Source organism: Streptomyces sp. H27-C3 (assembly GCF_030063415.1).
Taxonomy (GTDB): Bacteria; Actinomycetota; Actinomycetes; order Streptomycetales; family Streptomycetaceae; genus Streptomyces.
Genome location: NZ_JASITA010000001.1, coordinates 1 through 56043 on the forward strand (window position 1 = coordinate 1; position 56043 = coordinate 56043).

Annotated in this window: 50 protein-coding genes and 10 pseudogenes (1 of these 60 only partly in view); 30 read left to right on the top strand and 30 right to left on the bottom strand. The window is 69.7% G+C overall.

Annotation, left to right across the window (positions count from 1 at the left end):
• Window positions 1–522, top strand: a pseudogene (locus QMK30_RS00005) (right-handed parallel beta-helix repeat-containing protein); the annotation flags it as partial.
• Between the two features lie 606 nt (window positions 523–1128).
• On the opposite strand, the gene QMK30_RS00010 reads toward QMK30_RS00005, so the two are convergent.
• Complete coding sequence (locus QMK30_RS00010) at window positions 1129–2058, bottom strand: LysR family transcriptional regulator (protein WP_283515004.1); 930 nt, start codon at window positions 2056–2058, stop codon at window positions 1129–1131.
• A gap of 152 nt (window positions 2059–2210) precedes the next feature.
• Here QMK30_RS00010 and QMK30_RS00015 point away from each other — a divergent pair, with 152 nt between their 5' ends.
• The 4 genes and pseudogenes from QMK30_RS00015 to QMK30_RS00030 all read left to right on the top strand — a co-directional run bounded on the left by QMK30_RS00015 (window position 2211) and on the right by QMK30_RS00030 (window position 4988).
• Complete coding sequence (locus QMK30_RS00015) at window positions 2211–3455, top strand: MFS transporter (RefSeq protein ID WP_283515005.1); 1245 nt, start codon at window positions 2211–2213, stop codon at window positions 3453–3455.
• Window positions 3456–3619: 164 nt separating this feature from the next.
• A pseudogene (locus QMK30_RS00020) lies at window positions 3620–3844 on the top strand (NAD(P)-dependent oxidoreductase); the annotation flags it as partial.
• Between the two features lie 179 nt (window positions 3845–4023).
• A complete protein-coding gene (locus QMK30_RS00025) occupies window positions 4024–4374 on the top strand; it encodes a hypothetical protein (protein ID WP_283515006.1) in 351 nt (116 codons plus the stop codon).
• Between the two features lie 143 nt (window positions 4375–4517).
• The gene (locus QMK30_RS00030; protein ID WP_502963039.1) at window positions 4518–4988 is read left to right on the top strand and encodes a Pr6Pr family membrane protein; all 471 of its coding nucleotides are present in this window, start codon (window positions 4518–4520) and stop codon (window positions 4986–4988) included.
• On the opposite strand, the pseudogene QMK30_RS00035 reads toward QMK30_RS00030, so the two are convergent.
• Together QMK30_RS00035 and QMK30_RS00040 are read right to left on the bottom strand one after the other, a co-directional pair.
• Window positions 4982–5101, bottom strand: a pseudogene (locus QMK30_RS00035) (NADP oxidoreductase); the annotation flags it as partial. The gene QMK30_RS00030 and the pseudogene QMK30_RS00035 overlap by 7 nt on opposite strands.
• An 87-nt stretch (window positions 5102–5188) precedes the next feature.
• Window positions 5189–5740 (bottom strand): DoxX family protein, encoded by a 552-nt coding sequence (locus tag QMK30_RS00040; RefSeq protein ID WP_283515007.1) that lies wholly within the window; start codon window positions 5738–5740, stop codon window positions 5189–5191.
• 292 nt (window positions 5741–6032) lie between these two features.
• Here QMK30_RS00040 and QMK30_RS00045 point away from each other — a divergent pair, with 292 nt between their 5' ends.
• Window positions 6033–8258, top strand: coding sequence for an FUSC family protein (locus QMK30_RS00045; protein ID WP_283515008.1), 2226 nt, complete (start codon window positions 6033–6035; stop codon window positions 8256–8258).
• Here the strand turns inward: QMK30_RS00045 and QMK30_RS00050 are convergent.
• Window positions 8227–8509 (bottom strand): annotated as a pseudogene (locus QMK30_RS00050) (hypothetical protein); the annotation flags it as partial. The gene QMK30_RS00045 and the pseudogene QMK30_RS00050 overlap by 32 nt on opposite strands.
• Window positions 8510–8558: 49 nt before the next feature.
• On the opposite strand from QMK30_RS00050, the gene QMK30_RS38635 reads away from it, so the two are divergent.
• Together QMK30_RS38635 and QMK30_RS00060 are read left to right on the top strand one after the other, a co-directional pair.
• Complete coding sequence (locus tag QMK30_RS38635) at window positions 8559–8669, top strand: DUF1330 domain-containing protein (RefSeq protein ID WP_502963019.1); 111 nt, start codon at window positions 8559–8561, stop codon at window positions 8667–8669.
• A 67-nt stretch (window positions 8670–8736) separates the two neighbouring features.
• The gene (locus QMK30_RS00060; RefSeq protein WP_283515218.1) at window positions 8737–9075 is read left to right on the top strand and encodes a DUF427 domain-containing protein; all 339 of its coding nucleotides are present in this window, start codon (window positions 8737–8739) and stop codon (window positions 9073–9075) included.
• A gap of 160 nt (window positions 9076–9235) precedes the next feature.
• Here QMK30_RS00060 and QMK30_RS00065 read toward each other — a convergent pair whose 3' ends face one another.
• Window positions 9236–9442 carry a cold-shock protein gene (locus tag QMK30_RS00065; protein WP_283515010.1) on the bottom strand — a complete coding sequence of 69 codons (207 nt, stop codon included), beginning with the start codon at window positions 9440–9442 and terminating at the stop codon, window positions 9236–9238.
• Window positions 9443–9899: 457 nt separating this feature from the next.
• Here QMK30_RS00065 and QMK30_RS00070 point away from each other — a divergent pair, with 457 nt between their 5' ends.
• From QMK30_RS00070 to QMK30_RS00085, 4 genes and pseudogenes are all read left to right on the top strand, one after another.
• On the top strand, window positions 9900–11123 hold the full coding sequence (locus QMK30_RS00070; protein ID WP_283515011.1) for a phospholipase D-like domain-containing protein: 1224 nt from the start codon (window positions 9900–9902) through the stop codon (window positions 11121–11123).
• Window positions 11124–11439: 316 nt separating this feature from the next.
• Window positions 11440–11517 (top strand): annotated as a pseudogene (locus QMK30_RS00075) (hypothetical protein); the annotation flags it as partial.
• 223 nt (window positions 11518–11740) lie between these two features.
• The gene (locus tag QMK30_RS00080) at window positions 11741–12169 is read left to right on the top strand and encodes a hypothetical protein (RefSeq protein WP_283515232.1); all 429 of its coding nucleotides are present in this window, start codon (window positions 11741–11743) and stop codon (window positions 12167–12169) included.
• Complete coding sequence (locus tag QMK30_RS00085; protein WP_283515012.1) at window positions 12147–12983, top strand: alpha/beta fold hydrolase; 837 nt, start codon at window positions 12147–12149, stop codon at window positions 12981–12983. The genes QMK30_RS00080 and QMK30_RS00085 overlap by 23 nt, the downstream gene beginning before the upstream one ends.
• Before the next feature lie 87 nt (window positions 12984–13070).
• Here QMK30_RS00085 and QMK30_RS00090 read toward each other — a convergent pair whose 3' ends face one another.
• Window positions 13071–13562, bottom strand: coding sequence for a cupin domain-containing protein (locus QMK30_RS00090; RefSeq protein ID WP_283515013.1), 492 nt, complete (start codon window positions 13560–13562; stop codon window positions 13071–13073).
• A gap of 191 nt (window positions 13563–13753) precedes the next feature.
• Complete coding sequence (locus tag QMK30_RS00095; RefSeq protein ID WP_283515014.1) at window positions 13754–14566, bottom strand: VOC family protein; 813 nt, start codon at window positions 14564–14566, stop codon at window positions 13754–13756.
• 238 nt (window positions 14567–14804) lie between these two features.
• Between QMK30_RS00095 and QMK30_RS00100 the strand changes: the two genes are divergently transcribed.
• A complete protein-coding gene (locus QMK30_RS00100; protein WP_502963020.1) occupies window positions 14805–15149 on the top strand; it encodes an aldo/keto reductase in 345 nt (114 codons plus the stop codon).
• 155 nt (window positions 15150–15304) lie between these two features.
• On the top strand, window positions 15305–16150 hold the full coding sequence (locus QMK30_RS00105) for a S1 family peptidase (protein WP_283515015.1): 846 nt from the start codon (window positions 15305–15307) through the stop codon (window positions 16148–16150).
• A gap of 255 nt (window positions 16151–16405) precedes the next feature.
• Here QMK30_RS00105 and QMK30_RS00110 read toward each other — a convergent pair whose 3' ends face one another.
• Window positions 16406–17740 (bottom strand): sensor histidine kinase, encoded by a 1335-nt coding sequence (locus QMK30_RS00110; protein ID WP_283515016.1) that lies wholly within the window; start codon window positions 17738–17740, stop codon window positions 16406–16408.
• Complete coding sequence (locus QMK30_RS00115) at window positions 17737–18438, bottom strand: response regulator transcription factor (protein ID WP_283515017.1); 702 nt, start codon at window positions 18436–18438, stop codon at window positions 17737–17739. The genes QMK30_RS00110 and QMK30_RS00115 overlap by 4 nt, the downstream gene beginning before the upstream one ends.
• Before the next feature lie 204 nt (window positions 18439–18642).
• Between QMK30_RS00115 and QMK30_RS00120 the strand changes: the two genes are divergently transcribed.
• Both QMK30_RS00120 and QMK30_RS00125 read left to right on the top strand, forming a co-directional pair.
• Window positions 18643–19485, top strand: a complete 843-nt coding sequence (locus QMK30_RS00120; protein ID WP_283515018.1) for a hypothetical protein — start codon at window positions 18643–18645, stop codon at window positions 19483–19485.
• Window positions 19486–19508: 23 nt separating this feature from the next.
• Window positions 19509–20252, top strand: coding sequence for a hypothetical protein (locus tag QMK30_RS00125; protein WP_283515019.1), 744 nt, complete (start codon window positions 19509–19511; stop codon window positions 20250–20252).
• Window positions 20253–20439: 187 nt separating this feature from the next.
• Here the strand turns inward: QMK30_RS00125 and QMK30_RS00130 are convergent, their stop codons facing one another.
• Both QMK30_RS00130 and mihF read right to left on the bottom strand, forming a co-directional pair.
• The gene (locus tag QMK30_RS00130) at window positions 20440–20997 is read right to left on the bottom strand and encodes a GNAT family N-acetyltransferase (protein WP_283515020.1); all 558 of its coding nucleotides are present in this window, start codon (window positions 20995–20997) and stop codon (window positions 20440–20442) included.
• An 86-nt stretch (window positions 20998–21083) separates the two neighbouring features.
• The gene (gene mihF / locus QMK30_RS00135; protein WP_283515021.1) at window positions 21084–21398 is read right to left on the bottom strand and encodes an integration host factor, actinobacterial type; all 315 of its coding nucleotides are present in this window, start codon (window positions 21396–21398) and stop codon (window positions 21084–21086) included.
• 119 nt (window positions 21399–21517) lie between these two features.
• Here mihF and QMK30_RS00140 point away from each other — a divergent pair.
• A pseudogene (locus QMK30_RS00140) lies at window positions 21518–21968 on the top strand (alpha/beta fold hydrolase); the annotation flags it as partial.
• A 73-nt stretch (window positions 21969–22041) separates the two neighbouring features.
• Here the strand turns inward: QMK30_RS00140 and QMK30_RS38640 are convergent.
• From QMK30_RS38640 to QMK30_RS00155, 3 genes and pseudogenes are all read right to left on the bottom strand, one after another.
• Window positions 22042–22608, bottom strand: a pseudogene (locus tag QMK30_RS38640) (AMIN-like domain-containing (lipo)protein).
• Between the two features lie 195 nt (window positions 22609–22803).
• Complete coding sequence (locus tag QMK30_RS00150) at window positions 22804–23709, bottom strand: MBL fold metallo-hydrolase (protein ID WP_283515022.1); 906 nt, start codon at window positions 23707–23709, stop codon at window positions 22804–22806.
• 163 nt (window positions 23710–23872) lie between these two features.
• Window positions 23873–24076: a hypothetical protein gene (locus tag QMK30_RS00155; RefSeq protein ID WP_283515023.1), complete on the bottom strand. Its 204-nt coding sequence runs from the start codon at window positions 24074–24076 to the stop codon at window positions 23873–23875.
• Between the two features lie 686 nt (window positions 24077–24762).
• Here QMK30_RS00155 and QMK30_RS00160 point away from each other — a divergent pair.
• The 3 genes from QMK30_RS00160 to QMK30_RS38395 all read left to right on the top strand — a co-directional run bounded on the left by QMK30_RS00160 (window position 24763) and on the right by QMK30_RS38395 (window position 25788).
• On the top strand, window positions 24763–25125 hold the full coding sequence (locus tag QMK30_RS00160; protein WP_283515024.1) for a PRC-barrel domain containing protein: 363 nt from the start codon (window positions 24763–24765) through the stop codon (window positions 25123–25125).
• A gap of 118 nt (window positions 25126–25243) precedes the next feature.
• Window positions 25244–25564 carry a hypothetical protein gene (locus QMK30_RS00165; RefSeq protein WP_283515025.1) on the top strand — a complete coding sequence of 107 codons (321 nt, stop codon included), beginning with the start codon at window positions 25244–25246 and terminating at the stop codon, window positions 25562–25564.
• Window positions 25564–25788: a hypothetical protein gene (locus tag QMK30_RS38395; RefSeq protein WP_349362022.1), complete on the top strand. Its 225-nt coding sequence runs from the start codon at window positions 25564–25566 to the stop codon at window positions 25786–25788. Before QMK30_RS00165 ends, QMK30_RS38395 begins: the two co-directional genes overlap by 1 nt.
• Before the next feature lie 353 nt (window positions 25789–26141).
• Here QMK30_RS38395 and QMK30_RS00175 read toward each other — a convergent pair whose 3' ends face one another.
• Complete coding sequence (locus QMK30_RS00175) at window positions 26142–26285, bottom strand: hypothetical protein (RefSeq protein ID WP_283515233.1); 144 nt, start codon at window positions 26283–26285, stop codon at window positions 26142–26144.
• A 201-nt stretch (window positions 26286–26486) separates the two neighbouring features.
• Between QMK30_RS00175 and QMK30_RS00180 the strand changes: the two genes are divergently transcribed.
• The 4 genes from QMK30_RS00180 (at window position 26487) to QMK30_RS00195 (ending at window position 29779) form a co-directional block, all read left to right on the top strand.
• The gene (locus tag QMK30_RS00180; RefSeq protein WP_283515026.1) at window positions 26487–27005 is read left to right on the top strand and encodes a hypothetical protein; all 519 of its coding nucleotides are present in this window, start codon (window positions 26487–26489) and stop codon (window positions 27003–27005) included.
• A gap of 78 nt (window positions 27006–27083) precedes the next feature.
• Complete coding sequence (locus tag QMK30_RS00185; RefSeq protein ID WP_283515027.1) at window positions 27084–27929, top strand: DUF4097 family beta strand repeat-containing protein; 846 nt, start codon at window positions 27084–27086, stop codon at window positions 27927–27929.
• A gap of 69 nt (window positions 27930–27998) precedes the next feature.
• Window positions 27999–28991 carry an ATP-binding cassette domain-containing protein gene (locus QMK30_RS00190; RefSeq protein WP_283515028.1) on the top strand — a complete coding sequence of 331 codons (993 nt, stop codon included), beginning with the start codon at window positions 27999–28001 and terminating at the stop codon, window positions 28989–28991.
• Window positions 28988–29779: an ABC transporter permease gene (locus QMK30_RS00195; RefSeq protein WP_283515029.1), complete on the top strand. Its 792-nt coding sequence runs from the start codon at window positions 28988–28990 to the stop codon at window positions 29777–29779. The genes QMK30_RS00190 and QMK30_RS00195 overlap by 4 nt, the downstream gene beginning before the upstream one ends.
• Before the next feature lie 228 nt (window positions 29780–30007).
• On the opposite strand, the pseudogene QMK30_RS00200 reads toward QMK30_RS00195, so the two are convergent.
• The 3 genes and pseudogenes from QMK30_RS00200 to QMK30_RS00210 all read right to left on the bottom strand — a co-directional run.
• A pseudogene (locus QMK30_RS00200) lies at window positions 30008–30166 on the bottom strand (Clp protease N-terminal domain-containing protein); the annotation flags it as partial.
• 118 nt (window positions 30167–30284) lie between these two features.
• Window positions 30285–31301, bottom strand: coding sequence for a DNA polymerase Y family protein (locus QMK30_RS00205; RefSeq protein ID WP_283515030.1), 1017 nt, complete (start codon window positions 31299–31301; stop codon window positions 30285–30287).
• On the bottom strand, window positions 31298–34753 hold the full coding sequence (locus tag QMK30_RS00210) for a DNA polymerase III subunit alpha (RefSeq protein ID WP_283515031.1): 3456 nt from the start codon (window positions 34751–34753) through the stop codon (window positions 31298–31300). The genes QMK30_RS00205 and QMK30_RS00210 overlap by 4 nt, the downstream gene beginning before the upstream one ends.
• A gap of 502 nt (window positions 34754–35255) precedes the next feature.
• On the opposite strand from QMK30_RS00210, the pseudogene QMK30_RS00215 reads away from it, so the two are divergent.
• A pseudogene (locus QMK30_RS00215) lies at window positions 35256–35619 on the top strand (PTS sugar transporter subunit IIA); the annotation flags it as partial.
• Between the two features lie 155 nt (window positions 35620–35774).
• On the opposite strand, the gene QMK30_RS00220 reads toward QMK30_RS00215, so the two are convergent.
• The 4 genes from QMK30_RS00220 to QMK30_RS00235 all read right to left on the bottom strand — a co-directional run bounded on the left by QMK30_RS00220 (window position 35775) and on the right by QMK30_RS00235 (window position 39667).
• Entirely contained in the window at window positions 35775–37589 is a 1815-nt protein-coding gene (locus QMK30_RS00220) for a chitinase (RefSeq protein ID WP_502963021.1), read from the bottom strand.
• A 175-nt stretch (window positions 37590–37764) separates the two neighbouring features.
• Window positions 37765–38133 carry a hypothetical protein gene (locus tag QMK30_RS38645; RefSeq protein WP_502963022.1) on the bottom strand — a complete coding sequence of 123 codons (369 nt, stop codon included), beginning with the start codon at window positions 38131–38133 and terminating at the stop codon, window positions 37765–37767.
• A 90-nt stretch (window positions 38134–38223) separates the two neighbouring features.
• The gene (locus QMK30_RS00230; protein ID WP_107014974.1) at window positions 38224–38427 is read right to left on the bottom strand and encodes a cold-shock protein; all 204 of its coding nucleotides are present in this window, start codon (window positions 38425–38427) and stop codon (window positions 38224–38226) included.
• Between the two features lie 307 nt (window positions 38428–38734).
• On the bottom strand, window positions 38735–39667 hold the full coding sequence (locus QMK30_RS00235; RefSeq protein WP_283515033.1) for an ornithine cyclodeaminase family protein: 933 nt from the start codon (window positions 39665–39667) through the stop codon (window positions 38735–38737).
• Window positions 39668–39866: 199 nt separating this feature from the next.
• Between QMK30_RS00235 and QMK30_RS00240 the strand changes: the two are divergent.
• A pseudogene (locus QMK30_RS00240) lies at window positions 39867–40241 on the top strand (alginate lyase family protein); the annotation flags it as partial.
• A gap of 123 nt (window positions 40242–40364) precedes the next feature.
• On the opposite strand, the gene QMK30_RS00245 reads toward QMK30_RS00240, so the two are convergent.
• Entirely contained in the window at window positions 40365–42587 is a 2223-nt protein-coding gene (locus QMK30_RS00245) for an NADP-dependent isocitrate dehydrogenase (protein WP_283515034.1), read from the bottom strand.
• A gap of 421 nt (window positions 42588–43008) precedes the next feature.
• Between QMK30_RS00245 and QMK30_RS00250 the strand changes: the two genes are divergently transcribed.
• Window positions 43009–44430 carry a PP2C family protein-serine/threonine phosphatase gene (locus QMK30_RS00250; protein WP_283515035.1) on the top strand — a complete coding sequence of 474 codons (1422 nt, stop codon included), beginning with the start codon at window positions 43009–43011 and terminating at the stop codon, window positions 44428–44430.
• Window positions 44431–44483: 53 nt separating this feature from the next.
• On the opposite strand, the gene QMK30_RS00255 is transcribed toward QMK30_RS00250, so the two are convergent.
• The gene (locus QMK30_RS00255; RefSeq protein WP_283515036.1) at window positions 44484–45968 is read right to left on the bottom strand and encodes a DNA-binding protein NsdB; all 1485 of its coding nucleotides are present in this window, start codon (window positions 45966–45968) and stop codon (window positions 44484–44486) included.
• 233 nt (window positions 45969–46201) lie between these two features.
• Between QMK30_RS00255 and QMK30_RS00260 the strand changes: the two genes are divergently transcribed.
• From QMK30_RS00260 to QMK30_RS00270, 3 genes are all read left to right on the top strand, one after another.
• Window positions 46202–47341: an aminoglycoside phosphotransferase family protein gene (locus QMK30_RS00260; protein WP_283515037.1), complete on the top strand. Its 1140-nt coding sequence runs from the start codon at window positions 46202–46204 to the stop codon at window positions 47339–47341.
• Between the two features lie 395 nt (window positions 47342–47736).
• Window positions 47737–49641, top strand: a complete 1905-nt coding sequence (locus QMK30_RS00265) for an N-acetylmuramoyl-L-alanine amidase (RefSeq protein WP_283515038.1) — start codon at window positions 47737–47739, stop codon at window positions 49639–49641.
• A 175-nt stretch (window positions 49642–49816) separates the two neighbouring features.
• Window positions 49817–52048, top strand: coding sequence for a terpene synthase family protein (locus QMK30_RS00270; RefSeq protein ID WP_283515039.1), 2232 nt, complete (start codon window positions 49817–49819; stop codon window positions 52046–52048).
• 176 nt (window positions 52049–52224) lie between these two features.
• Here the strand turns inward: QMK30_RS00270 and QMK30_RS38650 are convergent, their stop codons facing one another.
• The 6 genes from QMK30_RS38650 to QMK30_RS00300 all read right to left on the bottom strand — a co-directional run.
• Window positions 52225–52941 (bottom strand): glycoside hydrolase N-terminal domain-containing protein, encoded by a 717-nt coding sequence (locus QMK30_RS38650; protein WP_502963023.1) that lies wholly within the window; start codon window positions 52939–52941, stop codon window positions 52225–52227.
• A 211-nt stretch (window positions 52942–53152) separates the two neighbouring features.
• Window positions 53153–53653 carry a hypothetical protein gene (locus tag QMK30_RS00280; RefSeq protein ID WP_283515040.1) on the bottom strand — a complete coding sequence of 167 codons (501 nt, stop codon included), beginning with the start codon at window positions 53651–53653 and terminating at the stop codon, window positions 53153–53155.
• A gap of 92 nt (window positions 53654–53745) precedes the next feature.
• Window positions 53746–54144, bottom strand: a complete 399-nt coding sequence (locus QMK30_RS00285) for an ACT domain-containing protein (protein WP_283515041.1) — start codon at window positions 54142–54144, stop codon at window positions 53746–53748.
• A gap of 68 nt (window positions 54145–54212) precedes the next feature.
• Complete coding sequence (locus tag QMK30_RS00290; protein ID WP_283515042.1) at window positions 54213–54452, bottom strand: DUF397 domain-containing protein; 240 nt, start codon at window positions 54450–54452, stop codon at window positions 54213–54215.
• Window positions 54453–54557: 105 nt separating this feature from the next.
• A complete protein-coding gene (locus QMK30_RS00295; RefSeq protein ID WP_283515043.1) occupies window positions 54558–55721 on the bottom strand; it encodes a thiolase family protein in 1164 nt (387 codons plus the stop codon).
• Window positions 55718–56043, bottom strand: the 3' end of a protein-coding gene (locus QMK30_RS00300; protein ID WP_283515044.1) for a thiolase family protein. 718 nt of this gene lie beyond the right edge of the window; 326 of the gene's 1044 nt are visible here — the last part of the coding sequence; its start codon lies beyond the right edge, outside the window — the gene reads right to left on this strand; its stop codon occupies window positions 55718–55720. The genes QMK30_RS00295 and QMK30_RS00300 overlap by 4 nt, the downstream gene beginning before the upstream one ends.

Sequence of the window (56043 nt, forward strand, 5' to 3'; positions counted from 1 at the left end):
CAGCCCGATCGAGTTCGAGGAGAGGTACTACTCCGATCAGGCAACGACCAGAAGAGCGAACCTGAAACCCCGTCAACCCTCCCTGACCAGCTGATCAGCATCTCCCGAGTAACGGGGGAACCTCACACCGGGGAGGCCATCGACATCAAGGAAGGCACCTTCGACGGTGTCGTCCGGGGCAACACCTTCGACGGGCGAGGCATCAGCGGAAAGAATTCCGCCGACTCGTGGATCGACGCCAAGGGCGTCGACTACCTGATCGAGGGAAATACCGGAACCTTCGCCCCGCCCGGGACTTTCGCCAATGGCTACGAAACACACAACCCGGGCACCTATCCGTCGTTCCTGAACGGCTGCGGCACGGTATGGCGGAACAACAAGTCCGACCTGGGCAGCATGGGCCAGTACGCCATCAAAGTCACGTCCACGTCCAAGTGCCGCGAGCGGCCGAACGTCGTCCACGCGTCGAACACCGTGACCCGGGCGACGGTAGGGCTGACCAACATCAGCGTCACACCGTGACACCAGGCATTCAGTCGGCGAGCAACACGGGCACGGCTTGCACGGCATTGATTCCTGCGGGTCCAATCAGTATGGGGGCGAGGTAAAGACCGACATGGCAGATGTTTTCGCGACCCGACTTCGCCGCGGAAGGGGAAGCCTCTACACGTACCGGGTGCGCGGGCGCGAACGCAGCGCCGTAGTTCTGACGAACACCGTGCGGTGGTGGAGTTGAGCCGGGGTGGAGCTGTGGAACTCCTGCCCGGCGATGCTCAACCCGCACTCGCTCGACGAGCGGGAAACCCCGTAGTCCCGGGCGCCACCATCGGACAAGATGGATCCCGTGAAGGACCTACCCCCCGGCCTGCCGTCAGCAGACAGGAGAGGCACCTGCGCAGCGTTCGTCGAGGGGCATAGGTGAGGCCCCGCAGGGGGGCGGCTTACCTATGCCCCCATCACCACAACCTCCCTGTCCGCGGACCGACCCGCGTCGTCACCACCAGTCGGCCGTCACTTGCACAGGGCTGTTCTCAGCGGCCCGGGACGCCGAGGACGCCTTCTGGGCCTGATCGGAGCGGGGCCGGCGGTCATACCGGGCAGCGATGTCGGCCGGCGCGCGGTTGTCGATCACCGCGCCCAGTTCGGTGTCCAGGTTCCAGCCGCGGAGTGCTCGGGTCGGATGGATTCGAGGTACTGGCGCAGTGCGGTCAGCGTGGGGTGGAGGTTGTCGCTGCGCCGGATCAGTGAATGCGGATAAACGGGTGTCGGGTCGTGCACGGCGATGAGTCGCAGGTCGTGGGCGGCCGGCCACAGGAGCCGGGTCTGCTTGCCGACGAACGTCGCCAGTTCGGAGGAGTCTGCGATCGCGTCCAGGAGCGGCTCGATGCCGAAGTTGGGGCCGATCGTATCGACGGTGAGCCCGAACGCCACGGCGAGCTCCTCGTAATAGGCGGCCCACTCGGTTCCGGCGACGATGCCGGGCATCCAGATTCTGTGCCCGGCAAGCTCGGCGAGGGTGATCTCTCGGGCGTTGGCCAACTGGTGGGCCGGTCCGGTGAGGAGCAGCAGGGGCTCGTCGAAAACACGGTCGGCTTCGATGCCGTCGGGGAGCTGCCTCGCGGGCTGGGTGATGGCACGGAAGGACGTGTCGATCGTGCCGGTCCGAACAGCGTCAACGGCTGTGTCGGCGTCGAAGAGGGTCACGACATCGAGTTCGGTCCCGGGATGTGCGTGGTGGAAGTCCCGCAGCAGCCCTGCGGGGGCGAGCTGCCGGCCGATCACGTCGACGCGCAGCGCGCGGCGGCCGGGCCGCACGGAGGCCGCCGCCCGCTCCTCGGCCCGGAGGAGCTCGCGGGCGTGGGGCAGGAATGCCTGGCCGTCGATGGTGAGCCGAGCGCCGCGGGCGGTGCGAGTGAACAGCCGCACACCGAAGTCCTTCTCCAATGCGGCGATGCGCTTGGAAACGGCCTGCTGGGTGATCGACAGCTCATCGGCGGCGCCCTGGAACTGGCCCCCGTCAGCGGCGGCGACGAAGGTACGCACAGCATCGAGGTTCACGTCGCCCCAGTCTAGCGAGTCGCACAACGTGCCGTTGTGGCTGTCGGCCGACCAGTTGTTTGACCTGCTGCGGTGCTGGTCGGTTTGATCTCGGTGATCAATGTCGAGTCGATCGGACGCGGGAGCGAGAGAGAACGAGAGGTGGGCCGGGCATGGGGGCCAAGCGGTCGCTGGGGCGACAGTTCGGGTGGTTCTGGGCGGCCTACGGGGTGAGCGCTTTCGGCACGCGGCTCGCGTTCGACGCGTTCCCCCTGATCGCGATCCTCGTGCTGCACGCGGGGGCGACCGAGGTGTCGCTGCTGGCCTCCGCAGGGCTCGCGGTCGGAGCTGCGGTAGCGGTGCCGCTCGGTCCGTGGGTGGAGTTCCGCCGCAAGCGGCCGGTGATGGTGGCGACGGATCTGGTCCGGTTCGCCGCGCTGATGAGCGTCCCCGCCGCGTTCGCGCTCGGCCTGCTCGGCTTCACCCAGCTCCTCGTCGTGTCGGTCGTGGTCGGCGCAGCCGACATCGCCTTCACGGCGGCCGGCGGCGCATGCCTGAAGACGCTCGTACGGCCGGAGGACCTGCTCGTCGCGAACGGGCGGCTGGAGTCCACGACCTGGACGGCCACGATGCTCGGCCCACCCCTCGGCGGGGCCGCGATCGGACTGTTCGGCCCGGTCATGACCATGACGGCCGATGCGATCAGCTATCTGCTCTCGGCGGCAGGGATCCACGCCATCGGCGGCAAGGAACCGCGCCCCGCGCGAGCCGCTGCACCGCGGCTGCGGGCCGGCGACCTGCTCGACGGATGGCGCTACATCCTTGCCCGTCCGACACTGCGCCCGCTGTTCTTCAACACCGTCCTGGTCAACGCTCTGATCATGGCGACTGCCCCGCTCCTCGCCGTCCTCATGCTCAGCAGCCTCGGGTTCGCACCGTGGCAGTACGGCCTCGCATTCGCCGTCCCCTGCATCGGCGGTCTCATCGGCTCGCGGCTGTCCCGCCGACTCGTCGCACGGTTCGGCCGGCACCGGGTCATGCTCACCGCCGGGACGCTACGAGCATGCTGGACGCTCGGGTTGGCCTTCATCGGCCCCGGGACGGGCGGGCTTGTCCTCGTCATGGCCGTCGAGCTCGGGCTGATCACCTGCATGGGCGTGTTCAACCCGGTGTTCGCCACCCACCGGCTCGACCGAACCGCGACGGACCGAGTCTCCCGTACCCTGTCCGCGTGGTCGGTCACCAGTAAACTCACCATTGCGGCCCTGACCGCCCTGTGGGGGCTACTGGCCGGCATCACCGGTCCCCGCCCCGCGATCGCGATCGCCGGTCTCCTCCTCCTGGCAACCCCACTCCTCCTGCCCCGACACGACCACGCTCCGGAGCACGAGCGGGAAGTGGCCCGGCGCCACCCGTGACAGCCCAACTCGCCGCTCGGGGAGTACTGTTCGGCGCTCGCTGAGCCGACTACCCACCAGGCAGTGAACTGCGAGGGCGGCCGCGCGGCACGCCCCCTCGCAGTGCTTCAGTCGACGGATGCGAAGCCAACGCCGATGACGGCGCGTTCAGCCGCCGGTCGGGCGCCCTGCTCACCGCGTTGCGCGGGGGCACGATCGCCGGCGCCGGGATCGATGTGTTCGACGTCGAGCCGCTGCCCGCCGGTCACCCGATGCGCTCGGCACCCCGGCTGCTGGCCACCCCGCACCTCGGCTATGTGTCCCGGGAGAACTACCGCACGTACTACGGCCAGGCGGTCGAGGACATCCAGGCGTATCTGTCCGGCGCGCCCGTACGCTGCCTGGGCTGACCGTCGGGTGGGCCGTATCCCTCCGCGAGGCCGCACGGGGGAAGCCCGCCACGGCCACCGACTGCGGGCCCGGCCGCCGCCCTGGCGGGAACCGCGGAGTGGCCGGGCACAGTCATGAGAGCGTACGCATGCCCGCTCCCCGTACGCATGCCCGCTCCCCCTACCCACGGCGCGTCCCGATGACCGGAAAGCCTCTCATGCCGACCTTCAGCAGCCAGTTCCTCACCCTCGCCCGGCCGGGCCTCGCCTGGGCCTGCGAACAGCTCGACCTCTTCGACGCGCTGGTCCCCGCCGGTGTGGTCTCCTTCGATCTGGACGAGCCGTCGGTGACCCGCTCGGGGATCGCTCTGCGCGGCCATGTCCTGGGCACCTACGCCGCGCGACCACTCCGTGTGCCCGTTCACAGCTCCGGACGGCAGAACTCTTCCGGGACCCGCCGGCCTGCCTTCCCGGCTGAGCGGGCGACACAGCTCATGATGATCTCCCTCGGCCGCGTGCAGAGCGGCCGTGACATCGGAGGCTGCTCGTGACGCGTTGGACGGCCTTTGCCCGCATCGGGTTCGCCGCGCTCACCGCGGCGGCGCTTTGGGTCAGCGCGGTGCACGCCAGTGAAGTAGGCCTGGGGCTCGACGACTTCTTCAGCTTCTTCACCGTGCTGAGCAACTGTGCGGCCGTGCTCGTCCTCGCCTGGGGCGGCCTGGCCACCTCGCTGGACCGGCCCGGGGTCCCCCATCTGCTGCGTGGCGCGGCAACGCTCTACATGGTCGTCACGGCACTGGTCTTCGCGATCGCCCTGACCGACGTCGAAACCGGCATGCTGCCGTGGACCAACGTTGTCCTGCACCAGGTGATGCCCGTGGTCATGCTCCTCGACTGGCTCCTGCTGCCGCCCCTGCGCCCCCTGCGCTACAGCCGCAGCGCACTGTGGCTGCTCTTTCCGCTGCTCTACCTCGTCTACACCCTCGTCCGAGGGCCCGTGGCCGACTGGTACCCATACCCCTTTCTCGACGCCTTCACGAACGGATACGCCCACGTCGCCCTCGCGAGCGCGCTGATCAGCGTCGCCTTCCTGGCCCTCACCGCATTTCTGACCTGGGCCGGAAACACCCGGAGGCTGCGCGTCTCCGCACAGACCCACGGCTGACCGTCGAAGACGGGCGGGGACATACGCCAGACGCCCTCGTGGCAGAGGTTGAACGCCTTGACCACCCGGGCAGCCGGCGCGGCCTCGGCCAGTCGCCTGGCCGCGGAGGGGCCGTCACTACGCGGAGCCACCACCACGCGTCGCACACGAACTCACCCCGCTCGGGCGGACGTCCACCCCGCCCGAGCGTGTGCCGGGGGTCAGCCGACCGGGAGGCGATCGCGTACGGCGTCGGCCGCGGACCGTACCCCGTGTGCCTTGTCGAAGACGGCGGCGCCGACCGTGTGCCCGGCCTTCCTGGCGCTGCGCCGGCCGGCGGTGGCCGCGGCTCGCGAGCGGTAGGCCAGCGAAGGCTTGCCGTGGGTGTCCGCCGCGGCGATCAGCAGGCCGCCGAACAGGGCCAGGTTCTTGGTGAACTCCACGCGCTGACGGGCCCGCTCCTCGGGGTCCTTCGTGTTCCACCAGGCCTGTCCCGCAAGGGTCGTGGGTACGAGTGAGGCGGCCAGTGCGAGCGCGGACGCGCGCGGAAAACGGCCGACCGCGAGCAGCGCGCCCGCGCCGAGCTGGACGACGCTGTTGATCCGTACGAGCTGCACGGTTTTGTCCGGCAACTGCGGGACGCGTTCCGCCAAGGGCAGGGCCACCGGGTCGGCCACGGGCGCCACGGAGTGCGGATCGCGGAGGGTTCGTAGTCCGCCGGAGAGAAAGACGGAGGCGAGCAGGGGGCGAGCGACTGTCCTCAGAATGGCCATGCTCCGCACATGCCCGGGTTCGCGACGGGCACGCACCCTCTTCCGGACTGCACGCCGCGCCACGACGGGTTGGACGGCGTCGGAGCGTGCCCCTTCGGGCGGCACCGGAGCGCCGGGGGCCGGGCGACGGCGGTCACGCGCCGTCGCCCGCATCCGCGCGGGAACGCGGCGAGCACCGACCGCCTGTCGTCCCCCAATTGCCTGCCGTGCGATGCTGAGGCGTAGGCGGATCACAGCGGGGAGCGGGAGAAACGGCAGCGTGAGGGCAGTGGGGCGGCGGCGCGGGACCGGAATGTGGGATCGGTTCGCGGCGTCCGATCCGGGGCTGCTGCGGCTGATGGCGGGGCTGCGGACGGTCGCGGCGATCGCCCTGACCCTGGTTGTCCTGGCCTTGCTCGATACCGGCATCACTCACATGGTCGCCGGTGCGATGACCGCGATGGTCTCCACCTTCGCGATCAAGGAGAAGCAGGTACGCGATCAGGCCGTCACGCTCGCGCTCGGCCTGCCGGTCGCCCTCGTCGCGATGTCGCTGGGCGCGCTGCTGAACACCCGGATCATCATGGGTGACATCTTCTTCGTCGCGCTCATCTTCGGCGCCGTCTACAGCCGGCGGTTCGGCGACCGTGGCACCGCGCTGGGCCTGATCGGTTTCCAGATCTACTTCCTCTCCCTCTTCGTGGGCGCCACCACCTCTGCCCTGCCCGTGCTGCACCTGACCCTGGCCGTCGCTTTCGCCTCCAGTGCGGTGGTGCGGTTCGCCGTCGTGCCGGAGACGCCCCAGCGCGTCCTCACGCGGCTGCGCGACGCCTTCCGAGCGCGCGTCGCTCAGCTGGTGGCCAGTCAGATCGAGCTGCTCGACGCCGGACCCGAGCAGCTGGACAAAGTGCTCGACGACGTACGACGGCGTACGGCCCGGCTGCACGAGGCGGCTCTGATGATCCAGAGCCGCCTGGAGGACGGCACCCGCGACGCGGCCACGGCCGCCCTGCTGCAGCGCCGGGTCGCGGACGCCGAGATCGCCACGGAGCGGCTGGGCATGCTCCTGCTGAATGCCCGCAGCGCCGAGCGCGCGGACACGCTCACCCTGCATCTGCCGCACGCGCCCGTGCCGGTCACCGGCGACTGGAGGCCGGCCGAGGACGACGCGACGATCACGCTGCGCCGCGACCTGAAGGCCCTGCATCTGCTGGTGGTCAGGCCCGCGTCGGACGACCGGGGCACGGCCGTGGCCCACGTGCGCAACCGGCTGCTCGGCTACCGGGACGAGGACGGGCTGCCGCCCGCCACCGCCGCCGTCCAGGACGTCTTCCGCGGTATCGGTGAGGCCGCCCGTGCCGTCCTCGGTCTGCGGCTCGCGCTGGACGGGCCCCAGGACGAGTCCGACGACTCACCGGCGACCACCAGGTCCCGTGAGGAGTTCGACGCGGAGGACGTCGCGCTCGCCGCCCAGGAAGAGCCCGAGGACGCGGACCGTACCGGGCTGCAACGCCTCACCACCAGGGCGGCGTTCCAGGTGTCGGTGGGCTCGGTCCTGGCCATCATCGGCGGGGAGCTGCTCTCCACCCAGCGCTGGTACTGGGCGGTCCTGACCTGCTGGGTGGTCTTCCTCAACACCGCCTCCACCGGCGAGATCCTGGTCAAGGGTTACCGCAGACTCCTGGGCACGGTCCTCGGCGTGGTCGCCGGTGTCGCGCTCGCGGGACTGGTCGGCGACCACACCTGGGTCGCGTTCACGCTGGTCCTGGTGTTCATCTTCGGGATGTTCTTCACCGCTCCGCTGTCGTACGCGCTCATGTCCTTCTTCGTCACGGCGATGCTGGGTCTGCTCTACACCCTGCTGAACTCCTACAGCTTCGACGTGTTGGTGCTGCGCATCGAGGAGACGGCGCTCGGCGCCGCGTGCGGGATCATCGCTGCCGTGCTGGTGCTGCCGGTGCACACCGACCGCCGCACCGACGAGCTGCTGGGCACGGTCCTGGACCGGCTGGGCGATGTCGTTTCGGCGGCGGTGGAGCAGCTGAGTGGCGGGCCCGCGTCGGATCTGCTGACCCTGGCGCGGGATCTGGACACGGCGCTGGACGAGCTGCGCGCCTCCACCAAGCCGTTGACCCACCCGATCTCTCCGCTGCGCGGCCGTCGGCAGACCGTTCGCTATCTGGTGGCGCTGCTGGAGACGTGCGCGTATCACGCCCGTTCCCTGGCGGCGACCGCCGAGCTCGTGCCGCACAGCAAGACGGTCGCGGCCGACCCTCGTCTGGAGCGGGCCGGGCGGCGCATCGCCCACAACATCGAGGCGCTCGCCGCGCATGTGAAGGACGAGGGCACCGCGGGTCAGGTCGAGTCCGGTGCGAGCATCGCCTCGACGCTGCAGGCCGACAGGTCCGGTGTCCTGCCGTCGGGCACGGTGACCTTCCGCGTACTGCGGCATCTGCAGCGTCTCGACGAGTGCGTGGTGGGACTCGCCCGCCCCCTCGACGTACCGGTCACCGACCGCGCCGGGTCGACGCGGTCGTGACCCGTCGGGCGTAACCTGTCAGGGGCGCGATGCCCACCCCCGGAACGCGGGCTCCACTGCCTTTCCCCGGCAGCCGTCATCGCCGGCCAGGCGAGTCCGCCGGGGCGTGGATCGACCCGGGAGGCATAGGGAGCGGGCCGGTAGGCCGGTTCGTAGAAACAGCCGCTCCCAAACTTGGCGTCGAAACGCGGGCAGTCGTCCGCGACCGCTGCCGGCGTGGGCTTCTTCCCGCTACGGGCCCACTTGTCCAGCGGGACGTGGCCCGCAGCCCGCGTCGCGACCGTGCTCCAGTTCCCGGACATGGACCGGATCAAGGAGTGGTACTCCTCCGCCGAATACCAGGAGGCTCGAACAGCCAGGCATGGGGCGATAGAGCTGCGCATGCTCTTCGTCGAGGGCAAGCCCGCATAGCGGCCCTCTTCCGCGTGCGGACAGATTCCCGGCTCCCCGGAAGAACCAGCCGCCTCTGAGCGCTGCACTGCGTATGACGAATGGACACCGCATCACCATCGAAGAAGGCACCACCCCGGTACGTGTCGTGCGCGACGGCCAGGTTCTGGCGGAGAGCGGCAGCCCTCTGGTGCTCCGCGAGACGGGCTGTCCGGCGCGCTACTACCTGCCGCCCGAGGACGTACGCACGGAGCTGCTCATCGACTCCGGCACCCGCACCCATTGCCCGTTCAAGGGTGACGCCTCGTACTGGTCGGTGCCCGGAGCGGCCGATCTGGTCTGGGCGTACCCCGAGCCGAAGGACGACGTCGTCGCGATCAAGGACCACTTCTGCTTCTACGACACCGAGGTCGTCCCGGCCGCCTGACCGCGGCGGGAGAACGGTCGGCGTGGACGAATCGACTCTTCGCCGGCGGGTGACTCCCCGCGCGCGGTGCTGGGCGGCGCCGCCCTGTCCGGGCATGACTTACGGGCAGGGCGGCGGCGCAGGCCTGCGTGGACTCGACCGAGGGGTACCGCCAGGGGCCTCAGGGACGAACCTGACGCGCCTCGAAGCGCCCGTCGGCCAGCTGCAGGGTGAAGGAGACGTGCTGCTCCTCCGAGAGACTGCGGCACTCGCCCTCGATGTCCTCCCGGCGGACGTAGACGGGGTCGTGTCGGCCGAACGGGACGATGAAGCCGTAGCCCTGCTCACGATTGAAGTACTGCACCAAGCCCTCGCACCGCTCACTCACCACGGATCCTCTCTTCGCTCCCCGCCACCGGCGGCCTCCGCACGCACATACGTATGCATGCGGCGCAATGCCTCCGGTCCGGGCAGCGGCGTGTGCCTGTGCCCAGGTCACCTGACCCGGCAGCAGGACTCCCATGCGGTAAACCCACCACCGGTGTACGACCGGCGCAACACCAGCCACCGGCACCCTGCTCACCGCAGCCGGTATCGCGGACCTGCCCACCGCCTGAGGCGCAGGCGACGCAGATCTCCAGGGCCGGGAATGCGCAGCCCACCGGCGACTCAAGCGCTCCACACACTTCCCACGCATCGCCTGTGTCGGACGGCATCGGACTGCTGTCCCGAGCCACTGCGTGCGCTCCGGGCCCGGGATGTAGAGTCTGCTGGCTGCGTCAGCCCGTGCCGGACGGGAACCGCGGCGCCGTTTTCCTCTATCTGTATGCCGGCCGGGTGACGTCATGACCAGTACGCAGAATCCGCCGGAACTGTCCGTGCCCGCCCACGCGGCGCACACATCGGCCGTACTCGAGGACCGCACCACGCGGATACGACGTCGCCTGGAGCGGCTGATAGGCATCGCCGCGACCGAGGGCAACTCGGTCATTCCGCTGCGCAACGGGGATGAGATCTTCGCGGCCATGCTCGACGCCATCCGCTCCGCCGAATACACGGTGGACATGATGACGTTCGTGTACTGGAAGGGCGAAATTGCCCGCCAGTTCGCCCAGGCACTGGCCGAATGCGCGCACAGGGGGGTGCGGGTGCGGCTGCTGCTCGACGGCTTCGGCAGCCGACTGATCGAGGCGGATCAGCTCAAGGTGATGGACCGGGCGGGTGTGCAGGTCGCGTGGTTCCGCAAGCCGATGCATCTCTCGCTGTTCAAGCAGAACCACCGCTGCCACCGCAAGGTCCTCGTCGTGGACGAGGACGTGGCGTTCACCGGCGGCGTGGGGATCGCCGAGGAGTGGTGCGGCAACGCGCGCAACGAGAACGAGTGGCGCGACACCCATGTCGAGGTCCGGGGCCCCGCGGTGGACGGAATCGCCGCCGCCTTCGCCCAGAACTGGGCCGAGTGCCACGACGAACTCTTCGACGACCGCGACCGGTTCCTCGCGCACAGCCCGCAGGGTGGCGCGGTCGTGCAGGTGGTACGCGGCTCGGCCAGCTTCGGCTGGCAGGACATGCAGACACTGATCCGGGTAATGCTGGAGTCGGCCGAGGAACGATTCCGGCTGACCACGGCCTACTTCGCCCCGGACGCCTACTTCATCGAGCTCCTCTGCGCCGCCGCGCGGCGCGGAGTCGAGGTGGAGATCCTGCTGCCCGGCCCGCACACCGACAAGCGGGTCTGCCAGTTGGCCGGCCAGAACTTCTACGAGGACCTCACCGCCTGCGGGGTGAAGATCTACCAGTACCAGCCGACGATGATGCACGCCAAGGTCATCACCGTCGACCATGTCGCCTCGCTGGTCGGCTCGACCAACTTCAACCGCCGCTCCCTCGACCACGACGAAGAGGTCATGCTCGCAGTCCTGGACGTGGCGTTCACCGCAACGCTCGACGGGCACTTCGAGGAGGACAGGGCGGCGAGTGAGCTCATCCGGCCGGGGCGCTGGAAGAAGCGCTCGCTGGCGCAGCGCGCCCGCGAGGCGGCCGTCGTCCCCATCCGCAGGTTCCTGTAACCGAGGGACCGGTTCCTGTAACCGAGGGACGGTTCCCGTGCCCCGGGGACCCGCCACACGGCGGGCCAAGCCGCATCTGCCTCGACCCGCGGCGGATGGGACGCCTTCCTCTTGGCGCCCCACCGCGATGGATCTGTCACGCCGCGTCGGTACGGCCGTCCCCGGGGTCACCGGCCGGGGCATCCGGCGCCCGCACGCTCGGTGAAATGCCTCGTGATCATTCGCCAATAAGGTGCCCCCCGTGAACGACAGCGGAACGGACCAGGAAAATCGGGACAGGCTGATTGCCCTGTCCGACGGGGTCTTCGCCATTGCCATGACGCTGCTGGTGCTCGACACTCATGTGACGTCCGATCGGGACACGGCCGACTTCCGCCACATGCTGCACGAGCTGCTGCCCAAGATCGGCGCCTGCGCGTTGAGCTTCACCATCCTCGCCTCTCTGTGGGGCGCGGCCACTGCCGGATCCACCAGCTGGCCCAGCGGGTGGACGGGCTGCCCCTGCGGCTCTCCCCGGTCTGTCCGGGAGCCATCGCGCTGCTCCCCTTTCCCACCACGTTGTTTCCGAGTACGCGTCGCAACCCCTGGCCGTCGTCAGCTACGCCGGCATCATCGTCGTGATCGATCTGCTGCTGCTGGCGATTCTCCTCTCGGTCTGGCGCCGCCCGCAGATGTCACACCCCGTCCCCCACCACGTCGGACGGAAGATCGTCACGGACCTGGTGACGAACGTGGTGGTATTCGGGGCGACGATTCCCATCGCCTTCGTCTCCCCCGCCGCGGCGATGTGGAGCTGGCTGTCGCTGGTGCCCATCAAGCGGGTGCTCTTCCAGAGCCGGCGGGCTCGTACCGACGCGGACGCCGACGAACCACAGCCGTCCGGAGGCCGGAACGCGCCGGATCGTGCGAAGCCGCGAGCCCTGGAGCAGGTTGTTCGAAGCCGGCGATTAGTTTTGCGTCCACCCGGAGTCCTACCCCTGTCGCCGCGACCGCGGAGGACCATCAACGGGAGGACGTACGGCCATGACTGCCACCCACACCCTTGAGACCCAGGGCGCGCGCCTGCACTACGAGGTCCGCGGCGCGGGCCCGTTGCTGCTGATTCTGGGGGCGCCGATGGACGCCGCGGCCTTCGCCCCGCTGGCCGACGCGCTCGCCGCCGACCACACCGTCGTCACCCAGGACCCCCGGGGCATCTCCGGCAGCATTCTCGACGACCCCGAGCAGGATTCCACCCCCGAGCTGCGGGCGGACGACGTCATCGCCATCCTGGACGCCCTCGGGGCGGACTCCGCCGATGTGTTCGGCAGCAGCGGCGGCGCGGTGACGGGCCTCGCGCTGGTCGCGCGGCATCCCGGGCGGGTGCGGACGCTCGTGGCGCACGAGCCTCCTCTGCTGGAGCTGCTCCCCGACGCCGTCGAGCGCCGCGCCGTGGTCGACGACATGATCGAGACCTTCCACAAGGAGGGGCAGGGGGCAGCCTGGATGAAGTTCATGGCCAGTGCCGGATTCGACGCGGATGACGACGGGTCCCCCGCTCCGCCGCCCGAGGAGCCGTCGTTGCGGGATGTCGCCAATGGCGCCCGTTTCTTCGCGCATGAGCTGCGGGGGACCACCCGATACCTGCCGGACGTCCCCGCGCTGACGGGTGGCCCGTCCCGTGTCGTCGTCGGCATCGGAGCCGACTCGGGCACCTTGGACACGTACCTGACCTCCACGGCGCTGGCCGAACTGCTCGGCACACCACCCGTGGAGTTCCCCGGCGACCACGGCGGTTTTCTCGGGCAGGCCGAGGGGTTCGCGGAGGTGCTGCGGAAGGTGCTGGCCAGTGACGGAGCGGGCGGGCCCCACTCGCGCTGACGCTCCCCCTCCCTCTGTTGTCCCGCGCCGCCGCCGTCCGCCGATCCCTCGGTCGACGGCGGCGTCCGTATGGACGGGGGCACCGGCCTACGCGGCGTCGAGCGCGGCGCGCCACACCGGGCTGTCGACGTAGTGGTTGTCGAAGCGCTCGGAGGACTCCTTGATTTCCTGCGGGCTCGCCTCGCCCCGCATCACGCGGCCGAGGAGCCGCAGGTAGTCGAAGCGCGGCATGCCCGGAGTGAAAACAAACAGCACATCGGCCTCGGCGCCGGGAGCCGCCGCGAAGGCGTGCGGGGTGTGCGGCGGTACGAGCAGGAAGTCCCCTTCGTCGAGGATCTTGACGTCGTCGTCGACGAGCACCTGCAGGGAGCCGCCGATGACGAAGAAGAGCTCGGAGGCCCGGGTGTGGAAGTGCGCCGGGGCGCCCGCGGCTCCCTTGGCGAACTGCGAGCGGTAGCTGGTGAGCGAGCTGCCGTCGGTGCCGCAGTCGGCAAGCAGGGTCATGACGCTGCTCGGGTCGCTGGTGGTCTCGGCGTCGGCGGCGCGCGTCAGGACGGGCTTGAGGGCGGTGGCATTCATGGTCGTACTCCCTGGGCCTGGTCGGCGGCCGTGAGCATCGCCCGCGGCCTTGTGACTACGATTCTAGGCAGCCAATAGACCAGCGAAAGGGTGCATTCACAGGGTGAATTCGTGGGTCAATTCCGCTTCGGACTCGGACCGCGGGAGCCTGTGAACGTGCGGGGTGCCACGGGTGCCCTGGGCCGTGCCCTTCACCCGCGGCTCCGCGTGGTGACGGTGAACACGGCCCCGTCGGGGTCGCACAGCGTCGCCTCGGCGCCGGTGGAGTCCGATTCCCGCCCGAGGACGGAACCGCCATGGTGGAGTGCTGCCTGAACAGTCCTTTCAACATCGGATACCGGGAAGTAGACATGCCACCGGGGCTGAATCAAAGCCTCGAGCGCCGCACCGTTCGCTCCCGAGCCGAGATGGGCGACAACATCCCCGCCCTGACGCAGTACGACGTCACCCGCCTCGTAGTCAACCTCGCAGCAACCCGGCCGGCCACAGGCCCAGTCGAGGACTTCGCCGTAGAAGATCGCGGCTTCGAACGCGTCCCGCGCCCGCAGCCTCAGCCACGCGGGCGCGTTCTTGCGCCAGGACTGCCAGTCGGAGACGAGCTGGCCCTCCCAGATGCCGAAAACCGCGCCGTCACGGTCCGCCGCGAGCGCGCCGCGCCCCACCGGGAAGCGGAGTGGCCCCACGGCGACGGTGGCGCTGCGTTCCCGGATCCTTGCCGCGGTCTCGTCCACGTCGACTACGGCGAAATACGGCGTCCATGCGACGGGTGCGCGCAGTGCGGGGGCGAGAGCGCCGATGCCCGCGACGGGTGTGCCGTCCAGGAGGGCGACGCTGAATTCGTCGCCGAGTCTGGCCCGCTGGAACTGCCAGCCGAGAACCGCGCCGTAGAAGGACTGCGAAGCGCGCAGGTCGCGCGCCATCAAGGTGATCCAGCACGGTGCGCCGAAGATCTCCTGGCTCAGCATCGCGCCCGTGGCTGTGGGCCCTGTGGGGTTCGTATCCATGGCTTCCTGTTCCCTGGAGCGTCGGCGAGAGCGGCATCGACCGCTCCCTCCATCCTCGCCCCGCGCTGCCTCGCGCTGCCAATACAGAATATTGGCAGGCGCCGGCAATGGTGCGAGGCCTCGACCCGCCGGTTACCCCGGCCCCCCTCCTTCAGACAGGTCGGCGAGTGCGACATCACTGTGAGTCACAAAACCGGTACTTGACCTGGAGCGCGCTCCAGGGGGCACTCTGAAATATGTGAACGAGCTGATCGTCACCGAGGTACCGGTCGAGGAGACCGTCGGCGCCGTGGCCGAGCTGGTCAAGGCCGGCAAGGTCCGTCACCTCGGTCCGTCCGAGGCGTCCGCCGATACGATCCGGCGCGCCCACGCCGTCCACCCGCTGGCGGCCGTGCGGTCCGAACCGTCCCTGTTCAGCCAGGACCTGCTGACCAACGGCATCAAGGCGACTCTGGACGAGCTGGGCATCGGGCTGGTTGCGTTCTCTCCCCTGGGCCGAGGCTTCCTGACCGGAGCCATCCACAGCGTCGACGACCTCGCCCCCGACGACGCCCGTCTTGGCATCGTCCACCGGATGCGCTGAGTCCCCCCCTACTCCCGCCCGCCGCGCAGGCGACGCCGCACCCACATCCCCGTCTCCTGAGCACGGTTCCTCATCCGGTCGCGGAGCCTCGAAAACAGCGCCACGAACGGAACGCACAGCGTGGCCACGGCGAGCGAGGAACCCCCCGAGCTGGTTTGCCACCAGCCGTACAGCAGCAGCCCCACCTGGACGCCACCTCACGCGCCGTCACCCGGCAGGTCGGCGACGGGGTCGCGGGGGTGCTCGGGTGGGGCATCGACGAGCGCCGCGGCCGGGTGGAGGTCCGGGTGCACCGCACGGAACGCACCGCGGCCACCGCGTCCTTCCTCACCCGGATACGGGCCCTCGGCGACCGGATCCGCGTCGTCGAGACCTCGGACGCGCCGCGTCAGGAGCAGGGTGACGTCGTCGGGGGCGAGAAGTGGACACCGGGCAGCGAGAGCCCGTGCTCCATCGGCTTCTCCGTCACCGGGGCGGGCGGCGCGAAGGCGTTCCTCACCGCCGGCCACTGCACCAACGACGCCGACCAGCCCGCGTACGGGAAGGACGGCACCCGCGTCGGCACCTCCAACAAGAACGGCAGCCTCAGCATCAACGCCCGGGAGGGCGACTTCGGCCTGGTCGACATCGACCAGAGCGGCTGGAACCTGCTGCCGAAGGTCTCCGGCTACGGGAGCGGCGATGTGACCGTCACCGGTTCTGCCGACGGCATCGTCGGGCAGGCCGTGTGCCGTTCGGGGCAGACCAGCCGCTGGCACTGCGGCGAGATCACCAGGGTCGACCAGTCCGTCGACTACGGCAGTGTCGTCATCGACGGTCTTTCCTACTCCGACGCCTGTTCTGCCGGGGGTGACTCGGGCGGTGCCTATGTGACCGCCACCGGTGGCAAGGCCGTCGGCCTGCACTCAGGCGGTGGCAGCAACACCTGTGGCAGCATCGGGACGGTGAGGCGGGCGCACTGGAGGTCGCCGCACGCGGTCCACTTCAGCTGCTGCCCGTAGAAGGACTTCAGGTCCGCGCGGGTCGCGGGGTCGGCAGGGGCCTTCGGCGCCTGCGGCCGGTCCGGGGCGGCTCCGGCCGTCGCGGTGCAGCCGGCCAGCGAAGTGGCGGCCAGGACGGCCAGGGTCAGGACGAGCGGGTGGCGACGGACAGCGCGCTTCAACAGGTGCTCCCATGTTCGGATCACCGCAGCCTGCCCGGTCGATGCTGAGGATTTGATGAAGGTGGCCCCCGCGCTGCGCCCCGCACCCGGCTCGCTACGCCCCGCGGGCAGCGGGCGGCCGGTCGCCGGTGGGGAGGCGCAGCACAAAGCGGGCACCGCCGCGTTCTCCCCGGTCCGCGGTGAGGCTGCCGCCGTGCGCGTGGGCGACCCAGGAGGCGATGGACAGTCCGAGTCCCGTCGACCCGGACCCGCTGCGGAACCGGTCGAACAGGGCGTCCGCCACCTGCGGAGGCAGCCCGGGGCCCGCGTCGTCGACCGTCACGGCGCCGTGGCGCGCGACGCTGATCCGGACGTCGGCGGGTTCTCCGGGAGCGTGGCCGTGGGCCAGCGCGTTGCCCAGGAGATTCGCCACGGCCCGGCGCACCAGATCGGGGTCGGCGACCACGACGGTCTCCTCGGCCCGTACCACCACCCGGTGTCCCTCGGTGGGCGCGTCATCGACGACCGCCTCGACCAGTTGGTCCAGGCGCAGTGGCTCCCGTGCGAGTGTCTCCGTACCGGACATGAGCCTCGCCCGGGTGAGCAGTCCGTCGACGAGGCCGCCCATCGAGTCCGCCAGTCGCAGCGTGCGCCGAAGGACGTCGGTGCTGTCCGTCTCGCCGCGCAGCGCGGTCTCGGCGAGGGTACGCAGTGACGCAGCAGGCGTCCGAAGATCGTGTGCGGCGTCGGCGAGGAACGTCTCCTGCTGGTCCAGGGCGGCCAGTGCCGGGCGGATCGCGCGCCCGGACAGCAGATGGCCGACCGCCGCCGACAGGCACACCAGGACCGCGCAGCCGGACGCCACGAGCCACGCCAGACGGCGGTGGTCGGCCTGCTGGTCGGAGGTCCCGGACAGCGTGAACATGGCACCCTGCGGTCCGTCGCCCTCTTCGGCGTCGGGTGCGTAGAAGGGCTGGGCGAACACCCGGACCGGTTCGCCCGTCGTCGTATGCCGGTCGAACGCGGCGGCGTCCTCGTCGCGTACGGCCGCTGCCGCCGTTTGTTGTACGTCGCCGGGGCCGACGGACAGGCAGGGGCGGCGCGGCGCGTGATCGACGACCAGGTCGGCTCCGTCGCCGGGCGGCACGGACAGCACGGTCAGCGGCGGGCAGCCGGTGCCCATCGTGTCGGCCAGACCGCGGGTGTCCAGCCGGCCGTCCTCGTCGGTTTCCAGCAGTCCCATGGCCCAGCTGGTGTCCGCGTTCATCGACTGGTCGAGCTGTTCGCGCCAGCGCGCGTCGTCGCTGCGCACGGCGAGCGCGGCCATCGCGACGAGCCCCACGGCGCTGGTGAGCGCGAACAGCGCGGTGCTGCGCCGACGTAGCCCGCGCACCCTCGCCGTGGGGGTGAGCGGTCGCGACCGACGGAAGCGGGCGGGCATCACCTTCATCGCGGACCGTCGGGCGGCGGCTCGTCGAAGGGCGGGTCCTCGGGCGCCAGGCGGTACCCGGTCCCGCGCACGGTCCGGATCAGCGGCGGGTTCCCCAGCTTGCGGCGGAGCTGGGAGACGAGCACCTCCAGGACGTTGGACTGCGGCTCGGTCATCTCGTCCCAGCAGCTCTCGATCAGCTCGGCGCGGGACACCGCCTGGTCGGCGCGTGTGGCCAGCACCTCCAGGACAGCGAACTCCCGGCCGGTGAGCGTGAGCAGCACCCCGGCGCGGCGGACGTGCCGCCGGGCAGTGTCGATCTCAAGGTCGGCGATGCGATGGACGGGTGGGCGCAGGACCGCGGCCCGGCGGCACAGGCTGCGTACCCGGGCGACGAGTTCCGGCACGGCGAACGGTTTGACCAGGTAGTCGTCACCGCCGCTGGCGAAGCCTCCGACCCGGTCGGCGACCGAATCGCGGGCGGTGAGGAAGAGCACCGGCACGGCACGGCCGGCGCTCCGCAGCTGCTCCACATAGTCGGCCGCGTCCCCGGAGGGGAGCATCCGGTCGAAGACCGCACAGTCGTAGGCGGTGACGAAGAGCGCCTCGTCGGCCTGCGGGAGGTCGGCGGTCTCGTCGACGGCGAGCCCGGCGGCACGCAGCGCGGCGGCCACCCCGAAACGCAGATCCCCGTCGTCCTCGACCAGCAGTACTCGCACGTCGATCACCTTAGCGGGACCGGGCCGCCCGGCCGACGCATCGCGTGTCCCGCGCCGGTGGCCGATCGTTGCTTGTACGAATTCCGCTGCCGGTGCGTCAGTTCCACCGACGGGCCTGCGCACGGTGACCCGGTGATATGACCACGCTGTCACGCAAAGCTGTGTACGGTCGCCGACGACGGTGACTCAGAGGGTGGAGTGGGGATGGGGAGCGGTATTCGCTACCGGGCCGAGCGGATCGCGCTCGCCCTGATGGCCGCGGCGGGCATCGCGGTCCTGCTGGCCGACTTACTCGGCTGGCTCGACAAGCTGGCCCCCGGGGGTGCGCTCCCGAAAATCACCTTGCTCATCCTGAGTACGGTCACGCTGTTCCTCCTCCTGGAGGTCGACCGCCTCAAGGTGCTCGACAACGTCAACACCCAGCTTTCCAAGCTCGATATCGATGCCCTGGCGCGCGAGCTCAAGCAGGAGCACTACGGTGGCGCGATTCAGGTGCACCGACGGTTTCCCGATGAGAGATTCACCGGGTACGTGGAGGCCGCCGCTCGGGAGGTGACCATCCTGCAGACTTGGATCCCCAACCTGCACCGCTTCGACAGCGAGTTGAAGAGGGCCCTCGTCGACCGGCAGGTGCAGGTACGCGTCCTCCTGCTGCACCCGTCGTCGCCCGTGGCCCGGCTGCGCGACGAAGCGTTACGCACCGTACGGGACCCCGCGCTCGACGACGATGTGAGAGCGAGCGTCGAGCGGTGCCTGTCGATCCTCGAATCCTTGTACCGGGGCGCCTCGGCGTCGGCCAGGTCGCGGCTCCAGGTGCGGGTCTACAACTCCCTGCCGTCGGTCGCCGTGTACAAGGCCGACGAGCGCTACTTGGTCAGTTCGTTCCTGCATGGCCGACTCGCCGTCGAATCCACCCAGATCGAGATCGACGGGTGCAACACCGTGATGGGCAGAGAGGTCCAGCACGAGATGGACACCTTGTGGATGATCGGCCGCGATGTGGACCTCGGCGACTGGCGCGGATCAGTCGCCACCATCAACCTGTGATCCTGGCAAGAGAGGTTACGGTCATGCAGGAACTGGACAGATTCGAGGACGAACTGATCGAGCGGTACAAGGAGCATCCGGTTCTGGCGAACGTAACGCTCCTGCCGGACGAGGACTTCGCCACGATCCTTCTTCAGCGCCGTTTTCTGTCGCTCGCGTTCACCCCGTGCTACGACCTCGCGATCGATTTGCTGCGTGACGAGGTCGGGGTGCGCACGGCACGCATCATTCTGCGCGAGGAGTATCCCGACGCGGGCGGGCACACGCCCTCGCACCGTGAGGACATGAAGGACGATCTCCTCCAACTGGGCATCTCCAGGCGGGCCTTCGTGGAGGCGAGGCCAACGGCGGAGACGAAGAGAGCGATCAATGACACCTTCGACCTGATCGCCGATGCGGGCGCCCAAAACAACGCCGATCTGCGGCTGTTGACAGTGCTGCGCTTCTGGGGCGAGGTCCTGGTGTCCGTCGAGTACGGACGGCTGTGGGAGCGGATGGGGCCCTCGCTGACCAGCGAGGGCGAGAACCGTTCACGCTTCTACTATCCGCACTACATCCACGACGCCAAGGCGCATTCCCTGGCGACCGTGTCCCTGCTGTCGACCACCCACTCCGATCGGCTGGCGACGCGGTTGCGCGAGCTCCTCGCCCGTGAGGATTCGACCGATTGCTTCAAGGAGATGGAAGAGCGGGCCCTTCAGCAGAAGGTGGCCTTCTACGACCAGTTCCTACCGGCCCTGGCACGCGCCGGCATCACCGGAACCTGAAGCGGGACCACCGGCTCGCCCGGACCGCCCGAGTCCGGTGCGGCCGCCCCGCCGCGCACAGCGCGGATCGAACGGCGGGGCGGACGCGCCTCACGCGGCAGTGCGTCGACGCGCGCGAGGTGGGCCCCGCCGCGTGGGGCTGGTCCGGGGCCCGTCGTCTCGACTTGCCGAGGGGAAACCTGCTGGGTCAGCCCTGCCGGAGCCGTGCGTGAAGGTGCACGTCGTGCCAGCCGTCCGCGTGCAGCCACGCACCACGGCGGACACCTTCCTCCTCGAACCCGGCCTTGACCGCCACCCGACAGGACGCCTCATTCGCGGTCGAATGCTCAAGTTCGATCCGGTGGAACCCGCCCTCACCCAGCGCCCAGCACGTGAGCACCTGGACCGTACGGGGGCACAACCCGCCACCGCGAGCTGCCGGTACCGTCCAGTAGGCCACTTCGGCCTTACCGTCCGCCAGGGACAGCGACTTCAAAGCGATACGGCCCAGCAGCGCGCCACTGCCCGCGTGGACCATCGCCCAATGGGCGCCCGTCTCCTCGCTCCAGCTCCGCTGCCATTGTTCGATCCACTCTCCCGCCTCCTGCACGGAATCAGCCCTGCGCACATGCCAGCGCTGGATCGCCGGATCCTGGAACGCCTCCATCACAGCGGCAGCATCAGTGAGCAGCCAGGGACGCAACAGCACATCACCCCCGACCGGCAGAGCGGGCTGGTCGAACGCGGCAAGATCACCGTCGGACATCGCAGGAACGATCGATGAAGGCATGAACGGGATTCCCCCAGGAGCACTACCGGCGACGGCACAGGCCGCCGGCGCTTCCCTCGACTTCAGCCCTGCGGCGGGAAGAGCTCAAGCAGACGCTCCTTCTGGCGGGACCCCAGCCCCTGGACACGACGACGCTCGGAGATACCGAGGTCGGTGATGAGCTGGCCTGCGCGGACCTTACCGATGCCGGGCAGTGATTCCAGCAGTCGGCGTGCGGACGTCTTACCGACGACGGCGTCCTTACGCTCCAGCACTTCATGGAGCGAGACCTTGCCCTCCTTGAGCTCGGAGAGAACCGCGGCGCGCTCCTTTCGGACCACGGATGCCTTCTTCAGCGCCTCGGCGCGCTGGGCGGGAGTCAGTGCGGGGAGAGCCATGAGCGGTGTCCTCTCGTCGTACAACACGGAAGGTCCTCATCATGGCCCTGTCGCGGGCCAGTTGACCAGCAGGTTTGCCAAGTTTACGCCGCCGGTTCACCTTGCTCGCCCCGGCGGCCGTGCGGTGTCGTCGTCTCCTGGCACCGATCCAGGACCGGAGCGGGGCGGCCGGCGGCATCGTCGACGAGGTCGAGCGTCTGGATCCGCGCGATGTCGTTCTCGTCGGGCACAGCTATTCGGGCATCCCGGTCGGCCAGGCCGCCGAGCGGATCGGCGACCGGCTTGCCCGGGTGGTCTTCGTCGACTCCAATCGTACCGACCGAGGGACAGTCGTTCGCGTCCGCCTGGTGGGAGGGCCCGGCGAAGTTCGCGGCGTCGATCGTCGCCAATGACGGCTTCTGGGCTCCACTGGCCGCGGGCGACTACGACGGCCAGGACCTCACCGATGAGCAGATCACCCGGATCGTGGGCGGCTCGACACCGCACCCGGAGGCTTCCCTGACCGAGCCCGCGGTGCTGAAGCAGCCGCTGGGCGAGCTTCCGGCGACGTACGTCAAGTGCCTGCTCGACAGCGTCGGCCGAGCCGGGCCGATGGGCCGCACCTGTATGCGGCCCATCGACTTTCGTGTGGGCGCCCGGTCGGTCACCAGGCGTGTGCGACGTCCACCATCAGCTTGTCGCCGGACTGGAGCACCCTGAATGGGAGCCTGGCGCGAACACCCAGGCCGATCTGGGTCTGCCCTTCGAAGCTCGCCCCGAACTTGGTGTCCTTGAACGTCTTGTACCCGGTGAGGTTCACGCCCGGCAGCGGCTGCCCGGCCCTACCGGCGTAGCTGGGCTTCCCGGTCGCGGTGTCGAAGCTCGGTGCGTTCACGAAGATCTACAGAATGGCTCCGCCGCTGACCGGTATCCGCTCACCGGAGCCGTCTTGGTGGAACTTGTCGACGTAACCGACGTGGTAACCCGGCTTGCCGACCGCACCGCTGATGTCGAAGACCATGCGGTCGTAACAGGTGTTCTGGCCGGTCCTGATGGTCTTCAGCGGCTTGGACCCCGATTCCGTGGCCGCCTTGCCGCCGCTGCCCCAGCCGATCGCGCAGACAACGGTCGAAGCGGACTTGTCCACCGGCGCGGTCGCGGCTCCGGCCGCGCCGGCCACAGCGGCGCCCGCCAGCACGAGCGCCACAGGTGCTGTCATCAGCCATCGCATGACTTACCTCCACTAAAAGCTGATTACAGGTGCATGCGGTAGGACGGCCAGGTGTGTGACGGCGTTGCGTCTGGTTCATCTTCCGGCCACCGAAGGGGCGAAGCTGTCGCGAAAGCGGGGCAGCCGCCGGAGTGCAGTTCAGCCGTACGCCTCCCCCGGATCCCGGTGCGGGACATCACGTACCGCCGTGGGCGCTCACCATCGCAATGCGGTGAAGTCGATCGGTTGCGGCCGCATCTCGCCGGCCCGCCCCGCCAACTGCCGCATTCTCTGCGCCATTTGCTCGGCCGGCAGGTGCTTGCGGCCGCCATGACCGGGCAGCAGCCACTCGAAGTCGAGCCGGCCGGCCGTGCGGGCCAAGGATGCTGCCAGCTCCTGGATGGAGTACCAGGTGACGCTCTCCGCAACCTCGACGTCGTCCGTCGAGCGTGACCAGTAGAAGCTGTCTCCGCTGAAGCAGTACCGCTCGTCGACGACGTACAGCACGCTTCCCTCGGTGTGGCCCGGAAGCGGGTGCACGACGACTCCTCGGGCGATCTCGACGGGCTCGGTGCCGCGCAGGACGCAGTCGGCATCAGGGGCCGCGTCCAGGTCGCCCTCATGAATCCACAGCCGGGCCCCGAAGCGGTCGGCGTAGCGGCGGCCGTGCGCCGCGTGGTCCCGGTGGGTGAGAAGAACATCGGTGACCGAACCGAGCTTCTCGTACCGGGCGGCAAGCGATTCGCTCCAACGCGGGGTGTCCACCATCAGCAGGGTCCCGGAAGGACGTTGCACCAAGTAGGAGTTGGCTCCGGCGGTCTGTTGAGAATTGTGTCCGCACAGGTGGACGACGTCGTCCAGGCGCAAGGGGAAGGGGTCGAGCGACACGTCCGACTGACGGGAGGAGCGGATGGAACGGGTGTGGCAGGCGAATAAGGCGGCGTACAGCTGTAGTTCCTCAGCCGCGCCGCGGGGCTGACGAAGGATCTCGGAGCGGCCACCGACCTCGCCGATCAGGTCGGGCGCCAACTGCCGGGCGACGTCGCAGTTCGTACAGCGGTCATCCACATGCCAGTTGGTGTCCTCTGTCGATTCAGGACGGGCAGCGTTCGCAGGACTCATCAGGTGCCTCACTTCTCACGCGACTGTTACCGGTCTCCGTGGATAAGGCTCGTCGGTGGCGGTCACAAGCGGAAGGGGGTCCAGATCTTGTTTCTGCCGCTCAGCACGTCTCTCGCTCGGCGACATTTCAGGTAAATCAATCGATACGGCGGCCGGTCGTCAGCTACGGATGCGTGCGCCGTTCGACGGCTGACTGCATCGCCGGGGCGAACATCCCGATGCCGAATACGACGAGGCTGCCGAACAGGACCGCCGGCCGCACGTCATCGACAACATCCAGCATGGCAAGCACCACGACGACGTCGAGAAAACAGAACACGGACGCCGCACCCGCCGCACCCGCCGCACCCGCTCCGATGCTGATCAACTGCCCCCCATCCGGTCGGTCGCTTCCTCAGCCATGCCCCGTACGCCACCGTGCGGCACCGCACGGAAAAGAATCGTGGCGAGGTCGCTCGTGGTGTCGATTCGGGCCGGTGGCCGTAGCCGAGACCGAAGGACCAGCCGCGAGCGGGCCGGGGATGCCCGTAGCGCGCACCGCGCACGGCGGTGGGACACGGGATCGATGAAGTTTCTCCCGCCACGCCTGTCTCATGCCCGACGACAGCCGAGTATCCACCGTTTCATACCAGTATCCCTCTCGGCAATCAGGGGATCGCTTGCCAGCCCATGGGCCGCCACACCCCTCCCGACACGCTCGCGCCTCGCGGCCCACCTCACGACGCCCCGCCGACGCCTTCAGCACGTCCTTCTGGAGGCTTTCGCGTCAGCCGCACCATGGCCCACATGCCGCCACGGAATTTTGCCGTGCGGCACAAAAACCTATCGAGTTCCCAGAAAATCAATGACGAAACAACGCAACCTTGAACGCATGGCCGCTTTCCACCGGGGCACTCCTTTCGGCTGATTCTGAGGTTGACAACAATCGGCCTCTTGATTCCTCTACCTCTGTTCGCCCGACCACTCCGCCCACTGTCCGAATTTTTCCGCAGACCTGTGTGAGGGCCCTTTTATCGGGCACTCGCCTGATCGAGAGACGCTCAACCGAATTCGATGAAGGAGTTATTTGTGAGTGACATCTGGGGCTACCAGCCGACTACGAAGCACACCCCCGGTACGGATCTGACCGGGTTCAAGGTCGAGGCGACCGATGGCAGCATCGGCAAGGTCGACAAGCACTCCGAGGATGTCGGCTCCTCCTACATCGTGGTCGACACCGGCGTATGGATCTTCGGCAAGCACGTGCTGCTGCCTGCGGGCACGGTCAGCAGCATCGACACCGCAGAGAAGACCATCCACGTCTCACGCACCAAGGCGGAGATCAAGGACTCGCCCGAGTTCGACAAGGACAAGCACATCGGCGACCCGGGATACCACCAGCAGGTCGGCGGTTACTACGGCAGCCCGCGGCTCTGACACGATCGCGGTTACCTTGTGGGGGCGACCGGAGGACACTCCGGTCGGCCCCACAGTCTGTTTGCGGGCACCGCGCCTTCAGGGACCTGCCTGGCCGGAGAACAGGGGAGCACGCCGAATGACCATGCTCGGGGAGAACGAGTTGTGGCGAGGACAGTTCGCCTCTCGCATAGAAGAGCTCGCCGCGAGCAAGGCCGGCGGCGCCGCGAGCGGGGCGCTGAGGTCGACGCTGAACATGTCCCGCAGCGCCGAAGAAGAGCTGGCGGTCGACGACTTGTGCCACATCATCGAGTACTTCGGGCTGCCGCTCAGTCGCACTCAGTACGAGGCGCTGGCCGGGCTGGCCGACCGCGTGGGGATGCTCGACTCCCTCCAAGCCGCCCCACCGCTCCCCCGGAAAGGCGAGAGCGCGCCGGGGATGACGACGTCCGACCAGTAGTGGACGCGGGCGCGCTGGAGGCTGGGACGAGCAGGAGATCCCGGCCCATCGGCACCGCTGATATCTCGACCCTCCCCAACGAGGACTGCTGCAGCCAGCTCGCCCCGCCCCGGGTCAGCACCAGCACCCGGGCCCGACTGCCGCAGTTGCAGGCCGTGGAAAAGCGCCTCGACCTGGACGAGGTGACCGAAGCGCTGCTCGGTTCGGCCCACCCAGGGTGCTGACATCTGGGCAGGACGAGGAGATACCGACACCGGCTGAAAGTCACCAGCCAACCGTCGGACGCCATCCAACGGAGCCGCCGGTGCCAGTCGGCCACCCCGGACGCTCGTAGGAAACCAACAGCGCGAGGGGGCACAGTCCGGGCCCCCTCACACCACCGGACTCGGTACGGCAGGACGGGGCTCGGCAAGCCCGCCCTCGGGCCGGAACAGCCGCACCGGCGGAGGAGGCGCAATGGCCGCCACTGCCAGATCGACGCCGAAGACGGGCCGGACACCGCTCCCGGCGCCGGCCCGCACCGCACCGCACCGCACCGCACCGGTGACCGTGCCCCGGTCAGTGAGCGCGAGCGCCGTCATACCGCGCCCAGCCGCCCTCCGTGCCCGGCGACCGCGTGCACCGCGTGCACCGCGTGCACCGCGACGAACATGGCGCCCGTGCCGATGGGCTCGTAGATCCCGGTGAGCGGGCCGGTGAGGAAGGTCGGGCTGAATGCCATCGACCTGGAGATCGGCGGACAGCGCCAGGCTGGCGCCACGCGACACCACTCCGGGACAACTTGGCGCCACAGCGCCGCCAGCTCGCAACACTCCTCTGAACTGCGACAAAGAGCCTATCCGTTGCCCCGGAACCCAACCGCGCGCCACATATCGCACCTTCAAGCTTGCCAATGGCGCCACAATGGTGCCACTATTGCGTCATGGACCTCACGCCGTACATCGAAACACTCCACAGGGAACTGGCGGTGGCCGCCGAAGCCGGGGGTGACGAAGCCCGCGAGCTCGCCGAGCGGCTGACCGCGCCGCTGGAGTCGGCGACCCGCCTGACCCTGCTCAATGTGCTGTCCGCCGCCATGGACGAGATCACCCGTGAACTCGCCCCCGGCTCGGTCGACGTACGGCTGCGTGGCCTCGACCCCGACTTCGTGGTGGTGCTGCCGCAGCACGAGGACCGGACCGAACCGCTCGACGCACCGGCGCCCGCACCGGTCCCGGTCCCCGCCGACACGGACGAGGGCGGCACCGCCCGCGTCAATCTGCGCCTGCCCGCCCACCTCAAGACCCGCGCCGAGGAGGCGGCGGGCAGCGAGGGCCTGTCGGTCAACACCTGGCTCGTACGCGTCGTGTCGGCCGCGGTCGGCACGGGCGGCGCCGCCACCCCGCCGGCCCCCGCGAAGACCAGGACCATCGGCCAGAACTTCACGGGCTGGGTGCATTAACCAGCCCCGCACAACGACTTCACTCGCACCCGCCCCACCAGCGGGGACGCCACGAGCACCCAAGAGGACGGGACAGCCATGCCTACTTTCGACACTCCCCAGCCGATCTCGGTCAACGCCCGTGTGGACGCGGGATCCATCCAGTTCGCCGCGGCCGACCGCGCCGACACCGTCGTGGACGTCGCTCCCCGTGACCCGAAGAAGGACCAGGACGTGCGGGCCGCCGAACAGACCGAGGTCACGTACGCGAGCGGCGTCCTGACCGTCCGGACGCCCAAGCAGCGCTACCCCCTCGGGCGCACCGGCACCGTCGACGTGACGGTCGAACTGCCCGCGGGCTCGCGCGTCGACATGACCGGCGCCTGGGCCCAGGTGCTCGGCGAGGGCCGACTCGGTGAAGTCCGCGTGAAGACCTCGTCCGGTGACGTCCGACTCGACACGACCGGACCGCTCCAGCTGACCGCCTCGCACGGCTCGATCGCCGTGGACCGGGTCGAGGGCCCCGCCGAGATCACCACCAGCTCCGGCAGCATTCGCGTCGGCACTGTCGACGGCACCGCCGTCCTGAAGAACTCGCACGGCACCACGACCGTCGGCACTGCGACCGGCGACCTGCGGGTCAGCGGCTCCAACGGCGACATCATCATCGAGCGCGCCGAGGGCTCGGTCGCCGCCACCACCGCCCACGGCACGCTGCGCGTCGCCGAAGTCGCCTGCGGCACCATCCAGTTGGAGACCAACTACGGAGCCATCGATGTCGGCATCCGCGAGGGCACCGCCGCCTGGCTCGACGTCAGCTCCGGCCGCGGGCAGGTGCGCAACACACTCACCGCCTCCGAGAGCCCGGAGAAGTCCGAGGACACCGTTGAGGTCCGCGCCCGTACTCGCTGGGGCAACATCGACGTCCGCCGCGCCCGCGCCTGAGCCTTTTCACTCCATTCCAGTCTCTCCATTCCAGCCTTCGATCGGGAGGGCCCCATGCCTTCATCTGTCATGCCCACATCCAAAAGTGGCAACGGCCACCAGCCGCCCGCCGCCGTGTCCACCGTCGGTCTGCGCAAGTCCTACGGCGACAAGCTCGTCCTCGACGGCATCGATCTGCGCATCCCGGCCGGGTCCGTGTTCGCGCTGCTCGGGCCGAACGGCGCCGGCAAGACCACCGTCGTGAAGATCCTCTCCACCCTCATCACCGCCGACCCCGGCTCCGGCGACATCCACGTCGGCGGCCACGACCTGGCCGCCGACCCGCAGGCCGTGCGGGCCGCGATCGGCGTGACCGGGCAGTTCTCCGCCATCGACGGGCTGATCACCGGCGAGGAGAACATGCTCCTCATGGCCGACCTGCACCACCTGTCCAAGCGCGAGGGGCGGCGGGTCACCGCCGAGCTGCTGGAGCGCTTCGACCTCGTCGACGCCGCCAAGAAGCCCGCTCAGAGCTACTCCGGCGGCATGAAGCGCCGCCTCGACCTCGCTATGACCCTGGTCGGCAACCCGCGGATCATCTTCCTCGACGAGCCGACCACCGGCCTCGACCCGCGCAGCCGCCACAACATGTGGCAGATCATCCGCGAGCTCGTCACCGACGGCGTCACCGTCTTCCTCACCACCCAGTACCTGGAGGAGGCCGACGAACTCGCCGACCGCATCGCCGTGCTCAACGACGGCAAGATCGCCGCCCAGGGCACCGCCGAGGAGCTGAAGCGGCTCATCCCCGGCGGACACGTGCGGCTGCGGTTCGCCGAGCCGCAGGCGTACGAGCACGCGGCCGTCACCCTGCGCGAGATCACCCGGGACGACGAATCGCTGTCCCTGAGCATCCCCAGCGACGGCAGCCAGCGCGAGCTGCGCTCGATCCTCGACTGGCTCGACTCGGCCGACATCGAGGCGGACGAACTGACCGTGCACACCCCCGACCTCGACGACGTCTTCTTCGCCCTGACCACCGCCACCAACGTCCCCAACCAGCCCAAGGAGAACGCCCGATGAGCACCCTGTCCCTCGCCGTACGCGACTCGTCCACGATGCTGCGCCGCAACCTCCTGCACGCACGGCGCTACCCCTCGCTCACCCTGAACCTGCTGCTCACCCCGATCATGCTGCTGCTGCTCTTCGTCTACATCTTCGGCGACGTGATGAGCGCGGGCATCGGCGGCGGCGGTGCGGACCGCTCCGAGTACATCGCCTATATCGTCCCGGGCATCCTGCTGATGACCATCGGCGGCACCGTGGTCGGGACCGCGGTCTCCGTCTCCAGCGACATGACCGAGGGCATCATCGCCCGCTTCCGCAGCATGGCCATCCACCGCGGCTCAGTGATCATCGGACACGTCGTCGGCAGCGTCCTGCAGTCGATCATGAGTGTGGTCCTCGTGGGCGCCGTGGCCGTCGCCATCGGCTTCCGCTCCACCGATGCCACCGTCCTTGAGTGGCTGGCGGCGTTCGGACTGCTCGTGCTCTTCGCCATGGCACTCACCTGGATCGCGGTCGGCATGGGCCTCATCAGCCCCAACGCCGAGGCCGCCAGCAACAACGCGCTGCCGATGATCCTGCTGCCGCTCTTCTCCAGCGCCTTCATCCCCGTCGAGACGATGCCGGGCTGGTTCCAGCCGATCGCCGAATACCAGCCCTTCACCCCGGCCATCGAAACCCTGCGCGGCCTGCTGCTCGGCACCGAGATCGGCAACAACGGGTGGCTCGCGGTCGCCTGGTGCCTGGGCCTCGCGGTGCTCGGCTACTTCTGGTCGACCTCGAAGTTCAGCCGCGACCCGAAGTAACCGCCATGACAGCGCGGGCTGCCTCCCCCAGCTCGTCCCGCCCCAGGGCGGTGTACGCCGACACCGCGTCGGCCTACGCCGCCCTGTCCGCGTCCTCGGCCGCCCGTCGGGTCCGGGTCGCAGACGACGCGGCACGGACCACACGACCAGGGCAGCCTGAGACACTCCGACGGCACGCAGGCTGTGCTCGAACTCCCGGTCAAGCGCGTCGCGGACACCACCATGATCGAGCCCGGCCGAGGCCAGAACCTGATAGGTGACGGCCTCCCGCTCGGCGGCGACCGACAGCAGGAGATGGTGTGCCTCGACCACCGCCGATCCGTCTTCGCGGGCTTCGTATGTCGCCCGCACCATGACCGCGTGCAGGTACTTGTCAAACGCGGTCATCGCCACGCCTCCTCAGCTCGACTCCGGCCGCGATGAGCCGCTTGGCGTGCTTCTTGGGACCGGAACCCCGGCCACCAGGTCGACGCCCTCCTGCGGCCCGGCGTCGACCGCGACAGCGTCAACTCGTGGTCAAGGGCCGGTCCTGATGGTGCTGGTCATTGGCCAGAGCGGCGGGATATACGGCTCTTGGACCGAAGCGGCGGCGGGCTCGGTCCGCAGCCGCTTCGGCGGTGCGGGCACGGTCGTCACGGGGGTCCAGGGAGAGTTGATGGTGAGCGTCGTCGGCCGACAGCAGATGGTCGGCGCGGACCACAAATGCTCGAACTCTTGCGCGCTGCAGCCCGAGGGCATACAGCAGGCCCAAGGCCGTCATGGCGAGGGCGGGCGAGTGGTTGGTGGATTCCGGCAGGGGACGCACGCGCGTGGTGGAACTGCGGTCGGCGTACCGCACCGTGAGAGTGAGCCGGCCGGTGATCTGGCTTTCACCACGCAGGCGTTGGCCGATCTGCTCGGCGAGTCCCAGGACGGCCCGGTGGTGCCGCGCCGGGTCGAGGCAGTCCTGGTCCAGTACGAGGTTGGCGACCAGGCGCGCTGCCGGTTCCAGCGGGGTGACCGGTCGGGGGTCCCGGCCCTGGGCACGTTCGGCCAGCAGCCGAGCGGGGCCGACGCCGAGGAAACGTTGCAGGGTCGCGGCGGGTACGTCGGCGACCTGGCCGATGGTGTGCAGGCCATATCTGCCGAGCGTGGTCGCTGTGACGCGGCCGATCCCGGGCAGCGCGGTGACCGGTCGGGGGCGCAGCCAGCCGACGGCCTGTTCGGCGGGGACCCACGTGGCGCTTCCCGGCGCGGACGCGTCGGCCGCCATGGTGGCCAGCATACGGTTGGCCGCGAGCCCTGCGCTGCTTTCGATGCCGTACAGGCCCATCAGCCGTAGCTGCGCCAGCTGGACCAGGTCGTAGGGAGACAGGTCGAAGTACCTGAGCGCGGAGGTGAGGTCGAGTTGGACGGCTTCGGGCGAGACCGCCTGGGCATGGGGGGTGATGCCGGTCAGCAGGTCGATCGCGTCGGCGTACTGCTCTTCGTCCGGCACGGCGTGCAGGTGCAGGTGGGCGATGTGCCGTCGGTTCGTGGTCATCCCGCGCTCCCCGGGCTGGTGTGGCCCAGCTTCCTCAGGTCGGCCGAGCGGCTGCCGGCCGTTTGCAGGTCGGCGTAGGGATGCAGTCGGGCTCCTGTCGTGCTGTTGGGCAGAGTGCGATGCGGCTGCGCGGGGGTCGGGTGCGGATGACTGGCGCCGAGCAGGGCAAGGGCGGCTTCGGGGCCTTGGTCGCGGCGGGCGGCGGCGATCTCGTCCAGGTCCCAGGCCATGGTGCCGACGATGGTCCGGCGGGTGCCGCGCACCTGGACCGTGCCGCGGACCAGCAGCAGTCCGCTGTGGAAGACGGTGTGCGCGCAGGCCGGGTGGGAGTCTTCGAAGAAGGCCAGGTCGACCAAACCGGAGCCGTCCTCCAGGGTGACGAAGATGATGCGCTTGCCGCTGGCGATCGGCGGGGTCTGGGTGGAGGCCCGCACGCCGGCGACGAGGACCTGCTGACCTGTGCGGGCTCCGGCCAGGTGTACCGCGTCGGTTGCGCCGATCTCCCGCAGCAGCCGGTGGTGATGCTCCATCAGGTGCTTGGAGATGTCGATGCCCAGAGTGTTCAGCTCCGCGTCCAGGGCTTCGCGTCCGGTCATCTCCGGCAGGCCGCTCGGCTCCGCTCCTCCGACGGCGTTCGTATCGATGGGCAGCTGTCCCTTGCTCGCGGACCGGGTGCGGGAGGCCCGGTGGAGTTCAGCGATCTGCAGGAGCAGGTCGCGCCGTGTGAGACGCCCGTCATGGAGGGGACTCAGGGCGCCGATCTCGGCGAGGCGTTCGGCGACCGGCCTGGTGGGGCGGGCCCGCTGCCAGAAGTCCGACAGGGATCCGTACGGCTGGCCATCCTCGATCCGGGCGCACTCCTCCTCGCTGATGCCACGCACTGCGGACAGCGCGAGCCGCACGCCCCAGCGTTCTCCTTCGGCCCGCTCCACGGTGTGCTGCGCCTTGGAGCGGTTGACGTCGGCGGGCAGGACGGGGACGTCGCGTCGGCGGGCGTCGGAGACGAGGACGCGCTTGGGCCACATACCGGGGTCGTGTTCGAGGAGGCCGGCCAGCAGATGGGCCGGGTAGTGCGCCTTGAGCCAGGCGCTTTGCAGGGCCGGTACGGCGAAGGCGACCGCGTGGGCCCGGCAGAAGCCGTAGGCGCCGAAGGCCTCGACTGTCTTCCACACCTCGTCGCGGACCTCCGTGGTATAGCCGCGGGCGCGCGCCTCGCGATGGAACCAGTCCTTGATCCTGGGCAGCCGGTCCTTGTTCCCGAGTGCCCGCCGGGCGATCTCGGCCAGAGCACGGTCGCAGCCGGTCATGACGGACAGCGTCTCGATGATCTGTTCGTGCCAGATGGTCACGCCGTAGGTGTCGGCGAGTACGGGTTCGAGGTCCGGGTGGGCGTAGGAGGGCGTGCCGCCGTGGCGGGCGGCGATGTACCGCTCGGGCATTCCTCCGGCGACCGGGCCGGGGCGGAAGAGGCTGATGTCGGCGATGACGTCCTGCGGGTCGCGGGGCTGGAGCCGGGACAAAAGATCTTGCTGGCCGGGTGACTCCAACTGGAACAGGCCCAGCGTCTGACTCTCTTGGATGAGCTTGAAGGCGAAGACGTCGTCGAGTGGCACCTGCTGCGGGTTGTCCAGGTCGATGCGGTTGCCGGTCACCCGCTCGATCTCCGTGACGGCGTGGGCCATCGCGGACTGCATCCGTACGCCCAGGACGTCCAGTTTGATGTTGCCCAGCGCCTCGATCTCCTCTTTTGCCGCCATTGCCATCGGGTAGTCGCCCTGAGGTGTGGGTTGCACCGGCAGCCGGTCCAGGAGGGTCGCGTCACTGATGACCAGTCCGCAGGGGTGCATGGCCATGCCGTGGACCAGCGCATCGAGGCCTTCCGCCAGCTCCCACAGTGGCCCGTACCGCTCCGCTTCGGCCGCCAGGGACCGCAGCTCGGGCAGTTCGGCGAGCGCGCCGGTGATGTCCGATGCCCGAAGGTGCGGGAAGCTCTTGGCGATCCGGTCGACGTCCGCCGGCTCGATCCCCAGCGCGAGGCCGGTGTCCCGCAGAGCCCGGCGGGCTCGGTAGGTCTCGGGCATCGCGGTGACCGCGACCCGCTCCTTGCCGAACCGGTCGAAGATCGCGTCGTAGCACTCCAGTCTCCTGGCGGACTCCACGTCGATGTCGATGTCAGGAAGGGAGAGTCGTCGCACGCTCAGGAACCGTTCGAACAGCAAGTGGTGTTCGAGAGGGTTGGCCGTGGCGATGCCCAGTGCATGGCAGACCATTGACCCGGCGCCCGAGCCGCGGGCCGCGACTCGGATGCCCAGTTCACGGATGTCGGCCACGACCTGTCCGACGGCGAGGAAGTACGGGTCGTACTTCAGCTGGGAAATCACAGCGAGCTCTGCGTCCAGCCGGTCGAGTGTGGCGCGGTCGCCGTCCAGGCCGCGCCGGACCAGGCCGGCCTCGCACTGCCGGCGCAGCGACCGCGCCGCGCCGTCCGCGCCGGGCTCGGCTCCGAGCACGGCCGGCTCCGGGAAGTGCGGCGTACCGAGGCCGAGGTCCGCCGCGGGATCGACGGTGCACGCCAACGCCGTGGCCGCGGTGTCCACCAGCAGGCGCTCGGCCCGCCGGGCATCCGCCCCGGCGCACTCCGCGATCCGCCGCGCGATGTCCGCCATCGACTTCTCGTCCTTGAGCCAGCGCTGCCCGCTGTCCAGACGGCGCCGGTCGATGGGCCGCAGAAACCGTGCGGCGTCCAGGACGTCGGCCAGCCGGTGCTGGTCCGGGTCGGCGTAGCGGACGGCGTTGGAGAACACGGCGGTGGTGTCAGTACGGTCGGCCAGTGCCAGGGTGCGGGCGGCGAGCCGCAGCGAGCCAGGCCCGGTGCCGGGCTGGTCGTGCCAGACCGTCTCCAGCCGGACCCCGTCGCCGAAGATCTCCCGCCATGGCGCAAGCAGCTTCGCCGCGACGTCCTCCCGGCCTGCCGCCAGCGCCCGCACCGGCTCCGAGAGCGGTCCGAGCAGTACGGTCAGACCGTCGCCGCCGTACTCGCGCAGCGCCTCCCACGGCACCACCACCGGCGCCGCGCCGGCCGCGGTCCCGGCGTGCGCGGCCGATGTGATGCGGCACAGCCGCGCCCATCCGGCCCGGTTCTGCGCGAGCAGCACGAACCGCAGGGGCGGCTCGACGACGTGCGCGCCACCACGCACCGGGGTGCGGCGCCGCTGCACCGGCGGCGGAGGCGCAATGGCCTCCACCGCCAGATCGACGCCGAAGAGCGGCCGGACACCACTCCCGGCGCAGGCCCGCGCAAACCGCACCACGCCGGTGACCGTGTCCCGGTCAGTGAGCGCGAGCGTCGTCATACCGCGCTCGGCCGCCCTCCGCACCAGGTGCTCGGGGTGGGCAGCGCCGTAGCGGGGGGAGTAACCGGACGCGACGTGCAGATGGGCGAAGCCCTCCATGCCGCACCTCCATCACTCCACCCTGTTTCAGTCAATTGCCCGATACGCGTATCGTACGTCCGTTCGATTACTCTAGCTCGGTCTCCCCCGGTCAGCGACCTGATCACGCACCCGACCATCGCTGCCGCGCCCGAGACGGATGGCTGAAATGGATACCCGACCGCCATCTCGGCACCACAGCAGCAGAGTTGGAGCCGCCGCCCTACGAAGGACCCACATCCGCCCGCCGTGATGACGCTCATCACCCTGCGCGGGTGCCGCCTCCACGCGAGGGCCATGTCCGTACAGCGACATGAGGTAGCCCTCAGTGAGGGGCGGGCCGTTGTCAGCCACGCATGGAACGGGTGGCGGGGCCTCTGCCGGGCCGGTGGTGCGCGGGGCCGGGGCAGGTAGGCGGCTCCCCGGGAAGCGTGTATCGATCAGTCACATGGTGGCACTGAGTGAGCTCATTCCCGTCGAGGCCGTGCGGCTGGACGTGCGGGCGGCGGACTGGTGAGAAGCGATCCGGGCGGCGGGTGAGCTGCTGGTCGCGACCGGGACCAGCACCGGCGACCACACCGCGGAAATGATCTGGAACGTGGAGGAGAACGGGCCGTACATCGTTATCGCGCCCGGCTTCGCGTTCGCCCACGCCCGGCCCTCGCCCGCCGTTCTCAGGACCGGCATGTCATGGGTGAGACTCGAACAGCCGGTGGAGTTCGGGCACGAGTCGAACGACCCCGTGGACCTGGTCGTCGCGCTCGCGGCGAAGGGCTCGGGCGCGCACACGGCCGCCATGGCGAGCCTGGCGAGAATACTGGCGGACCCCGACACGTCCAGGGCTCCGCACGAGGCACCGACCCCCGAGGCCCTCCACGCCGTGCTCGCCGCGCAGGAGGACAACCGGGGAGGCGTGGGGCTCGCCGGCGCCGCTGGGCGTCCTTCGCCGCGAGTGCGACGACCATGCGGCCGGTACATGTACGGCCCGGCAGCGCCGCCGGAGGGGTGACGGCGGCGCTGCCGGGCCAGATTCGGAAGCGACCTACGGGAGGTTGTGGACGTGCGGACCGACCGCGTTCGACCAGGCGTTGCCCGCCGTCGCGTCCCAGTTCGTCGACCACGTCATCGCGCCACGCAGGCCCGGGTAGGTCTTGGACGGCTTGAACGAGCCGCAGTTCGTGCCCCGCGTCAGGCAGTCCAACGCGTTGTTCACGATCGTGGGCGATACGTAACCGCTGCCCGCACCTCTCGTCGATGCAGGCAGGCCGAGGCCGACCTGGGACGGGGCGAGGCCACCCTCCAGCTGGATGCAGGCGAGTGCGGTGAGGAAGTCCACCGAGCCCTGCGAGTAGACCTTGCCGTCGCAGCCCAGCATCGAACCGCTGTTGTAGTACTGCATGTTGACGACGGTCAGGATGCCCTTCACCGCCAGCGCCGTCTTGAAGTACTCACCCGATGTCGACTGCATGTCGATGGTCTGCGGCGCCATGGTCAGGACCATGCCGGAGCCGGCCTTCTGCGACAGCGAACGCAGCGCCTGCGTCATGTAGGTGGAGTTGAGGCCGTTCTCCAGGTCGATGTCGACGCCGTTGAAGCCGTACTCCTGCATCAGCGCGTACACGGAGTTCGCGAAGTTCGTCGCGGAGGCCGCGCTGTTGACGGAGATCGTGCCCTTCTCGCCGCCGATCGAGATGATCACTGACTTGCCGGCTGCCCTCTTGGCCGCGACGTCGGCCTTGAACTGGGCGACGGTGTAACCACCGAGCCCGGCCGAGTCGAGATTGAAGGTGACCGCGCCCGGCGTGGGCGTCGCGTCGGCGAAGGACACCGCGATGATGTCGTACTGCGACTGCACATCGCTGAGCTTCTGCACGGCCGCGCCGTTGTTGAAGTTCTGCCAGTAGCCGGTCACCGCGTGCTTGGGCACATTGGGATTGCCCGGGTCGCCGCCGCCGGCCCCGGTAGTCCCGGTGACGGCCGCCGACTTCGCCGACTCGCCGGCCGCGTTGGCCGCGGCCACCTGGAACTGGTAGGAGGTGGAGGCGCTCAGCCCGGTCACGGTCGCCGAAGTCCCGGTCTCCGTGCGGACCTTGGCGCCGTTGCGGTAGACGTTGTAGCCGGTCGCGCCGGACACCCCGTTCCAGGTCAGAGCGACGGACGAGGACGTGGTCGCTCCGACCGCGAGGCCGCCGGGTGCGGCGGGTATGCCGGGCTCGGGGTCGGTGCCCCCGCCGCCGTCGGGTCCCACGACGGTCAGGTCGTCGGCCTGGTAGGCGGCCTGGCCGTACCAGCCGTGCGTGTAGACGGTGACGGAGGCCGTGTTGGCGCCGGTCCTGAAGCTGGTGCTGAGCTGCTGCCAGCCTGCGGAGCCCGGCGTCCAGGTCGACACATCACTCGTGCCGGTGCCGCTCGCACCGAGGTAGGCGTACGAGCCCTGCACCCAGGCGCTCAGCGCGTACGTCGAGTTGGGCTTGACCGCGACGGTCTGCGAGCACTTCGCGTTGTCCTGCCCGGACGGGGTCGCCCTGAGGGCCGCCGTACCGCCGTGCACGGGGCTGGAGACGGTGGCTCCGCTGCCGGCGGTACAGCTCCAGTTGGCGAGGCCCGACTCGAAGCCGCCGTTCTTGACGACATTGACGTCTGCCGCCTGGGCGGTTGCGGTCAGTCCGGCGACGGTGAGTGCGGTTGTGGCGACAACCGTCAATGCTCTGCCGAACCATCTTCGCGAGCATGTGGTGCGGTCCACTACTGCCTCCGGATGGGGATGACGGGGGGGGAGGTACACAAGACGACGGTGGCCACCGCTGGCGTAAAAATGGTCCAGACCAACCGGGATGTCAAGACCTCTGGCGGTCATCCGCGGAAAGCTCGTATACGAAACGTCCCGACCTCCGCACGTTGCCCCGACGGCCCCTCAGCCCGCCGCACACGCCTCTCCCACCCATGGAGCTGCGGGTTCATTTCGCGGCGCGGCCGCGGTCGTTCGCGAAATCACCAGGGGGGGTGGCATGCGACAGCGGCAGACGGCATTCTCATCGCGGGGTCAGACTGGGGTCGTGATGGGGAACATTCCCGAAGAGACGACCACTCTGGTCCGGTGCGAGGGCGAGCTGCGCCATGTGCAGGAAGCGCTCGCGCGGCACCGGCTGGTCTCTCTGACCGGGGTCGGCGGCGTCGGCAAGTCGAGACTGGCGCTGAGAGCCGCGCGGCAGGCCGCGCCGCGGTATCCGGACGGGGTGTGGCGGGCGGACCTCGCACAGCTGCGCGACGAGGGGCTGCTGCTCGCCACTGTCTCCGACGCCGTCGACTTCGCCGATCACACGCCCCGGATGCCGGTGGCCGCGCTGTGCGAGTGGCTCGCCGACAAGCGTCTGCTGCTGGCCCTGGACTCCTGTGAGCAAAGGGTGAACGGCGTCCGGGCACGGCCCGCGGGGACGAACGGCGTGACGCCCGCACCCTGGAGGGGTACGGGCGTCACGCTTGGTTCAGCCTCAGGCGGGGACGATGTTCTCCGCCTGGGGGCCCTTCTGGCCCTGGGTGACGTCGAAGGTGACCTTCTGGCCCTCCTGGAGCTCGCGGAAGCCCTGGGTGGCGATGTTCGAGTAGTGGGCGAAGACGTCGGGGCCTCCACCGTCCTGCTCAATGAAGCCAAAACCCTTCTCCGAGTTGAACCACTTCACAGTGCCGCTGGCCATATCTGTCTCCTTCAAAGGCTCAAGTCACCTCCCGCACCATGCGGGAGGCGGAGGTGATCGCCCTGGTCCGGAGATGTGCTGAACAGCAAAATCGCCCGCGAACGCGCTCACGGGCGACGGTACTTCGGAACCACGACAGCTGATCACGAAGTTACACGTCCGGACGCCAAGCAGCCACAGGAACGCTCAAAGTGAACGCAGATGTCCATGGTCTAAATACCAACAGACCACATCATTCAGTCTCGCGAATTTGTAGAACAATCGTTTGATCGCCCAGGGGGCGCTCCTCAGACCCTTCACGCCACGTTCACCGGCCCCGGTACGCGCGGGCCGCGACAACCAGGTCCTGCCAGGCCATTCCGGTGGATTTGAACAGCCGGGGACGGCCGGCGTCGGGCAGGTACCCGCCGCGCACGACATCGGCCAGCGGTACGAGAGCGGACGCGTCGAGGTCACCGTCGGCCACCGGGATGATCACGTCTCCCGCCTCACGCAGCGCGGTGGCGAAGTCCTCCACGACGACGGTGGCGCGGGTGGCCGTGGCCGTGTCGGTCTCCCGGGCTTCGGGGGTGTGCGAGCCCATGGCCACCACGGTGGCGTGCGCGGCGAGGTCGTCGCCGTCGAAGAGCGGGCTGGCGGACGATGTGCAGCACACGACGATGTCGGCGGAACGCACCGCGTCCGGGGCGGCAGCGGCGGCCGGCAGCCCGATGGACCGGCACTGCTCCACGAAGGCGTCCACCCGCTGCGGCCGGGTTCCCGCGACGTCGACGCGGCTCAGCGGGCGGACCTGCCGGACGGCCTCGGCGTGGGCCAGCGCCTGGGGCCCGGTGCCGTACAGCAGCAGCCTGCTCGCGTCGGGCGCGGCGAGGCAGTCGACCGCCAGGGCCGAGATCGCCGAGGTGCGCCGCAGGGTCAGAACAGCGCCGTCGAGCACGGCGAGCGGGATCAGCGTCGCGGCGTCGAGCAACAGATACGCGCCGGTGATGCGGTCCAGGCCGAGCTGCGCGTTGCCCGGCGCCACGCCCGCGATCTTCACACCCGCGTAACCGCCGTGCTCGGCCGGCATCAGGAGGAGCTGCCCCGCGGAGACCGGGACGTGGGTGCGAGGCGGGGTGGTCGACGGGTCGAGGCCATTGAGCAGGGCCGAGCGGACGGCGTCGATCGCGGCGTCCACCGGAAGCAACGCCTCCAGGGTCGGCCCGTCGATCATTCGAAGGTCTTTCTCGGACACGGTCATGAGATCAATTCAACCGGAGACGGCCGGCGACGCCCACCGCGGGAGGCGACCGCGAGCAGGCCGACGGGCCGGTGACCCACACGGCCCCGGCCAGATCCAGCGCACACCTTGACGTGTCTGGTTCAGACCTTTAGGTTCACCGACCATCACGCCCAAGGAGGCGCCCATCGTTCACAGACAGGAACGGATGGTCCTCCACATGCCACACCCCCACACGCCGGCGAAGAGGCGCCACCGCCGCACACCGCGCGCTGCGCTTTTCGCCACCACCGCCGCGGCCCTGACGGCGTTGGCCGCCGGTTTCCTCAGCTGGCCCGGAGCCTCGACCGCCGACGCGCCGCCCGCCACCTTCGTCCATCCCGGCGTCCGCGTCTCCCAGGGCCAGCTCGACTTCACCCGCGAGAAGGTCAACGCGGGGGCGCAGCCCTGGAAGGGCGCGTACGACCAGATGATGTGGAGCAAGTACGCCTCGCTGTCGCGCACACCCAAGCCCCGCGCGATCGTCGAGTGCGGCTCCTACTCCAACCCCAACAACGGCCGTACGGACGAGCGCGAGGACGCGATAGCCGCTTACGACCTCACCCACGCGAACAACCCCTGCTGACCCCGGGCCTTCCATGCGCCCAGCACGCGGAAAAGGTCCTGCGGACCGTCCCCCGGACGGTCCGCAGGACCATTCGCGTTACTGCGTGGAACCTCAGCCGAGGGTGGCGATGGCCTCGTTGAAGCTCTTCGACGGACGCATCACGGCCGCCGCCTTGACCGGGTCGGGCCGGAAGTAGCCACCGATGTCCGTCGGTGAGCCCTGGATCGCGATGAGCTCGGCCACGATCGTCTGCTCCTGCTCGGACAGGGAACCGGCGAGAGCCGCGAAGGCCTCGGCCAGCGGCGCGTCCTCGGTCTGCTTGGCCAGCTCCTGCGCCCAGTACAGCGCGAGGTAGAAGTGGCTGCCGCGGTTGTCGATGCCGCCGAGCTTGCGGCTCGGCGACTTGTCCTCGTTGAGGAAGGTGCCGGTCGCCCGGTCCAGCGTGTCGGCGAGGATCTGGGCGCGCGCGTTGTCCGTGGTCTGCGCGAGGTGCTCGAAGCTGACGGCCAGCGCGAGGAACTCGCCCAGGCTGTCCCAGCGCAGGTAGTTCTCCTTGACGAGCTGCTGGACGTGCTTCGGCGCGGAACCGCCGGCGCCTGTCTCGAACAGGCCGCCGCCGTTGATCAGCGGGACGACGGAGAGCATCTTGGCGCTCGTACCGAGTTCCAGGATCGGGAACAGGTCCGTCAGGTAGTCACGCAGCACGTTGCCGGTGACCGAGATGGTGTCCTCGCCGCGGCGGATGCGCTCCAGCGAGAACGCCGTCGCCGCCTCCGGCGTCATGATCTCGATCTGCAGCCCGTCGGTGTCGTGCTCGGGCAGGTACGCCTTGACCTTGGCGATCAGGTTGGCGTCGTGCGCCCGGCCCTCGTCGAGCCAGAACACCGTGGGGTTGCCGGTGGCGCGTGCGCGGTTGACGGCGAGCTTGACCCAGTCGCGGATCGGCACGTCCTTGGTCTGGCACATGCGGAACACGTCGCCGGTGGCCACGGGCTGCTCGAGTACGACGTCACCCGCGTTGTTCACGACACGGACCGTGCCGCCGGCCGGGATCTCGAAGGTCTTGTCGTGGCTGCCGTACTCCTCGGCCGCCTGAGCCATCAGGCCGACGTTGGGCACCGAGCCCATGGTCGCCGGGTCGTAGGCACCGTTCGCGCGGCAGTCGTCGATGACGACCTGGTAGACACCGGCGTAGCTGCTGTCGGGGATGACCGCCAGGGTGTCGGCCTCGCCGCCGTCCGGGCCCCACATGTGGCCCGAGGTGCGGATCATGGCCGGCATCGAGGCGTCGACGATGACGTCGCTCGGGACGTGCAGGTTGGTGATGCCGCGGTCGGAGTCGACCATCGCGAGGGCGGGGCCCTCGGCAAGCTCGGCTTCGAAGGACGCCTTGATCTCGGCGCCGATGTGCGGCACCGAGTCCAGGCCCTTGAGGATGCCGCCGAGCCCGTCATTGGGCGACAGACCTGCGGCGACGAGCGCCTCGCCGTACTGGGCGAACGTCTTCGGGAAGAACGCGCGCACCACGTGACCGAAGATGATCGGGTCGGAGACCTTCATCATCGTGGCCTTGAGGTGTACGGAGAACAGCACACCCTCGGCCTTGGCGCGGGCGACCTGGGCGGTGAAGAACTCGCGCAGCGCCGCGACGTGCATGACGGACGCGTCCACGACCTCACCTGCGAGCACGGGGACCGACTCGCGCAGGACCGTGGTGGCGCCGTCTTCGCCGGCCAGCTCGATGCGCAGCGAGTCGTCCGCGGCGATGACGGCGGACTTCTCGGTGGAGCGGAAGTCGTCGGCCGCCATGTGGGCGACGTTCGTCTTCGAGTCGGCCGTCCAGGCGCCCATGCGGTGCGGGTGCGCCTTGGCGTAGTTCTTGACCGACGCGGGGGCGCGCCGGTCGGAGTTGCCCTCGCGCAGGACCGGGTTGACGGCGCTGCCCTTGATCTTGTCGTAGCGGGAGCGGACGTCGCGGTCCTCGTCGGACTTCGGGTCGTCCGGGTAGTCCGGCAGCACGTAGCCCTGCTGCTGAAGCTCAGCGATCGCCGCCTTGAGCTGCGGGATCGAGGCCGAGATGTTCGGCAGCTTGATGATGTTGACCCCGGGGGTCTTGGCGAGCGCGCCGAGCTCGGCAAGAGCGTCCTCGACGCGCTGCCCCTCCGCCAGACGCTCCGGGAAGCTCGCGATGATCCGCCCGGCCAGGGAGATGTCACGCGTCTCCACGCTGACGCCCGCCGTCGAGGCGTACGCCTGGATCACAGGCAGGAACGAATACGTCGCCAGGGCCGGGGCCTCGTCGGTGTGCGTATAGATGATGGTTGAGTCAGTCACCGGTACTCCGCTTCACGTCGACACGTCTCGACATCAAGATATCTCCCGAGCGCGCGTTCCCGACACCGACCCCCCACGTCGGGCCGCCGGGGTGGGACAGCGGGGTGGGGCTGCCTGACCGTTCGGTCGGCGCGGGCCCCACCGTAGGGCCCGCGCCGCGCGGCCCCGCGCGGGGCGGCCGGCGGCTTCCCGCCCACCGCCGGGTGGGCGGGCCCGCAGGTCTCGGCGGGTCTGTCGGCCACCGGGCCGCGGCGGGCGACAGTGCGACCCGGTCGGCGCCCGCAAGGCCGACGGCATATGCCATAAGCACCACCGTATCGAGTGTTGCCAAATACCTTACGGGCCATACCTGCCTGTGCCACAGTCGTAACCGGTCCATCCATTCAGACAGGGCCGCGCCGCGCCTGTATCGGAGTACCAGATGCCGTCCCCCATGTTCGCGGATCATCCTGCGCAGCAGCCTCCGGAGCGGGGCATGGTCGACGCTCTGATCACGCGGACGCGCCGCCTGCGCGGTGACGTGGACGCCGTACGCCAGGACACCTCGGTGGGCGAGGAGGACCCGCGCGGTCGCTGGCAGCTCGCCCTGTGCGACCTGGCCGTCCATCAACTCGACGATCTGGGCGCCCACTTGGGGCAGCTGAAGACGGGCCTGCCCACCGAGGTGCACGAGGAATTCCCCGGACACGTCCCCACCGACCCATCGAGCAGGTCGCTGCTCAGCCGGGTCGGCAGCGCGGAGTGGAATCTGCTGACCGACGAGGTGACCTGGTCCGACGAGCTGTACGAGATCTTCGGCCGTACGCCCGAAGCCGGGCCGCTCTCCCTCGACGAGCTGCCCTCGATGCTCTTCGCCGAGGACCAGGTTTCCCTGGCCACGATGATGACCGACTGCCTGGTGGATGGGAAGGCGATCGACGGGGAGTTCCGCATCGTCCGTACCGACGAATCCGTGCGGACCCTGCACATGATGGGCGAGCCTGTGCTCGACGCCGACGGCTGCACCGCCTCCATGTGGGCGGTGCTGCGCGACGTCAGCGAATTGCGCCGAAGCCAGCGCGCGGTGCGCGAGACCCGCGACTCGATGCAGCTCCAGCGGCACATCGCACAGACCGAGCACCGGGTCGCGGTCGAGTTGCAGGAGGCCGTGCTGCCGCCGTGGCGCGGCTCCCTGCGACCCCCGCGTCCCGGACCCGGCGCGCTCGGCCTCGCCGCCCACTACCTGCCGTCCGCAACGAGTGCGCTGATCGGCGGGGACTGGTACGACGCGCTGGAACTGCCCGACGGGCAGATGTTATTGACCGTCGGTGATCTGACCGGTCATGGAGTGTCGGCCACCTCCACCATGGCGATGCTCCTGGGCGCGCTGCGCGGAATGGCGGTGGCCGGCATCCGGCCCGGGGCCCTCCTCGGCCATCTCAACCAGCTGCTCGAAGCCTCCACACAGCCCGCTCTGGCCAGTGCGATCTGCTGCCGCTACGACCCGGCCACCAGGCTGCTGACCTGGGCCCAAGCAGGACACCCCGCCCCGCTGCTGTTCCGCGACGGGACGGGGCGCGCTCTGACACCACCCGAGGGTGTGCTGCTCGGGGCGACATCCGGAGCCGCCTACGAGCAGGCCGAGGTGCAACTGCGGGCCGATGACCTGCTGATGCTGCACACGGACGGAATTTCACACCGTGGCCCCGCAGGCGATGCGGGCACCGGCAGGCTCCTGGAACTCGCGCCGCGCTTCGCCGAGGCCCGCGGCGCACAGGAGTGCGTGCGTCTGGCCGTCGAGGAGTTCGGCGAGGCGGAGCGCGAGAACGACGCCTGCGTGCTGGTCGCCAGGATCGGCGCGTAACCTGCCGCCCCGATCATTCATTCATTCCTTCATTGCCTTCCAGATCTGGATTCTCAGATCTCACTGCTCCTGTTCGTCTTCCTCGGCATCACCAGCTGGATCTCGGTCCGCAGATCGTCGATCTTGGGATAGTCCGCGTACTGGCCGGTGAGCCGGTACATGTGGCGCAGCCGGTCCCAGGTGCGGTGCGAGGAGGTCTCCCCCATCGACACCAGCGCCAGGCGTGCGTACCGGTCGGCCTGTTCCGGGTCGTCCGCGATGAACAGGGCGGAGGCCATCGAGATGTAGTCGAAGATCTTCGACCGCTGTCGGCCGTTCACCCTGAGATCGAGGGCTTCCTTGGCGTGCCGCTGCGCTGCGGCCGCCGCGGCGGGCTCGTGCTCGGCAAGCGTCCGGTAGGCCAGGGCCTGCATGCCGTGCATGTCCGCCTCGTCGAACATCTGCATCCAACTCGGCGGCGGGACATCCCCCTTGTCCGATACAAAGAGGTCCTCGGCCTCCCCCAGCGTGCGCCGCATGGCCTGACCGCGCCCCAACGAGGCCTGTGCCCAGGCCTCGATGGTGTGCAGCATGGCGCGGGTGCGAGGCAGCATCTGGTCGCCCGAGCCCGACTTGGCAAGCTTCATCAGATCCAGGGCGTCGTCAGGTTTTCCGAGATGCACCATCTGACGGGCGGCCCGGGAGAGGGCCTCCCCGGCGCGGGGGCGGTCGCCGCCCTCACGGGCCGCGTGGGCGGCGATGACGAAGTACTTCTGGGCGGTGGGTTCCAGGCCGACGTCGTGCGACATCCAGCCGGCCAGAACCGCCAGGTTGGCAGCGACGCCCCACAGGCGGCGCTGAAGATGAACGGGGTGATGGTAGGCGAGCATGCCGCCCACCTCGTTGAGCTGCCCGACCACTGCCTTGCGCTGGAGGCCGCCGCCACGAGCGGCGTCCCAGGCGCGGAACACCTCGACCGAGCGCTCCAGTGCGTCGATCTCCTGCGACCCGATGGGGGCGGCCTCATAGCGGTCGAACCCAGCGGGGTCGGCGTGCAGGGGATCGTCTATACGTGAAGCGTCGGCCGACAGGACGGGGTCGCTGTGCAGCCAGTCGTGCATGGCGCTGCTGAGTGCGGAGCCTGCGGCGAGCGCGGCGCCCGCGCCCACCAAGCCGCGTCGGTTGAGCATGAGGTCCATTCCCGTGAATTCGGTGAGGACCGCTGCCGTCCGTTCGGGCGCCCACGGCAGGCCGTCGGGATTGTCTGAGTTCCTGACGTCCCGCCGATTACCCGCGCGCCCGTGCCGGCCGAACCCGAGGTCCTCAATGGTCACGACACGACCGAGTCGCTCGGTGAACAGAGCTGCCAGCACCTTGGGCACAGGATCACGTGGGGTCTCCCCCATGTCGATCCAGCGTCGTACGCGCGATGTGTCGGTGGCCAGTTGCGGATGGCCCATGGCCGCCGCCTGCCGGTTCACCAGTCTCGCGAGTTCGCCCTTGGACCAGCCGGCCAGACCGAACAGATCTGACAGGCGGGTGTTGGATTCTCCGGTCACGTCAAGCCCCCAGGTTCTCGGCTGATTCGACAGTAGCCCCGTGTCAGATGCGTCGGGGATATTCGCCAGGGTTCGCCAGGGTGCGCCAGATGGTGTGCCACCCGTAGCCGGGTGTCAGTTAGGAACGCGCCACCCCGGCCCGACAACCGGACGGCATTCCCCAGGGTGTTGGTCGGTTGCCGGGACGGGCGGCGCACGTAATCAGTCGGCGCGCGAAGGGATCTGTACCGCCCATGTACACAGCATCGTCCTCCGTGTCCGCCCCGCCTCGGCCGTACCGTCCCATGGCGACGGGCAGCGGACCGTATCTCGACCCCAACCACGCCACAGCGGCGGCGCTCGGCGTCGGTCGGGCCCGGCGCGCTCCAGGGCTGGGTTCCCAACCGCTCAGCGGGAGACTCGACTTGTCCGGCTCCCAGGGCGCGCAGCTGCGCATGGCGATCGCCTCGGTGCACCGGATCTGTCCGGAGTTCAATCCGGTACAGGTACTGCGCCGCAGCGGCCGGTCCGTACTGCTTGTCGGCACCACAGGCCGCACCAGCGCGGTCGCCAAGTGTTTACTCGACCACTCCCCCGTGTGGGTCGAGCGGTTCCGTCACGAAATAGCGGCATACCGCGCCTTCGTCCGGCAGCGTCCACCCGTGCGGGTGCCCCGGCTCATCGCCGCGGACCCCGACAACTGCACCCTGGTCATCGAGCGGATGCCCGGCCGGGTGGCCTCACTCACCCGGCATCCGGCCGAGGCCCCGCCGCGCGCCGATGTGCGTGCCGCCCTCGGCGCGATCGCCCGGGTCAACGCGTGGCGGCCGCCGGCCGGGATGTTCGACGCGCCGCTCGACTACGCGCCGCGGATCGCCCGCTATCACGCGCTGGGTCTGTTCACCGACCGGGATCTGGGCGATCTGCAGAAGCTGCTGCACGGCGTCGGCCGACAGAGCATGGGGCAGTTCTGCCACGGTGACGCGCTGCTCTCCAACATCCTGCTGTCGCCCGCGGGGCCCGTGCTGGTCGACTGGGAGCACGCGGGCTGGTATCTGCCCGGGTACGACCTGGCGACGCTGTGGGCTGTGCTGGGCGACGCACCGGTGGCACGGCGGCAGATCAGTCAGCTGGCGCAGGCCTCGGGGCCCGCGGCGCGGGACGCGTTCCTGGTGAACCTGATGCTCATCCTGACACGGGAGATCCGTACCTACGAAACGGCTGTGCAGCGCACCATGCACGACACGGCTCCCGTGTCGGTGAACGGCGCCGCAGGACAGCCGCCGGCCGGCGCACTGCCGACCGGTGAGGAGCAGCGGCTGCTGTTGCGGCGGCTGCACGACGACTGCGCGCTGGCACGGCGGGCCGTGCGCGCGGCGGTCGGCACGCGCTGACCGCGTGACTGGGGGGAGTGCACTGGCCCACCCGGGTTTGGTCACCCGGGTGGGCCAGTGCGCGTCCGCGTGCCGCGCGGAACGCGGCCGCCGACCGACCGCATCCGCACAGACGCGTTTCGCCGTGCGGTCATTGGTCCACTCCACTGACGCGCCGCAGGCCCGGACGCCACCGGTGCGTAACTCCGCCGGACCCGCGCTGACGTGCGAACTCCTTATGGCTGAGCCTCGTTGACGGATCGCCGGCGAGCCGATACCCCTAGTCCAGTCCGGCCCCGCAGGCCCCGTCGCGCACCACCCGTTCCTGGAGGCTGCATTGCTAGGATCCGCCCCCGCCCCCTCGCCCGTACGACCAGGAGTCGCCCGCAGACGCGCAGGGCGTACGGGGGGGCTTCGTGGCGACCGCCGCCCTGTTGCTGCCCCTGGTCTCGGCTTCTCCGTCCGTCACCGCCGAGCAGCCCGCGTCCGGCGCGCTGCAGCGCGCCTTCGCCGCGGCCGCCGCGCGCTACCAGGTGCCGCAGAGTGTCCTGCTCGGCGTCGCCTACCTGCAGTCCCGCTGGGACGCGCACGGCGGGGCGCCCAGTGTGACCGGCGGCTACGGTCCGATGCACCTCACCGACGCGAGGACGGCGCTCGCTGAGGCCCCGCACCACAGCCAGGGCACGGAGGACGCGCGCGGCGACACCGCGCGGGCCGTCAGGAAGGCCGCGAAGGCCGAGCTGCCCAAGGCGTCCGAACTCCACGCCAGGCTGCGCACGCTGGACCGCGCGGCCGATCTGACCGGGCTGCCGGCCGACCGGCTGCGGCAGAGCACAGCGGCGAACATCGAGGGTGGCGCCGCGCTGCTGGCCGCCGCGCAGAAGGAGCTGGGGCGGCCATCGGGCGGTGACGCGGCCGACTGGTACGGGGCGGTCGCGCGTTTCTCCGGAGCCGACGACACCGCCAGCGCGACGACGTATGCCAATGACGTCTACGACGTGCTGCGTACCGGCCAGCGGCGCACCACCGACGAAGGCCAGCAGGTCGCCCTGCCCGCCGCCCCCGGGCTCGCGCCCGGCGACACCGACCTCGCGCGGCTGGGGCTGCGCACCGCCGACGCCGGGCGCACCGAGTGCCCGCACACCGTGGCGTGCGAGTGGATTCCCGCGCCGTACAAGGAGTTCGGGGAGGGCGACTACGGCAACCACGACAAGGCAGACCGCCCCAAGAGCCAGGGGATCGACTACATCGTCGTCCACGACACCGAGGCCACCTGGGACACCACACTCAAGCTCGTCCAGAACCCGGAGTACGTGTCCTGGCAGTACTCGCTGCGCTCGTCGGACGGGCACATCGCCCAGCATGTGCCGCTCAAGGACGTGGCCTGGCACGCGGGCAACTGGTACATCAACTCCAAGTCGGTGGGCCTGGAGCACGAGGGCTTCCTGGTGACGCCGGACGCCTGGTACACGGAGGCGATGTACCGCACGTCGGCGCGGCTGGTGAAGTACCTGGCGAAGCGCTACGACATCCCGCTGGACCGCCGGCACATCCTGGGCCACGACAACGTCCCGGGGACCTCTGCCACGACCATCGCCGGGATGCACACCGACCCGGGCCCGTACTGGGACTGGGCGCACTACTTCCAGCTGCTCGGGAAGCCGTTCACCAGCACGGCGGGTCCCAACAGCGGCGCAGTGACCATCCGGCCCGACTACCAGAAGCACCGGCCGCCGTACACGGGCTGTGTGAAGGCCGGTGAGGCGTGCGCCGCGCACGGCTCGGGCGCCGTCCGGCTGCACACCGCGCCAGCGGCTGACGCCCCGCTGGTGAAGGACAGCGGGCTGCGGCCCGGCGGCCAGGACTCGAACATCGGCGTCAACGACACGGGCGCCCGCGCTTCCACCGGGCAGCAGTACGCGGTCGCCGGGCGGCAGGGCGACTGGACCGCGATCTGGTACCTGGGGCAGACGGCCTGGTTCCACAATCCGCGCGAGCAGCCGACCGCGGTGAACGCCAAGGGGCTGCTGCTGACGCCCAGGAACGGCGCCGCGGACGTCGCGGTGTACGGGCGCGCCTATCCGGAGGCGGCGGCGTACCCCGCGAACGTCCCGGTGCAGCCGGTCACGCCGCTGCCGTACAAGCTGCTCGCAGGGCAGAAGTACGTGGCGGGCGAACGCGCCCGCGGGGAGTACTACTTCGCACCGACCTTCGAAACCGCCGGGCATCGGGTGGTGCGGGGCAAGGAGGCCTACTACGCGATCCAGTTCGGGCACCGCGTCGCCTTTGTCAAGGCGTCCGACGTGCGCGTGGTGAAGTAGCGGAGACCTCCGCGTCCACAAGGGGGACCATCGGCTGTTCGAGTCGACGGTCCCCCTTTCGAGTGATAAATCAGGTCGGTGCGTGGGCCGTTCGGGCGACGGGTAGGGCTGCCCCGGAATCGACCGGTCCGCGCCACGGCTGTCGCGCGGACGCCACTGGAAAGGCCGAACGCACATGGCTCAGCAGCCCTTCACACTGCCGGACTTCTATGTTCCGTATCCGGCGCGGCTCAACGCGCACGTGGAGGAGGCCCGCAGACACACCAAGGACTGGGCACGCCGCATGGAGATGCTGGAGGGATCGGGCATCTGGGAGGAACACGACCTCGACGCCCACGACTACGCGCTCCTGTGCGCGTACACCCACCCGGACTGCTCGGCCGATGTGCTGGCGCTGGTCACCGATTGGTACGTGTGGGTCTTCTTCTTCGACGACCACTTCCTGGAGACCTTCAAGCGGTCCCTTGACCGGGAGGGCGGGAAGCGGTACCTGGACCGGCTGCCGGCCTTCATGCCGATGGATCTGGCCGACGGTACCCCCGAGCCGGAGAATCCGGTCGAGGCGGGGCTCGCCGATCTGTGGGCGCGGACCGTGCCGAGCATGTCCGCGGCATGGCGGATGCGGTTCGCCGAGGCGACCGAGCATCTGCTGAACGAGTCCCTCTGGGAGCTCTCCAACATGGACGAGGGGCGGATCGCCAACCCCGTCGAGTACATCGAGATGCGCCGCAAGGTCGGCGGCGCGCCCTGGTCGGCGGGCCTGGTGGAGTTCGCGGCGGAGGCGGAGGTCCCGGCGCCGGTCGCCGCCTCCCGACCGCTGTGCGTGCTGCGCGACGCGTTCTCCGACGCGGTGCATCTGCGCAACGACTTGTTCTCGTACCAGCGCGAGGTGGAGAACGAGGGCGAGAACAGCAATGGTGTGCTGGTCCTTGAGACGTTTTTGGGCTGTACGACACAGGAGGCGGCCGACGCCGTCAACGATCTGCTGACCTCTCGGCTCCAGCAGTTCGAGAACACCGTGCTGACCGAACTGGGGCCGCTGTGCGCCTCGATGGGCCTCACATCCGCCGAGACCGCCTCCATCCTCGCGTACACCAAGGGTCTGCAGGACTGGCAGTCCGGCGGCCACGAGTGGCACATGCGCTCCAGCCGCTACATGAACGACGGCGGGGTCGCGGCCGGGGCCGGGGCCGCCAAGTCAGGCTGGGCCATGGCCGCCGCTTCGATCAACTTCACCCCCCGGGCCGAGACGGCCCGCCGGCGCAGCCACACCCATGTGCCGTACCAGCACGTCGGCCCGTCCCTGCTGCCCGCCTTCGATCTCCCCTACGACGTCACCCTGAGTCCGCATCTGTCGGGCGCGCGGGAACGCAACATCGAGTGGGCGCACCGGATGGGGATTCTCCAGCCCCAGCCGGGGCGTCCCGACTCGCACGTCTGGGACGAGCGGCGGGCGCGCAACATCGATCTGCCCCTGTGCTCGGCGGGTCTGCAACCGAGCGCGACGCCCCAGGAGTTGGACCTGTCGTCGAACTGGCTGACCTGGGGCACGTACGGCGACGATCTGTACCCGGTCATCTACGGGCGCACCCGCGATCTCCCCGGGGCGCGGGCGGCCCATGAGCGGCTGCTGCTCTTCCTTCCGCTGGACGGCGGGCCGACACCGGAGCCGTCCGACGCGATGGAGCGCGGGCTCGCCGATCTGTGGGAGCGCACGTCGGGGCCGATGAATGAGGCTTCGCGGATCACCTTCCGCAAGGCGGTCGAGGACATGCTGGAGAGTTGGCTGTGGGAGCTGGCCAACCAGGCGCAGAACCGCATCCCCGACCCGGTGGACTACGTCGAGATGCGGCGTTTCACCTTCGGCGCCGACCTGACGATGCGGCTGTGCCGGCTCTCGCACGGGGACCGGGTGCCGCCGGAGATCTACCGCAGCGGGGCGATCCGTTCGCTGGAGAACGCCGCGGTCGACTACGCCACGCTGCTCAATGATCTCTTCTCGTACCAGAAGGAGATCGAGTACGAGGGCGAGGTGCACAACGGCGTCCTCGTCGTGCAGAACTTCTTCGACGTCGACTACCCGACAGCCATGGCCATGGTGCACGACCTGATGAAGGGACGACTGCGCCAGTTCGAGCATGTCATCGAGCTCGAACTGCCTCTGCTCTATGTCGACTTCGCGCTGGACGGGGAGGCGCGCGAGATCCTTGACGGCTATGTGCAGGAGCTCAAGGACTGGCTGGCCGGAATCCTCAACTGGCATCGTGACTGCGTGCGTTACCGCGACGAGGATCTGCGGTCGGGCACCGGGGGCGCCCCGTGGCACCTGAGCGGTCCCACGGGGCTGGGCACTTCGGCGGCCCGGGTCGGGTCGCTGCTGGGTCAGTCGGCCGCGGTGAAGGTGTAGCGCTGCCCGCCGTGGGCCCGGAATCTCTTCTCACCGCCGGTTAACAGGCCGTTGCGTACGGTCAGTTCACCGGAGCGGCGGGCGGTGAGCACGATGCGTCGGGCCGCGCCGCCGCGCCAGGTGATGTCGACGGTGACGCCGCCACGGGCCCGCGAACCAGGCGCTGTCTGCGCCGGTCACGGTGAGGCTGCCGTCGGCGCCTGTGGTGATGGCGCCGCCCTGTGTTCGGAGGCGGATCTGGGCCTCGAAGCGCAGCCCGTTGTCCTGCAGCGCACCGCGCACGGTGATGCGGTCCCCGGCGGCGGTGGCAGTGAAGTCGGTGCGCGGTGAGGCGTGGCGCAGGGTGGAGGTGACCTGCCCCGGCCGGTCGGCGCGCTGAGCCGTCCGGCGATGAAGTGGCCGGGGAACGACGCGAAGAACTCCCTCTGGTGGCGCACTTCCTGGTGGGTGTACGCGACGGAGACGACGCCGGTACGGATGTCGAGGGCGCGCCGGTAGGAGGCGCCGGGCGCCGCCCGTGCGCCGGGCACGTCGAGCCGCAGGTCGCCAAAGGTCTGGTAGGCGCCGTAGCCGCGGCGCGGCTGGCCGAGCTCCTTGGCGGCGGCGGCCGGGTCGATCGCGCCCTGCTCGTCGAGGCGCTGTTGTGCGGCGGCGAGTCTGCCGGGGCGTGGGGTGGTCCAGTTGCCGGAGTCGTAGCCCCGCGCCGAGCCGGGGCCGCCGGTCCACAGGGTCTTCTCGTTGAACTGGAGCCGTTCGGATACGAGTGCGCCGAATACGCAGGCCCCGAGAGCGCCGTTGCCGATCGGCAGGGCTTCATGCTCCCAGGAGGCTGCCGGAGAGGTGTACCAGAGCGCCCATTCATCGGAGGTGTCCGCTGCGACCGCTTCACCCATGGAGAGCGTACCTCCGGGCGTCAGAGCACCTGTTGCCCCGAGTGCGGTCTCCATCGTAGTTCTTCGACTGATCCGCTTAGTCATGCTGCGACGCTAAAGGTCCAATGACTGACAGGACAAGATGCACGAAAGACCGGCCCTTGACCAAACAGGGCCGGCTCTTGGACGAAAGTGGGTGGGAGTGCGCTGCGGGCGGCGCGCGGGCGGTCGATCAGCCCTGCTGGAACATCTCCGCCGGCAGCGGCTTGAGCAGCGTGTACAGATCATCGGTGATCGGCCGGTCCCAGCTGGCGATAGTGACGAGGACATTGTCGCTGCGGTCGAACTGCACGCAGGAGATGCGGCTTTCGGAAAGCTTGAGGCGGCGCACGATCAGCAGGTTGTCGCCCTGCATGACGGGCATGTCCTCGGTGCTCACCACCTCGACGGGCTCGTCGTTCTCCAGCGCCGCGAGCAGCTGCGCCACCTCGAAGGGCACCTGTCCGTCGACGAGGTCGCGGGCGGACGAGCCCTCGGGCAAGTTGCCGATGACCATCGCGGGGCCGCGGCCGCCGAACAGGTCGTAGCGCAGGAAGACGCCCTGGCAGCTTCCGTCGGGGGCGGGAAGCAGGCCTGCTCCGAGGTTGCCCGGCCAGTCCCCCGGGTCCATGGCCAGGACGTCGAAGTCCGGGCCGGCGGGTGTGGCGGCGGGGCGGCGGCGGAGGAAGGACATGGTGCCATGGTACGTGGCCGGGGCTGGCCGCCTGAGCCGGGGCGTCCCACTCCGTGGACGGTCTAGCGCCTGCCCGGGCGCCCGGGCAGGCGCTAGGCGGAGCGCTCCGCCAGCCCCTCCAGGAGCGCGACGGCCCCGGCGGCCAGCCCGTGCGGCACGAAGAGGTGGTCGTGGTGGAAGCCCGCGACGACGTTGCAGCTCACCCCCGCTTCGGCCAGCTCGCGGGAGACGGCCGCGGTGAGGCCGACGGCGTCCAGCGCGGAGTGCACCCGCAGGGTGATCCAGCCCGCCTCGTAGTCGTACGGCAGGTTCGCCGCGTCGGCGTCCTCCTTGCGCACGACGAGGGTCAGCCCCTCCGGCTCCGTCACGGTGACGACCGGCGTCAGGCCCGGCGGGACGCCGCCCGCCACGGTGGTGAAGACATACCGGCCCGGGTTCAGTTCGGGCCGTATGCCGCTCAGCAATTTCCTCAGTTCGCGTTCGCCGCTCATGATCACCAGGATACGGCCACCGCGACCGAACCCGAGGTCGCCACGGGTGAGGACCTCGGGTGAGCGCCTCAGGTGAGGTCGAAGGCGCCGTCGCGCGCGTTCAGTACGAAGGCACGCCACTCGGCCGGGTTGAAGATCAGTGAAGGGCTGCCGGGTTTGGTGGCGTTGCGCATCGCGATGAACCCCTCGACGAAGGCGATCTGGACATCGCCGGCCCCCTGACTGCTCGACTGCCAGTCCGCTTTGCTCAGATCCAGCTCCGGCTTGTCCCAGCCCGCACGCCGCTGCTGAGTGGTGCTCTCGGCCACGTCTGCTCCTCCCGGTTCGTCGTCCGTGGGTCAGACTAGCGATCGCCACCGGTCCGGGACAGGCCACGGCAGGAGTACCGCGGCCCGTCCGGTGCGGCGGGGCGCTCAGCCGGCCGGCGAGTCGGCCCCGACCAGCCACATCGCGAAGAACTGGGCGCCGCCGCCGTAGGCGTGGCCCAGTGCCTTGCGGGCGCCGCCCACCTGGTGCTCCCCAGCCTGCCCCCGGACCTGGAGCGCGGCCTCGGCGAAGCGGATCATGCCGGAGGCGCCGATAGGGTTGGCGGACAGAACGCCGCCCGACGGGTTCACGGGCAGGTCACCGTCGAGTTCGGTGGCGCCGGACTCGGTGAGCTTCCAGCCCTCGCCCTCGGCGGCGAACCCAAGATTCTCCAGCCACATCGGCTCGTACCAGGAGAACGGCACGTACATCTCGACGGCGTCGATCTCCCGCCGCGGGTCGGTGATGCCCGCCTGCCGGTAGACGTCGGCCGCGCAGTCCTTGCCCGCCTGCGGTGAGACGAAGTCCTTGCCGGCGAACATGGTCGGCTCGCTGCGCATCGCCCCGCCATGCACCCACGCGGGCGGGTGCGGTGAACGGGCGGCGCCCGTACGGTCGGTGAGGATCATGGCGCACGCGCCGTCGGACGACGGGCAGGTCTCGGAGTAGCGGACGGGGTCCCAGAGCATCGGGGACGCCTGGACCTTCTCCAGGGTGATGTCGTGCTCGTGCAGGTGCGCGTACGGATTCTTCAGGGCGTTGCGGCGGTCCTTGTACGCGACGAGGGAGCCCACCGTGTCGGGTGCGCCGGTGCGCCGCATGTACGCGCGGATGTGCGGGGCGAAGAAGCCCCCGGCCCCGGCGAGCAGCGGCTGCTGGAACGGGACGGGCAGCGACAGGCCCCACATGGCGTTGGACTCGGACTGTTTCTCGAAGGCGAGCGTGAGGACCGTGCCGTGGACGCGGGCGGCGATCAGGTTCGCTGCGACGAGCGCGGTGGAGCCGCCGACCGAGCCCGCGGTGTGCACCCGCAGCATCGGCTTGCCCACGGCGCCGAGCGCGTCGGCGAGATAGAGCTCGGGCATCATCACGCCCTCGAAGAAGTCCGGGGCCTTGCCGATGACGACCGCGTCGATGTCCGCCCAGGTCAGCTGTGCGTCCTGGAGAGCCGCTTTGGCGGCCTCGCGGACCAGGCCCGCGATGGAGACGTCGCGGCGGGCCGCGACGTGCTTGGTCTGGCCGATGCCCACGACGGCCACGGGCTCCTTCATGACTCCCCCTCCAGGACGGCGACCAGGTTCTGTTGCAGGCACGGGCCCGATGTGGCGTGGGCGAGGGCGCGGTCGGACGCTCCGCGGTGGATGCGGGCCGCGGCCTCGCCGAGGCGGATGAGGCCGGCCGCCATGACGGGGTTGGCGGCGAGCGCGCCGCCCGACGGGTTGATGGTGACGCTGTCGTCGAGGCGCAGGGCCTTGCGCAGCACGACTTCCTGCGAGGTGAAGGGCGCGTGCAGTTCGGCGGTGTCGACGGGCCGCTCGAAGGCGCCCGCCCGCTCGGCGGCCAGCCGGGCCGACGGTGAGTCGGTGAGGTCGC

Excerpts from the sequence above, each read along its gene's own strand:
- QMK30_RS00260 (WP_283515037.1), top strand. The coding sequence starts at position 46,202 with ATGTACACAGCATCGTCCTCCGTGTCCGCCCCGCCTCGGCCGTACCGT.
- QMK30_RS00150 (WP_283515022.1), bottom strand. The coding sequence starts at position 23,709 with ATGAGTCCTGCGAACGCTGCCCGTCCTGAATCGACAGAGGACACCAAC.
- QMK30_RS38635 (WP_502963019.1), top strand. The coding sequence starts at position 8,559 with ATGGACCGGATCAAGGAGTGGTACTCCTCCGCCGAATACCAGGAGGCT.
- QMK30_RS00280 (WP_283515040.1), bottom strand. The coding sequence starts at position 53,653 with ATGTCCTTCCTCCGCCGCCGCCCCGCCGCCACACCCGCCGGCCCGGAC.
- QMK30_RS00015 (WP_283515005.1), top strand. The coding sequence starts at position 2,211 with ATGGGGGCCAAGCGGTCGCTGGGGCGACAGTTCGGGTGGTTCTGGGCG.
- QMK30_RS00250 (WP_283515035.1), top strand. The coding sequence starts at position 43,009 with ATGCCGTCCCCCATGTTCGCGGATCATCCTGCGCAGCAGCCTCCGGAG.
- QMK30_RS00180 (WP_283515026.1), top strand. The coding sequence starts at position 26,487 with ATGGACCTCACGCCGTACATCGAAACACTCCACAGGGAACTGGCGGTG.
- QMK30_RS00120 (WP_283515018.1), top strand. The coding sequence starts at position 18,643 with ATGGGGAGCGGTATTCGCTACCGGGCCGAGCGGATCGCGCTCGCCCTG.
- QMK30_RS00285 (WP_283515041.1), bottom strand. The coding sequence starts at position 54,144 with ATGAGCGGCGAACGCGAACTGAGGAAATTGCTGAGCGGCATACGGCCC.
- QMK30_RS00130 (WP_283515020.1), bottom strand. The coding sequence starts at position 20,997 with ATGTCCGACGGTGATCTTGCCGCGTTCGACCAGCCCGCTCTGCCGGTC.
- QMK30_RS00235 (WP_283515033.1), bottom strand. The coding sequence starts at position 39,667 with ATGACCGTGTCCGAGAAAGACCTTCGAATGATCGACGGGCCGACCCTG.
- QMK30_RS00190 (WP_283515028.1), top strand. The coding sequence starts at position 27,999 with ATGCCCACATCCAAAAGTGGCAACGGCCACCAGCCGCCCGCCGCCGTG.
- QMK30_RS00095 (WP_283515014.1), bottom strand. The coding sequence starts at position 14,566 with ATGGATACGAACCCCACAGGGCCCACAGCCACGGGCGCGATGCTGAGC.
- QMK30_RS00195 (WP_283515029.1), top strand. The coding sequence starts at position 28,988 with ATGAGCACCCTGTCCCTCGCCGTACGCGACTCGTCCACGATGCTGCGC.
- QMK30_RS00070 (WP_283515011.1), top strand. The coding sequence starts at position 9,900 with ATGACCAGTACGCAGAATCCGCCGGAACTGTCCGTGCCCGCCCACGCG.
- QMK30_RS00160 (WP_283515024.1), top strand. The coding sequence starts at position 24,763 with ATGAAGGAGTTATTTGTGAGTGACATCTGGGGCTACCAGCCGACTACG.
- QMK30_RS00210 (WP_283515031.1), bottom strand. The coding sequence starts at position 34,753 with ATGGAGGGCTTCGCCCATCTGCACGTCGCGTCCGGTTACTCCCCCCGC.
- QMK30_RS38650 (WP_502963023.1), bottom strand. The coding sequence starts at position 52,941 with ATGGGTGAAGCGGTCGCAGCGGACACCTCCGATGAATGGGCGCTCTGG.
- QMK30_RS00220 (WP_502963021.1), bottom strand. The coding sequence starts at position 37,589 with ATGACCGCCAGAGGTCTTGACATCCCGGTTGGTCTGGACCATTTTTAC.
- QMK30_RS00175 (WP_283515233.1), bottom strand. The coding sequence starts at position 26,285 with ATGGCATTCAGCCCGACCTTCCTCACCGGCCCGCTCACCGGGATCTAC.
- QMK30_RS00295 (WP_283515043.1), bottom strand. The coding sequence starts at position 55,721 with ATGAAGGAGCCCGTGGCCGTCGTGGGCATCGGCCAGACCAAGCACGTC.
- QMK30_RS00085 (WP_283515012.1), top strand. The coding sequence starts at position 12,147 with ATGACTGCCACCCACACCCTTGAGACCCAGGGCGCGCGCCTGCACTAC.
- QMK30_RS00090 (WP_283515013.1), bottom strand. The coding sequence starts at position 13,562 with ATGAATGCCACCGCCCTCAAGCCCGTCCTGACGCGCGCCGCCGACGCC.
- QMK30_RS00165 (WP_283515025.1), top strand. The coding sequence starts at position 25,244 with ATGACCATGCTCGGGGAGAACGAGTTGTGGCGAGGACAGTTCGCCTCT.
- QMK30_RS00110 (WP_283515016.1), bottom strand. The coding sequence starts at position 17,740 with ATGAAGGTGATGCCCGCCCGCTTCCGTCGGTCGCGACCGCTCACCCCC.
- QMK30_RS00025 (WP_283515006.1), top strand. The coding sequence starts at position 4,024 with ATGACCGGAAAGCCTCTCATGCCGACCTTCAGCAGCCAGTTCCTCACC.
- QMK30_RS00040 (WP_283515007.1), bottom strand. The coding sequence starts at position 5,740 with ATGGCCATTCTGAGGACAGTCGCTCGCCCCCTGCTCGCCTCCGTCTTT.
- QMK30_RS00230 (WP_107014974.1), bottom strand. The coding sequence starts at position 38,427 with ATGGCCAGCGGCACTGTGAAGTGGTTCAACTCGGAGAAGGGTTTTGGC.
- QMK30_RS00045 (WP_283515008.1), top strand. The coding sequence starts at position 6,033 with ATGTGGGATCGGTTCGCGGCGTCCGATCCGGGGCTGCTGCGGCTGATG.
- QMK30_RS00185 (WP_283515027.1), top strand. The coding sequence starts at position 27,084 with ATGCCTACTTTCGACACTCCCCAGCCGATCTCGGTCAACGCCCGTGTG.
- QMK30_RS00270 (WP_283515039.1), top strand. The coding sequence starts at position 49,817 with ATGGCTCAGCAGCCCTTCACACTGCCGGACTTCTATGTTCCGTATCCG.
- mihF (WP_283515021.1), bottom strand. The coding sequence starts at position 21,398 with ATGGCTCTCCCCGCACTGACTCCCGCCCAGCGCGCCGAGGCGCTGAAG.
- QMK30_RS00205 (WP_283515030.1), bottom strand. The coding sequence starts at position 31,301 with ATGACCACGAACCGACGGCACATCGCCCACCTGCACCTGCACGCCGTG.
- QMK30_RS00125 (WP_283515019.1), top strand. The coding sequence starts at position 19,509 with ATGCAGGAACTGGACAGATTCGAGGACGAACTGATCGAGCGGTACAAG.